This is a genomic window from Enterococcus sp. AN402 (genome assembly GCF_040719405.1).
GTDB classification, from domain to species: domain Bacteria; phylum Bacillota; class Bacilli; order Lactobacillales; family Enterococcaceae; genus Enterococcus; species Enterococcus faecalis.
This window is the reverse complement of sequence record NZ_JBFDTM010000004.1, coordinates 2,833,015-2,890,685: the sequence shown is the minus strand read 5'-3', so window position 1 is coordinate 2,890,685 and position 57,671 is coordinate 2,833,015. Positions and strand designations below refer to the sequence as shown.

The 57,671-nt window shown below is 38.2% G+C and carries 58 protein-coding genes and 1 other annotated feature (1 of these 59 running past the window's edge); of the genes, 14 read left to right on the top strand and 44 right to left on the bottom strand.

Going from position 1 to position 57,671, the window contains the following annotated elements; translation table 11 throughout:
- A protein-coding gene (locus tag AB1I62_RS15435) for a trypsin-like peptidase domain-containing protein (RefSeq protein WP_002368406.1) crosses the window boundary here: on the top strand, positions 1-65 show its 3' portion. Its footprint begins 1,234 nt before the window's first position; 65 of the gene's 1,299 nt are visible here — the last part of the coding sequence; its start codon lies beyond the left edge, outside the window; its stop codon occupies positions 63-65.
- A 46-nt stretch (positions 66-111) separates the two neighbouring features.
- On the opposite strand, the gene ytpR is transcribed toward AB1I62_RS15435, so the two are convergent.
- The 4 genes from ytpR to pepA form a co-directional block, all read right to left on the bottom strand.
- Positions 112-732, bottom strand: a complete 621-nt coding sequence (gene ytpR, locus AB1I62_RS15430) for a YtpR family tRNA-binding protein (protein ID WP_002361057.1) — start codon at positions 730-732, stop codon at positions 112-114.
- A gap of 211 nt (positions 733-943) precedes the next feature.
- On the bottom strand, positions 944-1,399 hold the full coding sequence (locus tag AB1I62_RS15425; RefSeq protein WP_002385249.1) for a universal stress protein: 456 nt from the start codon (positions 1,397-1,399) through the stop codon (positions 944-946).
- 147 nt (positions 1,400-1,546) lie between these two features.
- On the bottom strand, positions 1,547-1,861 hold the full coding sequence (locus tag AB1I62_RS15420) for a thioredoxin family protein (protein ID WP_002355015.1): 315 nt from the start codon (positions 1,859-1,861) through the stop codon (positions 1,547-1,549).
- Between the two features lie 11 nt (positions 1,862-1,872).
- A complete protein-coding gene (gene pepA / locus AB1I62_RS15415) occupies positions 1,873-2,949 on the bottom strand; it encodes a glutamyl aminopeptidase (protein WP_002355013.1) in 1,077 nt (358 codons plus the stop codon).
- Positions 2,950-3,255: 306 nt separating this feature from the next.
- On the opposite strand from pepA, the gene AB1I62_RS15410 reads away from it, so the two are divergent.
- Positions 3,256-3,597, top strand: coding sequence for a PepSY domain-containing protein (locus tag AB1I62_RS15410; protein WP_002355012.1), 342 nt, complete (start codon positions 3,256-3,258; stop codon positions 3,595-3,597).
- Positions 3,598-3,915: 318 nt separating this feature from the next.
- Positions 3,916-5,571, top strand: a complete 1,656-nt coding sequence (locus AB1I62_RS15405) for a peptide ABC transporter substrate-binding protein (protein ID WP_002355011.1) — start codon at positions 3,916-3,918, stop codon at positions 5,569-5,571.
- 66 nt (positions 5,572-5,637) lie between these two features.
- On the opposite strand, the gene AB1I62_RS15400 is transcribed toward AB1I62_RS15405, so the two are convergent.
- From AB1I62_RS15400 to AB1I62_RS15380, 5 genes are all read right to left on the bottom strand, one after another.
- Positions 5,638-6,588 (bottom strand): PTS system mannose/fructose/sorbose family transporter subunit IID, encoded by a 951-nt coding sequence (locus AB1I62_RS15400; RefSeq protein ID WP_367019407.1) that lies wholly within the window; start codon positions 6,586-6,588, stop codon positions 5,638-5,640.
- A 45-nt stretch (positions 6,589-6,633) separates the two neighbouring features.
- Complete coding sequence (gene agaV, locus AB1I62_RS15395; protein ID WP_002355007.1) at positions 6,634-7,110, bottom strand: PTS N-acetylgalactosamine transporter subunit IIB; 477 nt, start codon at positions 7,108-7,110, stop codon at positions 6,634-6,636.
- Between the two features lie 26 nt (positions 7,111-7,136).
- The gene (locus AB1I62_RS15390; RefSeq protein WP_002361048.1) at positions 7,137-7,574 is read right to left on the bottom strand and encodes a PTS sugar transporter subunit IIA; all 438 of its coding nucleotides are present in this window, start codon (positions 7,572-7,574) and stop codon (positions 7,137-7,139) included.
- 146 nt (positions 7,575-7,720) lie between these two features.
- Positions 7,721-8,815 (bottom strand): acyltransferase, encoded by a 1,095-nt coding sequence (locus AB1I62_RS15385; RefSeq protein ID WP_104859651.1) that lies wholly within the window; start codon positions 8,813-8,815, stop codon positions 7,721-7,723.
- 86 nt (positions 8,816-8,901) lie between these two features.
- Complete coding sequence (locus tag AB1I62_RS15380; protein ID WP_002385244.1) at positions 8,902-9,717, bottom strand: carbohydrate deacetylase; 816 nt, start codon at positions 9,715-9,717, stop codon at positions 8,902-8,904.
- A 144-nt stretch (positions 9,718-9,861) separates the two neighbouring features.
- On the opposite strand from AB1I62_RS15380, the gene AB1I62_RS15375 reads away from it, so the two are divergent.
- A complete protein-coding gene (locus tag AB1I62_RS15375; RefSeq protein WP_002365331.1) occupies positions 9,862-10,614 on the top strand; it encodes a MurR/RpiR family transcriptional regulator in 753 nt (250 codons plus the stop codon).
- Positions 10,615-10,682: 68 nt separating this feature from the next.
- On the opposite strand, the gene AB1I62_RS15370 is transcribed toward AB1I62_RS15375, so the two are convergent.
- Entirely contained in the window at positions 10,683-11,234 is a 552-nt protein-coding gene (locus tag AB1I62_RS15370; protein ID WP_002378947.1) for a DNA-3-methyladenine glycosylase I, read from the bottom strand.
- Positions 11,235-11,310: 76 nt separating this feature from the next.
- Positions 11,311-12,087, bottom strand: a complete 777-nt coding sequence (locus AB1I62_RS15365; RefSeq protein ID WP_002355000.1) for a peptidase C39 family protein — start codon at positions 12,085-12,087, stop codon at positions 11,311-11,313.
- Between the two features lie 216 nt (positions 12,088-12,303).
- On the opposite strand from AB1I62_RS15365, the gene AB1I62_RS15360 reads away from it, so the two are divergent.
- Positions 12,304-12,666, top strand: a complete 363-nt coding sequence (locus AB1I62_RS15360; protein ID WP_048737602.1) for a hypothetical protein — start codon at positions 12,304-12,306, stop codon at positions 12,664-12,666.
- Positions 12,667-12,785: 119 nt separating this feature from the next.
- Here AB1I62_RS15360 and thiT read toward each other — a convergent pair whose 3' ends face one another.
- The 3 genes from thiT to AB1I62_RS15345 all read right to left on the bottom strand — a co-directional run bounded on the left by thiT (position 12,786) and on the right by AB1I62_RS15345 (position 15,040).
- On the bottom strand, positions 12,786-13,361 hold the full coding sequence (gene thiT / locus AB1I62_RS15355; protein ID WP_002354998.1) for an energy-coupled thiamine transporter ThiT: 576 nt from the start codon (positions 13,359-13,361) through the stop codon (positions 12,786-12,788).
- Positions 13,362-13,523: 162 nt separating this feature from the next.
- Positions 13,524-14,177 (bottom strand): PepSY domain-containing protein, encoded by a 654-nt coding sequence (locus tag AB1I62_RS15350; protein WP_016614830.1) that lies wholly within the window; start codon positions 14,175-14,177, stop codon positions 13,524-13,526.
- A gap of 77 nt (positions 14,178-14,254) precedes the next feature.
- The gene (locus AB1I62_RS15345) at positions 14,255-15,040 is read right to left on the bottom strand and encodes a hypothetical protein (RefSeq protein WP_002354996.1); all 786 of its coding nucleotides are present in this window, start codon (positions 15,038-15,040) and stop codon (positions 14,255-14,257) included.
- A 233-nt stretch (positions 15,041-15,273) separates the two neighbouring features.
- On the opposite strand from AB1I62_RS15345, the gene AB1I62_RS15340 reads away from it, so the two are divergent.
- Positions 15,274-16,008: a class A sortase gene (locus AB1I62_RS15340; protein ID WP_002354994.1), complete on the top strand. Its 735-nt coding sequence runs from the start codon at positions 15,274-15,276 to the stop codon at positions 16,006-16,008.
- A 47-nt stretch (positions 16,009-16,055) separates the two neighbouring features.
- On the opposite strand, the gene AB1I62_RS15335 is transcribed toward AB1I62_RS15340, so the two are convergent.
- The 8 genes from AB1I62_RS15335 to rpsO form a co-directional block, all read right to left on the bottom strand.
- Positions 16,056-16,286, bottom strand: coding sequence for a hypothetical protein (locus AB1I62_RS15335; protein ID WP_002385239.1), 231 nt, complete (start codon positions 16,284-16,286; stop codon positions 16,056-16,058).
- 88 nt (positions 16,287-16,374) lie between these two features.
- Entirely contained in the window at positions 16,375-16,845 is a 471-nt protein-coding gene (locus tag AB1I62_RS15330; RefSeq protein WP_002387365.1) for a low molecular weight protein-tyrosine-phosphatase, read from the bottom strand.
- A gap of 40 nt (positions 16,846-16,885) precedes the next feature.
- A complete protein-coding gene (locus tag AB1I62_RS15325; RefSeq protein ID WP_002354991.1) occupies positions 16,886-17,455 on the bottom strand; it encodes a TetR/AcrR family transcriptional regulator in 570 nt (189 codons plus the stop codon).
- Between the two features lie 177 nt (positions 17,456-17,632).
- Positions 17,633-19,054, bottom strand: coding sequence for a CHAP domain-containing protein (locus AB1I62_RS15320; RefSeq protein WP_025192717.1), 1,422 nt, complete (start codon positions 19,052-19,054; stop codon positions 17,633-17,635).
- A gap of 331 nt (positions 19,055-19,385) precedes the next feature.
- Complete coding sequence (gene mreD, locus AB1I62_RS15315) at positions 19,386-19,895, bottom strand: rod shape-determining protein MreD (protein WP_002354987.1); 510 nt, start codon at positions 19,893-19,895, stop codon at positions 19,386-19,388.
- Positions 19,892-20,752: a rod shape-determining protein MreC gene (gene mreC / locus AB1I62_RS15310; protein WP_002383273.1), complete on the bottom strand. Its 861-nt coding sequence runs from the start codon at positions 20,750-20,752 to the stop codon at positions 19,892-19,894. The genes mreD and mreC overlap by 4 nt, the downstream gene beginning before the upstream one ends.
- A gap of 181 nt (positions 20,753-20,933) precedes the next feature.
- The gene (pnp, locus tag AB1I62_RS15305) at positions 20,934-23,048 is read right to left on the bottom strand and encodes a polyribonucleotide nucleotidyltransferase (protein ID WP_002367402.1); all 2,115 of its coding nucleotides are present in this window, start codon (positions 23,046-23,048) and stop codon (positions 20,934-20,936) included.
- A 186-nt stretch (positions 23,049-23,234) separates the two neighbouring features.
- Positions 23,235-23,504, bottom strand: coding sequence for a 30S ribosomal protein S15 (rpsO, locus tag AB1I62_RS15300; protein ID WP_002354983.1), 270 nt, complete (start codon positions 23,502-23,504; stop codon positions 23,235-23,237).
- A 279-nt stretch (positions 23,505-23,783) separates the two neighbouring features.
- On the opposite strand from rpsO, the gene def reads away from it, so the two are divergent.
- Complete coding sequence (def, locus tag AB1I62_RS15295; RefSeq protein ID WP_048737604.1) at positions 23,784-24,347, top strand: peptide deformylase; 564 nt, start codon at positions 23,784-23,786, stop codon at positions 24,345-24,347.
- A gap of 45 nt (positions 24,348-24,392) precedes the next feature.
- Here the strand turns inward: def and AB1I62_RS15290 are convergent, their stop codons facing one another.
- From AB1I62_RS15290 to AB1I62_RS15280, 3 genes are all read right to left on the bottom strand, one after another.
- Positions 24,393-25,169 carry an HAD family hydrolase gene (locus tag AB1I62_RS15290; protein WP_002361040.1) on the bottom strand — a complete coding sequence of 259 codons (777 nt, stop codon included), beginning with the start codon at positions 25,167-25,169 and terminating at the stop codon, positions 24,393-24,395.
- A 9-nt stretch (positions 25,170-25,178) separates the two neighbouring features.
- Positions 25,179-25,832, bottom strand: a complete 654-nt coding sequence (locus AB1I62_RS15285; protein ID WP_002354978.1) for a DNA alkylation repair protein — start codon at positions 25,830-25,832, stop codon at positions 25,179-25,181.
- A gap of 71 nt (positions 25,833-25,903) precedes the next feature.
- Entirely contained in the window at positions 25,904-26,707 is an 804-nt protein-coding gene (locus AB1I62_RS15280) for a formate/nitrite transporter family protein (protein WP_002365340.1), read from the bottom strand.
- Positions 26,708-27,030: 323 nt separating this feature from the next.
- Here AB1I62_RS15280 and rpsD point away from each other — a divergent pair, with 323 nt between their 5' ends.
- From rpsD to lepB, 3 genes are all read left to right on the top strand, one after another.
- On the top strand, positions 27,031-27,642 hold the full coding sequence (rpsD, locus tag AB1I62_RS15275; protein ID WP_002365342.1) for a 30S ribosomal protein S4: 612 nt from the start codon (positions 27,031-27,033) through the stop codon (positions 27,640-27,642).
- 159 nt (positions 27,643-27,801) lie between these two features.
- Positions 27,802-28,350 carry a biotin transporter BioY gene (locus AB1I62_RS15270; protein ID WP_002354975.1) on the top strand — a complete coding sequence of 183 codons (549 nt, stop codon included), beginning with the start codon at positions 27,802-27,804 and terminating at the stop codon, positions 28,348-28,350.
- A 61-nt stretch (positions 28,351-28,411) separates the two neighbouring features.
- Positions 28,412-28,948: a signal peptidase I gene (lepB, locus tag AB1I62_RS15265; protein ID WP_010712890.1), complete on the top strand. Its 537-nt coding sequence runs from the start codon at positions 28,412-28,414 to the stop codon at positions 28,946-28,948.
- A 68-nt stretch (positions 28,949-29,016) separates the two neighbouring features.
- Here the strand turns inward: lepB and AB1I62_RS15260 are convergent, their stop codons facing one another.
- From AB1I62_RS15260 to AB1I62_RS15215, 10 genes are all read right to left on the bottom strand, one after another.
- Entirely contained in the window at positions 29,017-32,931 is a 3,915-nt protein-coding gene (locus tag AB1I62_RS15260; protein ID WP_367019402.1) for a WxL domain-containing protein, read from the bottom strand.
- Positions 32,918-33,280 (bottom strand): LPXTG cell wall anchor domain-containing protein, encoded by a 363-nt coding sequence (locus AB1I62_RS15255; protein ID WP_010825543.1) that lies wholly within the window; start codon positions 33,278-33,280, stop codon positions 32,918-32,920. Before AB1I62_RS15255 ends, AB1I62_RS15260 begins: the two co-directional genes overlap by 14 nt.
- Positions 33,281-33,636: 356 nt before the next feature.
- On the bottom strand, positions 33,637-34,248 hold the full coding sequence (locus AB1I62_RS15250; protein ID WP_010821902.1) for a YktB family protein: 612 nt from the start codon (positions 34,246-34,248) through the stop codon (positions 33,637-33,639).
- 34 nt (positions 34,249-34,282) lie between these two features.
- Positions 34,283-34,840, bottom strand: coding sequence for a GNAT family N-acetyltransferase (locus tag AB1I62_RS15245; RefSeq protein ID WP_002398158.1), 558 nt, complete (start codon positions 34,838-34,840; stop codon positions 34,283-34,285).
- A gap of 85 nt (positions 34,841-34,925) precedes the next feature.
- A complete protein-coding gene (gene pepT / locus AB1I62_RS15240; protein WP_048955710.1) occupies positions 34,926-36,146 on the bottom strand; it encodes a peptidase T in 1,221 nt (406 codons plus the stop codon).
- Positions 36,147-36,167: 21 nt separating this feature from the next.
- Positions 36,168-37,811, bottom strand: a complete 1,644-nt coding sequence (locus tag AB1I62_RS15235; protein WP_367019400.1) for a peptide ABC transporter substrate-binding protein — start codon at positions 37,809-37,811, stop codon at positions 36,168-36,170.
- A gap of 49 nt (positions 37,812-37,860) precedes the next feature.
- Positions 37,861-38,106: a binding site (T-box leader), on the bottom strand.
- A 147-nt stretch (positions 38,107-38,253) separates the two neighbouring features.
- Positions 38,254-39,207 carry a siderophore ABC transporter substrate-binding protein gene (locus AB1I62_RS15230; RefSeq protein ID WP_002359060.1) on the bottom strand — a complete coding sequence of 318 codons (954 nt, stop codon included), beginning with the start codon at positions 39,205-39,207 and terminating at the stop codon, positions 38,254-38,256.
- 38 nt (positions 39,208-39,245) lie between these two features.
- Positions 39,246-40,001 carry an ABC transporter ATP-binding protein gene (locus AB1I62_RS15225; protein ID WP_002354962.1) on the bottom strand — a complete coding sequence of 252 codons (756 nt, stop codon included), beginning with the start codon at positions 39,999-40,001 and terminating at the stop codon, positions 39,246-39,248.
- Positions 39,998-40,963 carry an iron chelate uptake ABC transporter family permease subunit gene (locus tag AB1I62_RS15220; protein WP_002371665.1) on the bottom strand — a complete coding sequence of 322 codons (966 nt, stop codon included), beginning with the start codon at positions 40,961-40,963 and terminating at the stop codon, positions 39,998-40,000. Before AB1I62_RS15220 ends, AB1I62_RS15225 begins: the two co-directional genes overlap by 4 nt.
- Positions 40,960-41,907, bottom strand: coding sequence for an iron chelate uptake ABC transporter family permease subunit (locus AB1I62_RS15215; protein ID WP_048737629.1), 948 nt, complete (start codon positions 41,905-41,907; stop codon positions 40,960-40,962). The genes AB1I62_RS15220 and AB1I62_RS15215 overlap by 4 nt, the downstream gene beginning before the upstream one ends.
- A 184-nt stretch (positions 41,908-42,091) precedes the next feature.
- Here AB1I62_RS15215 and AB1I62_RS15210 point away from each other — a divergent pair, with 184 nt between their 5' ends.
- The gene (locus tag AB1I62_RS15210; protein WP_002359057.1) at positions 42,092-42,544 is read left to right on the top strand and encodes a YueI family protein; all 453 of its coding nucleotides are present in this window, start codon (positions 42,092-42,094) and stop codon (positions 42,542-42,544) included.
- A 185-nt stretch (positions 42,545-42,729) separates the two neighbouring features.
- Here AB1I62_RS15210 and AB1I62_RS15205 read toward each other — a convergent pair whose 3' ends face one another.
- Together AB1I62_RS15205 and gshAB are read right to left on the bottom strand one after the other, a co-directional pair.
- Positions 42,730-42,831, bottom strand: coding sequence for a putative holin-like toxin (locus tag AB1I62_RS15205; protein ID WP_021164442.1), 102 nt, complete (start codon positions 42,829-42,831; stop codon positions 42,730-42,732).
- 190 nt (positions 42,832-43,021) lie between these two features.
- On the bottom strand, positions 43,022-45,292 hold the full coding sequence (gene gshAB, locus AB1I62_RS15200) for a bifunctional glutamate--cysteine ligase/glutathione synthetase (RefSeq protein WP_002361023.1): 2,271 nt from the start codon (positions 45,290-45,292) through the stop codon (positions 43,022-43,024).
- A 170-nt stretch (positions 45,293-45,462) separates the two neighbouring features.
- Here gshAB and AB1I62_RS15195 point away from each other — a divergent pair, with 170 nt between their 5' ends.
- Positions 45,463-45,969 carry a cysteine hydrolase family protein gene (locus AB1I62_RS15195; RefSeq protein ID WP_010777986.1) on the top strand — a complete coding sequence of 169 codons (507 nt, stop codon included), beginning with the start codon at positions 45,463-45,465 and terminating at the stop codon, positions 45,967-45,969.
- Between the two features lie 189 nt (positions 45,970-46,158).
- Positions 46,159-47,055, top strand: a complete 897-nt coding sequence (locus tag AB1I62_RS15190) for a YitT family protein (protein ID WP_002365354.1) — start codon at positions 46,159-46,161, stop codon at positions 47,053-47,055.
- A 59-nt stretch (positions 47,056-47,114) separates the two neighbouring features.
- Here AB1I62_RS15190 and AB1I62_RS15185 read toward each other — a convergent pair whose 3' ends face one another.
- On the bottom strand, positions 47,115-47,981 hold the full coding sequence (locus AB1I62_RS15185) for a helix-turn-helix domain-containing protein (RefSeq protein WP_002415662.1): 867 nt from the start codon (positions 47,979-47,981) through the stop codon (positions 47,115-47,117).
- 188 nt (positions 47,982-48,169) lie between these two features.
- On the opposite strand from AB1I62_RS15185, the gene AB1I62_RS15180 reads away from it, so the two are divergent.
- Complete coding sequence (locus AB1I62_RS15180; protein ID WP_367019397.1) at positions 48,170-49,726, top strand: ABC transporter ATP-binding protein; 1,557 nt, start codon at positions 48,170-48,172, stop codon at positions 49,724-49,726.
- Between the two features lie 108 nt (positions 49,727-49,834).
- On the opposite strand, the gene AB1I62_RS15175 is transcribed toward AB1I62_RS15180, so the two are convergent.
- The 6 genes from AB1I62_RS15175 to rnc all read right to left on the bottom strand — a co-directional run bounded on the left by AB1I62_RS15175 (position 49,835) and on the right by rnc (position 57,609).
- Positions 49,835-50,233, bottom strand: coding sequence for a VOC family protein (locus tag AB1I62_RS15175; RefSeq protein WP_002354951.1), 399 nt, complete (start codon positions 50,231-50,233; stop codon positions 49,835-49,837).
- 119 nt (positions 50,234-50,352) lie between these two features.
- Positions 50,353-50,838 carry a cupin domain-containing protein gene (locus tag AB1I62_RS15170; RefSeq protein WP_010777992.1) on the bottom strand — a complete coding sequence of 162 codons (486 nt, stop codon included), beginning with the start codon at positions 50,836-50,838 and terminating at the stop codon, positions 50,353-50,355.
- A 296-nt stretch (positions 50,839-51,134) separates the two neighbouring features.
- Entirely contained in the window at positions 51,135-52,463 is a 1,329-nt protein-coding gene (gene ftsY, locus AB1I62_RS15165; RefSeq protein ID WP_010777993.1) for a signal recognition particle-docking protein FtsY, read from the bottom strand.
- 2 nt (positions 52,464-52,465) lie between these two features.
- Positions 52,466-53,293, bottom strand: a complete 828-nt coding sequence (locus AB1I62_RS15160; RefSeq protein ID WP_002359053.1) for a Cof-type HAD-IIB family hydrolase — start codon at positions 53,291-53,293, stop codon at positions 52,466-52,468.
- Positions 53,294-53,317: 24 nt separating this feature from the next.
- Positions 53,318-56,896, bottom strand: coding sequence for a chromosome segregation protein SMC (gene smc, locus AB1I62_RS15155; protein ID WP_010825549.1), 3,579 nt, complete (start codon positions 56,894-56,896; stop codon positions 53,318-53,320).
- A gap of 20 nt (positions 56,897-56,916) precedes the next feature.
- Positions 56,917-57,609: a ribonuclease III gene (rnc, locus tag AB1I62_RS15150; protein ID WP_010777995.1), complete on the bottom strand. Its 693-nt coding sequence runs from the start codon at positions 57,607-57,609 to the stop codon at positions 56,917-56,919.
- Between the last annotated feature and the right edge of the window lie 62 nt (positions 57,610-57,671).

The window sequence follows — 57,671 nt, the reverse complement described above, 5'->3', positions numbered from 1 at the left end:
CAACCATCGATTTAACCATTGATAAATCAGCTTTAACACAACAAAATAATCGCAGCAATCAATAAAAGAAAAAAACGACCTGTTGTCTGAACAACAGGTCGTTTCTTTCTTTTATTCTCCTACCGCAAATGCAGAACCAACTTCTGCATCAAAAGGCAATTCTAAGATTCCTTTTTTAGCAGGTGCATTTGGTAAACGTAATTCTTTTGCTGAACAAATCATTCCAAAACTTTCTTCACCACGTAAAACCCCTGGCCAAATCATTAAACCATCAGGCATCATTGCGCCTGGTTTGGCCACAACTACTTTTTGTCCTGCTTTGATGTTCGGTGCGCCACAAACAATTTGTAAGATTTCGCCGTTGTCTACTTCTGTTTGTGTGATAGATAAATGATCTGAATCTGGGTGTTTTTTACATGATTTGACAAAGCCGACCACAATTTTAGGGGTGTCGTCTTTTTCAAGGGTTTCTGAAAATCCCGCATCTTTAATCGCTGTATTGACTTTTTCAATTTGTTCGTCTGTTAAAGTCACTTGGCCGGTGCCATTAATGTCACCTAGAAGCGCTGAAGCATTGAAAATATTCCAAGCTACCACTGTTTCTGGCGCCTCAACTAAACTTACACGTGCCACATCGCCGACACGTTTTACTTGGTTTTCCGCACCTTGATCGTCCGCAACGATGACAAGTAAGACATCGCCAACGTGTTCTTTGTTATATGCAAAAATCATTTCTGTTCCTCCTCTGTCGTTTTCCTGTCTTATCTTATCAAAAATTAACCCCATTGTGCATACTTTTTTGTCGAAAAACTAAAAGACTTGGAAAATATGTCGCTATGACTTATTCTCCAAGTCCTCAATTTTGAGTGACAAGCCGCTGATCCTTTGAAAAAACAAAAGAAACGTTAGGTCAACTCTCTATTCAATCAATAACTTTTTTTGCTTATTTTTCTTCAGAGTGAACAATTAAGACATCGCAAGGAGCTTGACGAATAATGTAGCTACTGACGCTTCCCATGACCACACGTTCGACTGCGTTTAATCCTGATTGTCCCACCATAATTAAATCAACATTGTATTTTTCAGGTAATTCATGACTCATGACTTCTTTGGGTGAACCAAACATGGTAACTGTTTCAACATTATGAAAATCAACGCTTTCAGCATACTTTTTACAATCGGCCATTAATTCTTCCGCAGCGGCTGTTTCTTGATCAATTAATTGATCATTTAACGTCGAATACCCCATCATTGTATACACTTGATTTTCTAAAATATTTGCAACAATGACTCGGCTTCCGTTTCGACGAGCAACCTCAATTGCACGTTCATAAGCTAAATTGGCTTGATCACTACCGTCTACGCCGACAAGAATATTTTTATACATTTGTTCTTCCATTTTCGTCACCTTCCCGATGGAGGCTGATCTAAAAGGCTTCTTTGACTAAGAAACTAGAGTCAAAAATGAATTTAGGACCCTTGCGCAGAACGCCCTTTTGTCCAGCTGATTCTCTCTTAATTTAATGGTTCCTCTGGTTCATGAAAATTAGCCTAAGCTAGTTAAAAATGCACTGATTTCTTCTTTTGTTTTTCGGTCTTTGTTTACTAAGCGTCCTAACTCTTGACCGTTTTCAATTACGACAAAACTCGGAATACCAAAAATATTCCACTCGGCAGCCACGTCAATAAACTGATCACGGTCGACTTCGATAAATTGAAACGCTGGAAATGCTTCTTCAATTTCAGGCATGACTGGTTTAATGAAACGACAGTCTCCGCACCAATCAGCAGTAAAGAAGAAAACATTTTTACCTTTTTCAACATAAGTTGCTAGTTCTTCTAATGAATTGGGATAAATCATTTAAACATCCTCTACTTTCCGTAAACAATTGTATTAACTGTTGATTTATCCAAGCCACGTAATGCTTGTAACAACATTTCCCGCGCTGCTTCATAATCCGCAATACTAAACATTGTTTGATGCGTATGGATGTAACGACCACAAACGCCGATGACTGTACTTGGTACACCATTATTAGTTGTGTGCGCTGCCCCAGCATCCGTTCCGCCTTTAGAAACAAAATATTGATACGGAATATTGTGTGTCGCAGCTGTATCTAATAAATATTCACGTAAGCGAGGCAATGTGATCAAACCTGGGTCGAAAATCCGTAATAACGTTCCTTCACCTAAATGACCATACGTCCCTTTTTTCGTATGAATATCATCTGCCGCTGAACAATCCACCGCAAAGAAAATATCTGGATTAAATTTATGAACAGATGGTTTAGAACCACGTAAACCAACTTCTTCTTGTACGTTTGCCCCAGCAATTAATGTGTGGCCTAATTCTTCATTTTGTAACGTTTCCAATGCATCTAATACCAACGTACAACCATAGCGGTTATCCCATGATTTACTGATAATATTTTTGCCATTAGCTGTTTTAATCGTTTCTGTTTGTGGAACAATGGAATCCCCTGGACGAACGCCAAAGCTTTCAGCTTCTTCTTTTGAAGAGAATCCTGCATCAAATAACACATCAGAGACTTCTAATTGTTTTTGACCACTCGTACCACGCAACAAGTGTGGCGGAATAGATGAAGAAATACATGGATAGTTCCCTTTACTTGTTTTTAACGTAAAACGTTGTGCTGAAACAACATAGGGATTCCAGCCACCTAAAGGAACTACTTGGAATAAACCATTATCGTTAATTTGAGTTAACATGAAGCCAACTTCGTCCATGTGGGCTGCTACCATTACGCGTGGCGCTGCTTCCACTTTTGAACGTTTAATCCCAAAAATACCACCTAAACCATCATATTGGACATCGTCCACTAATGGGGTGATATGTTCTTTCATGTACGCGCGAATGTCGTCTTCAAATCCGCTGGTTCCTTGTAATTCAGTTAATTCCTTGATTCGTTGAAATGTTTTTTCTTCCATAGATGTATGTCCTATTGCTTTTGATTTGTTGGAAATTACGCCAACCAAGCGTCACTTTTTCTCTAAAAAGTCACTTTATCCTGTCGATAAAAATAGGTACTCCTTTCATATGATTTCACTCTTATTATAACGCAAATACTAGAAAATGCACATCGCTTTCTCTTTTTAAACGTGACAATGAGAATGCCCTAAAAGAATGATTGAAAAACTTTTTTTATTTCTCAGCGGCCCCTTCTCTATGGTAAAATAAGAGTGATACTGACAAAAGTAATAGTAAGCAGAAACCGACCAAGGGAGGTCATACAAATGAACGAAGAAAATGAGTTGACATACTTTAAAGGCGGCTTAGCGCTAGGCGTTGGTCTTGGTTTAGTAGGCGGCATTGCCTCAACCTTGTTCTACCATAAGAAAAAAACAATCTCCGCTGATCTCGTCTTAGAAAATGTAAAAGCTGCTTTTTTAAAAGAAGGACCGATTGAAGGTTCGTGGATTGAGTTTGAGAAAAAGCCCTTGCGGAAATTCGCCATCCACTCCAAAACATATACTGGAGGAATTTGCCGCATTGAAGACGACGGCATTGTTCAATACGAATTCACTGCAGATGCCTACACAGGAACTGTCATTGACATTCAACGATTAAAAGATTAAAAAGATTGTTACAAAAGCACTTATTTGCTTTTGTAACAATCTTTTTTTCTTCTCATTTGTTTTTTGTAAAAGGGATGTTTATTTTATGTCAAAAAAATCAAATCAATGATGAATAAATACTCAAAAATCGAATGTTTTCTGCATGGAAATCACCTTAAATCTCTACTTATCAACGTTTGTCCACTTTTTTCATAAAAAAGATTAGACATTTTTTAAAAATTGATAAAAGAATAATCATTTCTAACGATTTTTTAATTTCTCCTTTTCATTTTTACATTATACTGAGAGTATTGCTAAAAATGAAAAGGAGCGTGTCAAATGAAGAAATCTGTTTTATTTACTTCATTACTTGTATTATCAAGCTTAGCTTTAGCGGCCTGCGGCGGTGGCAGTGACGATAAAGGAGCTAGCAACGGCGGCAGCGACAACCAAGTATACACAATGGTTGAATCCCAAGAAATGCCTAGTGCCGATCCGTCCCTTGCGACAGATGAAGTGAGTTTTACCACTTTAAATAATGTCTACGAAGGAATCTATCGTTTAGATAAAGACAACAAACCCGCGCCTGCTGGTGCAGCCGAAAAAGCGACTGTTTCAGAAGACGGTTTAGTTTACAAAGTTAAATTACGTGAAGAATCAAAATGGTCTGATGGCAAACCAGTTACTGCTGCAGATTACGTTTACGGTTGGCAGCGAACAGTGGATCCTGCCACTGCTTCAGAATATGCCTACATGTTTGAACCAGTAAAAAATGCTGAAAAAATTTCTAAAGGGGAACTACCTAAAGAAGAATTGGGCATTAAAGCAATCAATGATCATGAATTAGAAATCACTCTAGAAACAGCAACACCATATTTTGACGATTTATTGGCTTTCCCTTCTTTCTTGCCGCAACGTCAAGATATCGTTGAACGTTTTGGTAAAGATTATACAAAGAGTAGCGATAAAGCAGTCTACAATGGTCCGTTTACGCTAACTGAGTTTGATGGTCCCGGAACAGATACTAAATGGTCTCTAACTAAAAATGAAGAATATTGGGACAAAGAGACTGTCAAGTTAGATAAAGTCGCTATCAACGTGGTGAAAGAAGCCCCAACTGCCTTAAATCTTTATGAAACTGGTGAAGTGGATGATACGTATTTATCTGGCGAACTGGCCCAACAAATGCAAAACTCGCCTGACTTGGTCCAATTAAAAGCCGCTTCTTCTTTCTATTTAGAAATGAATCAAGCAGATGAAAAATCACCATTGACCAACGCAAACTTACGTCGTGCTATGTCTTATGCCATCGATCGCGATTCATTAGCTAAAAACATTTTAGCCAATGGCTCTCTTCCTTCACAAGGCTTCGTTCCTGTGGATGTCGCGAAATCACCAAAAACGGGTGAAGACTTTGTTAAAGAAGCTGGTAGCGACAAATTAGTCAAATACGACAAGAAAAAAGCTGTGGAATACTGGAACAAAGCGAAACAAGAACTTGGTGTTTCCAACTTAACGGTTGATTTAATGGTAGACGACTCTGAAGGCGCTAAAAAAATGGGCGAATATCTTCAAGGATCACTATCTGATACTTTGGAAGGCTTAAAAGTAACTGTGACGCCTGTCCCAATGGCCGTTCGTTTAGATCGTACCTTAAAAGGGGATTTCCAAATCGCTGTTCGTGGTTGGAGTGCCGACTATTCAGACCCAATTAACTTCTTAGATTTATTAGAAAGCTCAACTTCTAATAACCGTGGACGTTACAGCAATCCTGAATACGATAAATTCATTGCTGCGTCCAAAACCACAGATGTTAACGATCCTGAAAAACGCTGGGAAGATCTAATCAACGCTGAAAAAACAGTAATTGCTGATATGGGTGTTGTGCCAATTTACCAAAAAGCAGAATCACACTTACGTGCACCAAACGTGAAAGAAATTATTTATCATCCAACAGGTGCTAAATACGACTTCAAGTGGGCGTATAAAGAATAATCACTCGATTAAATTTAGAAAAAGATTTGGAACAATAGCGATTTTGGCTATTGTTCCAAATCTTTTTTATATAATCCCGATTAAAGAACCTAACAACCCAAAAATCACAGTAAAAATAATTAAAGCAATCGGCGTGCGTCCTTTTTTCAACATAATAAAACAAAACAGCGTAAACACTAAAGGTAATAAATTGGGCATGATTGTATCAAACAATTGTGTTTGAAGGTCTAACTTAGTGTCTTTCAAGCGAAAAACAAAAGTTGTCGTTAATTGTACACTCTTCGGAATCAACGCGCCCACCACGGAAATTCCTACAATTGTTGCTGAACGAGATAATTTTTTGGTACTTTCGCTTAAGACCGAAATTGCTTTGACGCCCATTTTATAACCTAGATTAATTAACCCAATTTTGGCAGCCATATACGGAATATTAAATAACAACAAGAAAACAATTGGTCCTAAGATATTGCCTTCTAATGATAGTTGTGAACCAATCGCTGCTGCAATCGGCAAAACGGTTAAATAAAATAACGCATCCCCAATTCCGCCTAACGGGCCCATCAACAATGTCTCAACGGATGGTTTTACTAATAACTCTGGATTATGAGAGCCACGAAATTCTTCAGAAATCATTGGTCCTTCCGCATGAATCCCTATGATTTGTGCCCCGTTGGTTCCTTGGTCTTCCTCAATAAATGAACCAATCACTTCAAATGAATGTTCCAAGTCTTTTGGAAATGTTGTTGACGTTGTTGGTAAAAAAGCTGTAATCCCCTCTTCTGGAAGGTAAGCTTGCCACTCTTTGATAAATTCATGATTGGCATGATTGGCATCCCCACCATGCCAACCATGATCATGAATATCAATAAATCCTGGAAGAATGCGATTTGCTCCGTATTCTTTATCGACAGCTTTTTCATTGTACGGTAGAATTGCAACAATTCGTTGTTCTGACACTTCAACTTGAGCTGGTTGAAATTGTTCGTTAATCCATACGTTTTTACTTTGAATAATCATTCTTCCCACTTCTTCTCTTCAAAATTATTGTCCAACATTACTTTTTTATGAAAATAATGCATCTAAACTTTCTTCTGGCGTTGACGGTACACGTTGAATCGAAAGTTTAACACCTAATTCTTGTAGCTTTTTAAAGGCGTCTACATCTGTTTTATTAACGGCAACAGCGGTAGCTACTTGTTTTTTTCCTTCTTCCATATGCATATTACCAATGTTTAATTTTTCAATTGGCACACCACCCTCTACCAAGCGCAATGCATCAACAGGATTATCAACTAACAGAAAAATCTTTTGTCTTTCTGAGGCTTTATGAATGACCTCAATCGTTTTCTTAATGGAGAAAAAACGGGTTTGTACTTCTGCAGGGGCCGCCATGTTTAACAATTGTTGGCGCATTGTATCCTCAGAAATTGCATCATTTGCGACTAAAATTAAGTTGGCGCCTAAAGAACCGTTCCATTGTGTTGCGACTTGACCATGAATCAAGCGATTATCAATTCTTGTTAATAAAATATTCGGCATAGTGCTTCCTCCTCTTTTCTAATTGGTTAAATTCCGTCTGCTTCTTCTTGAGTATTTGCTTGTGGTTGTTCTAGTTTTTTATGAACAATCCCGTCTCTGGCTGAATCTGTGACCATTGAAACAAAATCTTCTACGTTCGTGCTGATTGTGCGTAATGCAAGCCCTTCAAGAACCATCGGTAAATTTGTTCCTGCTAGCACTTCGACATTTGGATAATTACTTGCGACAGTCATTGAAATTCTAAACGGTGTGCCACCTAAAAGATCAGTTAAAATGACCACTGCTGGACACGTCTCCAGCATAGAGTCAACGGCTTTACGAATGTTTGACTCTAATACATCAAGCCCTGTATCATTGAAAAAAGGGACTGCCTGAACATTTGCTTGCTCTCCTGCAATCATACTAACTGATTGATGCATTCCAGTTGAAAATACCCCATGTCCCGTTAAAATAAGACCTATCATTTATTCTTTCTCCCCTAACTATTTACTGAGCTTACTATTTAATTGGATAAGCAGAACTTATTCCTCAAAGAGTGTAACAATTCTTGTGACAATTGAGTATGCTTTCCCATGATTTTGGACAATGATTTCTATTTAAGAACATGTCCCTATATAGATACAAGGCGTCCCAACTTAAAGATGCTTTTGAAAAAATACTCGATTACAACCGTGAGTCCAAACGAGCCAACAAATGTACCCATATACAACACAAGAATAACCAAGCTGACTGGTTGATTGGTTAAAAACGGGTGGACCAGTTTCAAGACCACTTGAAAAATAAAAACATTCGCTAGATAACTGCGATACGCATAAGTGGCTATCCATTTAACCATTGGTAAAAGACGAATCTTTTTGGCTATTCCTTGCGTTCCCAAATAAAAAACCAACCCGATAATCAATAAACTATAGGCACTTTGAAGAGGATCCAAATAAGGTAGATCGTTCGGAGTCATCTGTGTTCCATCAAATAAATTCCCTTGGACTGCCTGCCAAAAAATAAAAAGAAACAACAGAAATAGTGCCACTCTCGTCTTTTTCAAGAAAGTAAAAATTTCCCCCTGATACTTCGCTGCGATGACCCCGAAAATACCATAAATGAGATAACTAAGCCCTGAACGATCTATTAAGTACCAAAGAGAAGTTTCTGCATATGGAAAAATCATTTTCTGGTACCAGAAGCACCAAAGGATATGCGCACCGATTATAAAAAAGACAATTGGTAAAATCACTTTTTTGTTTTTTGTAATTCTTGTTGCCAACCAAATAAAATACGGCATAAATAATTGGAATTGCAACATCATTACGGCATACCATAGATGTGCCGCGCCATCACCACTGAGAACTTTTCCTAGAAATCCTAGGGGCGTTTCATAGGGCATTCGTTGTTGTAAACTAGGAAAAGCATATAGATAGAGACTGGACCAGACCACATAAGGAAGCACCAATTCATAAAATTTTTCCTTTAAAAATTCAAGATACGATTCAGCTTGACTCTTTAACACCATGTTGTAAATAATTGCAAAAATAAACATGGGTGCCGAATATTTAGACATTCGGTAAAAACTACCGATTGAATTCATTGCTTCCGTTTGCGGAGAATGTGTCAACACATATGATAAAACCGTTTGTAAAATAACTGATGCTACAGCGAAAACTTTTAAAAAATCACTGATATTCAGATTTATTGGTTGTTCTTTACTCATGTACGTCCTCTTTCTTTCAATAATTTAGCGTGTAAGTAAGCGCTCGGATTAAGAACTTACTCACACGCTATTCACGCTTCTTTGATTTACATTGCTAGCGATTCATAATTGGCTAACAAGATGCCGCGTTCTTCAATCGCTTCTTTGACTTCTTGGGACGTTAATATTTCCACTTCACGAATTCGAGGCATACAATACCCTGATTGATTTTGTAAAATAGTATCGATAAACGCAGGATGACAATTGATTTCAAAGACCTCTCCTTCACTACAAACAACCATATCAAGCAATTGCAAGATGGTTTCAGTTGAAATCGCTTTGTCATAAAATTGGTACAACATTTCATCTGGCGTGCGAACATCCTGATATAACTCTAAATAGTCTTTTGTTTCAATACTTCTTGAGGCGTTACGTAAAGGTAATTGATATTTGCGAGCAAGTGCCAAAGCCACACCTAATAACTTTTCATTTTTTCCATGAACGTTATGATGAGAATCAATATGATCAGGGCGTCTGCCACTTTTCATAAATGAAATAATTTGAGCATCCCATTCGTTATAAACCTCTTCTAAATTGACTTTTTCTTCAAAAATCGATTGATGCCAAAAATAACCAGCTTCATCTACTAAGGAAGGAACCATTTCTCGAGGTAAAATAGGTTTTGCTTGGTTCAATGTCAATGTTAAATGGACACCGATAGCTAAAGTCGGTGCACTGATTCGAGCACTCTCCATGGCCTCTAAAAAATAAGGAGAAGTTGGTAATGCAGTTGTTGAAGTAACCACGCCACGTTTGTGTGCTTCAATGATTCCTTGCGTTACCGCTGGCGTGTAACCAAAATCATCAGCGTTGATAATTAATTTTTTATTGCTCATTTTTCCCCACTCTCTCTTCTGTTTCATGAATTTTTAGTTGTTTCTCTAATTGATTGTAGCTAAGTGGCGCCTTTTTTTATAGCTAGTTTTCTGATTGAGTGCTATAATCTACAAATAAGACCATGTCCCTAAAAAAGGACATTACGTTCACAAACGACAGGAGGGATCAGCATGCTGTTTTTAACCTACGATCCACAATTAAATCCAACAGAATTAGAGATTTACAAGTATATTAGCCACAATATTGAAAAAGTTCCTTATATGACAATTCGAGAATTAGCAGATGAAATTCATTTCAGTAAAACGGCAATCTGGCGTTTTTGCCAAAAATTCGAGTGTGAAGGCTATACAGATTTTAAATTTAAATTGAAGAATTATCTAAGCGAACGAAAAAAAACAGCCCAACCAAAATCTTTAGATGAAACAATGCTGATTCATTTTTTGCAACGCTCATCAGAAGAATTATTAGAAGGACGGATTGTTCAAGCTGCGGAATTACTGGCAAAAAAAGAATTTGTTCTTTTTATTGGCGAAGGAACGTCCAAAGTCCTAGCTGAATTTGGTGAAATTTATTTTTCCAGTATCTACAATTTATCTGCTTCTGTATCCCACCTTTTTTCCCATCCCGTTAGCAAATTATCCGAAGAAACGGCTAAAAAAGTGGGCGTTATCGCCTTATCAGTTTCGGGTGAAACACAAAAAGTTCGGCAAAATATTGATTATTTTATCGAAATGGGGATTGATGTAATTGCTATTACAAATAGTGAAAAAAGCACGATTGCTCAACTTTCAACAGTCACAATCCCCTACTATATAACAACTGAGAAAAGTTCCATTGCAGACGTAACGTCCCAACTACCTGCACTATTCTTAATAGAAAAGTTGGCGAAAACTGTTTCAACGATGTTAAATGAGTGTCCATAATCACTGCAAAAAAAGGAAGGAACTAGCCATTCGTTTTGCTAGTTCCTTCCTTTTTAATTCTTCTATACTTATTTATACTGACACGTTTCTAAATGATCATTCACCAATCCCGCCGCCTGTAAAAAGGAATAGACTGTCGTGGCACCTAAAAATTTAAATCCTCGTTTTTTTAACGCTCGACTAATCTGTTGCGATAATTCCGTGGAGGCTGGAACCTCTTCTGGGTGCTGCCAGTGATTAACGATTGGTTGCTGATCGACAAAGTTCCAGAGGTAGCGATCAAAGGACCCAAATTCTGCCTGAACTTCTTGAAAAACTTGCGCATTCGTGATGGTCGCTTGAATTTTTAAACGATGACGAATCACACCAGGATTTGCTAGTAAAGCTAAAATTTTTTCCTCATCATATCGCGCAATTTTCCGATAATCAAACGCATCATAAGCTGCCCTGAGCGTTTCTCGTTTATTCAAAATAATCGCCCAGCTTAAGCCCGCTTGCATACTTTCCAAGGTCAATAACTCAAATAACTGTTGCTCTTCATGAACTGGACGTCCCCATTCATCATCATGATAGGCTTGCATCTCTTCAGTTGTATTCGTTGCCCAAGTACATCGCTCCATTGTCCTGCCTCCTTTTATTTGCTAAAAAAGATGCGAACAAAGGGTACTGCCTGTTGTTCCACACCTTTTCTTATTCCTAATAAAATGCCCAGAAGTTTAACGCTTCATTCATTACTTCTTCGGCTGTAAATGTCCGTTTTGAATGGCCCTTTTCTTCTGAATCGTTTGGATCATTAATCCAGAAATCGCCTTTTTCATCCACACCACTCATCACCATAATGTGACCAGTTGTAGTGAAATAGCCCGGTTTTACAGAAATAATGACTGGATGACCTTCCTTCAAGAAAGCTGCCACTGTTTCAATATCCCCAATTTCTTGACAGTTATAGCCTTTCATTTCAGCATATGCACTAAAAATAGACCACGCCGTCCCTTGTCCTTCCATAAAGAAGTCATTTTTTGCCCAAGCTAACACATCTAGAGGAGTAACTTCTTGGTGATCCATGTATGAACCAACCATTGCAAGCGACACAATCGCACAGCCATTAATTTCGATTGTATTCGGCTTATCCACATTGCCAAATCCGTATGCGGTGTCTTTCCATTTAGCATCTGTCTGCAATTCTAACGGCAAATCCAGATGTCCATTATATTGCTTCTTTTCAATTTCTTGATTGACCTGTTGTCCATAGCTTAAAGGTTTGACTTTTTTCTCAATTTTAACTGGTGCTGGTTCTTTTGTTTTACTTGATTCAGCACTAGCTTTAACATATGAATCATCAAACCAACTTGAAAACCCACCTGATTTCATCGGCGAAAACTGCGCTAACAATCCGCCAAAGCCAAACGATACCAACAACACCGTGAGAACTTTTTTTTGGTAACCTGATGGTTTTTTTGACATACTATTCATCCTTTTCTATCTATTGACTACATCCGATAATCTTATGTATTTCTTATATGCTCACACATTATACTACTTTCTTTTTCGAAAAACAGAAACGTTGGTAAATTCTCATAATTATTGAAGGCGAACATATTTTCTTGAATTTTATCACAAAATTAGGTAAAATACAGGTAATTAGTCATTTGAGTTTTATTCTATTTTATTCGTAAAGGAGGCAGAAGAATGGATCAACATAAAGCTACCATCAAGAGCATTTCTAAACTGATTACGCTCTCTTCCCAACATTTCTTTTCGGCATTTTTAGAAGATTCTCAAGATCAAAAGAATAAAGAAAAGGAACGCAGTGCGCTTTTACAAGAGCTCCAAGTCGCTGCCGCCCAAAAATCCTTAGTGGTCTTACAATTGAAAGAAGTCCCTACAGCGCATAAATTCGAAACGGTGATCGGCTGGATTGTCTCAAAAAATATTTCGGACAATATCGTCGTTCGTTTACAAACGGATGAACAACAGTTGCGCATGATTCCTGTTGCTTCTGTCATGAAAGTCAGCACGTTAGCTAATCGTCACCAACGTCAAATTTACTAGAATATTGAAGTCTTTATAAAATAAATGGAAACCACCAACCCTGGCGATTGCAGGTTGGTGGTTTCTTTTATTTATGACTTTAGTCAAAATCCCATGAAACTTCTGACTTAGGACTCAACTTATTTCTTAGGAACAAATAATTGCGGTGCTACTTTTGCCAATAAGCCTAGAACTAGACTTACATACAAACAATTGACGACGGTACTTGTACCGTTTAGAACAAAGGAATAGAGATATGGGCTCATTCCTTCTGGTGCATACATGCCCCAAACCAATACACCCGCCCAAAAATGCCAAAACCAGCGGGCGAAGACTGCGACAACACTTCCTAAAATAATCGTACGAATGGCTGATTTTAAACGATTCGCTTGAAAATACAGTTGAATTTTTCTAGCGAATACGCCACCCATTCCTCCAAACGCAAAAGCAAAGGGATATTCAAAAATAATCTGTGGAACGGACAAGAAATTTTTCATGGCTGTGCCGAGAATAATATTTAACATGCCCCAAACAAAGCCTGCTGCAACTCCGGGAAGCAACCCACGACGAAACGAATAAAGAACTAATGGGACCATTCCCAACGATAGGTCCAAGCCACTATTGGCAAATTCAATCGGTAAAAAAGAGAGGGCCATTGCCATTGCTGCGACGACTGTTCCTTCTACCCAAATACGTAAATCCATTTTTCTAGCCAAACAAATTTCCTCCTATGTTCTGACGCTCTCAACCACTAATACATCGTTATTTTACCATAGGGACTTTAGAAAAACACGTTTGTCGAACAAGCAAAAAAATAGCTGATCAGCATTTAAGATAATCAACTCCTACTCAAACGCATGCCAGCTACTTTTTATCCATTAATCGTCCCGCTCAGTTGTCAAAATTTTACCAGAATGAGCATCGATTTTTACCTCTATTTTTTGTTGGCCCTCTTTCACTTTCACTTCCCAATAGGTGATTCCTAATTCTTTCTCTAACTTCCAATCTGTTGCCTGGCCGACTTTCGCTGCTTTTTCAGCCAAGGTTGTGGCTTGTTCTCTGGAAATGATATTTGTTAAATCAAGTGCCTCTTCTTGCATTTTAACGCCATTTTGTTCATCGGCATCCAAGGTTTCGACTTTTTCTTTTGTGAATTCGCCTGTTTCTGCGTTCACTTCAACTTGATATTCTTTTTGCTGATCCACGCCTTCTATTTCATAAAAATAACGTCCAAAATCTGTATCTAACTGCAGACTTGTTATTTTAGCTTCTGGATATTTTTTCTCAAATGCTGTCGTTACTTTTTCTAAAGAGACAGCTACCGCACTTGTCTTCTCTGATGTCGTCGTTGCTTCTTGTTGTACAGATGTACTTGTTTCGCTAGTTGATATTACTGTTTCTTTTTGTTCATTTGTTGATGAAACAGCTGTGGGTGTTTTGGATGTACAGCCAGCTACCAAAAAGAGTGCCAAGCCAGTCATAGAGCCATAGAGTATTTTTTTCATTAAACAACCTTCTTTCCTTTTTATCATTTTATTATACTTGATTTCTCATCCAAATCATAGCTACAAAAAAAAGCCCTACTTTAGTTGATAAAGTTAGAGCTCTCTCAGCCTTCATGGGCCAACATAAAAATTTCACCGAAATCATTCTCTTGTTCAATGTGCCAAATGCGTTTTTCACTATTATAGACAAGCGTTGCCAAAATTTCTTCTTTTTGGTAAGAGGTATTTTTCATCTTGCTAAGTGAATCTTCCACCAAGTAAATAGGAATCCGATATTCTTCTTTATCCACTTCCGTTTGTTGGAAGCAAAAAATAACACCTTCTTGCAAGATACCTTTCATATTTTTAAGTAATTCAGGACTTAATTTTTCGACAGGCGTATTTCGTTTAAAGAAGGCCTTTTTCTGGTTGACTTTCTCTAAAACAACACGTGTAATTTTATCAGCAAAGATTCGATAAAATTCATCAATATAACGATAATAGACACGCGTCATCTGATCTGCAAATTCAAAAAAGACAAAATCATTTTGTAGCTTATAAAAGAAAGGCGAATGCAAACTATTCTTCATGTGTCCAAAATAAAGAAGTTCCGAAATTTCTAATGGCGTTAGCTCTTTTAGCATCGTCACATCGGAAAAGTCAATCCATTTAATTTCTTCAGTCATCCAACGACGTTGTAGCGATTGAAAATAGCGATTGACGCTTTCTTCTCCGCGAATAATTTTCAAGCCTGAATGCATATCGTATTCGCCAGCTTCGGCAGAAGGATCTAATAATAGTAAGTTCTGTGGATGATGCACAATTGAACGAACAAAATCGGAATGGGTAATTCCTTTAGATAAAACCGCGTTGCTGGTTACATCTATATGTACATAAATTAAATCAAGCAAATTCCCATCTCCCCTCTACTAGCCTCCTTACCATTTTACAATATTTTCAAAAGAAAAGCTTGTTTCTTTTACTTTAAAATTCCATTACAAAATGAGGATTTTTTTGAAAAATCAATCGATTCAGTTGTTTTTTATTAAATCAAGGTCCGGCCAGCTTACCTATTCCCCAAAGAAAATAAATAGGTTTTTCAAATAAATTGTGGTAAACTTGATACATTAAAAGGAGGGAGAATATGCGCCCAAAAGAGAAAAAAAGAGGAAAAAATTGGTTAATCAACAGTTTATTAGTTTTACTATTTATCATTGGCTTAGCCTTAATTTTTAACAATCAGATACGTAGTTGGGTGGTTCAACAAAATAGCCGCTCGTACGCCGTTAGCAAGTTGAAACCAGCTGATGTGAAGAAAAATATGGCTCGTGAAACAACGTTTGACTTTGATTCAGTTGAGTCCTTGAGCACAGAAGCGGTGATGAAAGCCCAATTTGAAAACAAAAACTTACCTGTGATTGGTGCCATTGCGATACCAAGTGTCGAAATTAATTTGCCCATTTTTAAAGGATTGTCAAATGTCGCTTTATTAACTGGTGCGGGGACCATGAAAGAAGATCAAGTCATGGGGAAAAACAATTATGCCTTGGCTAGTCATCGAACGGAAGATGGTGTTTCCTTATTTTCACCTTTAGAAAGAACCAAAAAAGACGAACTCATTTATATCACTGATTTATCTACTGTTTATACATACAAAATAACTTCTGTAGAAAAAATCGAACCAACCCGTGTTGAGTTAATTGATGACGTTCCTGGTCAAAATATGATTACCTTAATTACCTGTGGCGATTTACAAGCAACGACGCGAATTGCTGTTCAAGGAACATTAGCAGCAACGACGCCTATTAAAGACGCCAACGACGATATGTTGAAGGCTTTCCAATTGGAGCAAAAAACTTTAGCCGATTGGGTGGCTTAATAAAAAAATCCTTGAAAAGTTTTGACACTTTTCAAGGATTTTTTGCTTTATTTCATCACTTGGCGTTCTTGCTGTTTCAAACGAGCAAAACCATAACGAATACCTGCAAATAATAAAACTAACGGAGATAAGAAAACAGAGATCATTAACCATTCACTTGTATACATACTACTAAAAGATAAATGATACGTGACAGCATACACTAGCGGCAGACTCATTATCAACAATAAATAATACAAACTCAATTCAAAAACATAGGATAAATAACTACTGTTCATCTTACTTCCCTCCTGTCTCTTTTTCCCTGAACAATTTGTTAACACTATTGTACCAAGGGGAAACAGAAAGTACTATCGGACTATAGTCCTAATCTTTCAGCTGTGCTTTTATTTTTTTCAACCATTCTGAGGTACCTGCTTCCACTAAGCGGTAAGTTTCCTCAAAATCTCCAGTATAATAAGGATCAGGTACGTCCATGGTTTCTTTACCAGCCACAACTTCCATAAATAAATGAATCCGCGGTTGCTCTTCTTGAGGAGCTAATGCTTTTAAATCGGCCACATTATTCGTATCCATCCCAATGATATAGTCATATTTTTTAAAATCACTTGGCTGGATTTGTGTCGCCCGCATTCCTTGATAGGAAATTCCTTGTTGCTCCAAAATTTTTCTGGTTCCCTTATGTGGCTGACTGCCAACTTCCCAGTGGCTAGTAGCTGCTGAAAACACTTGAATAGTCGATTCTAAACCGGCTTGTTGGACTTTCTGACGAAAAATCGCTTCTGCCATTGGCGAGCGACAAATATTGCCTAAACAAACAAATAACACAGTTACCACAACGTTTCACTCCTTCATAAAACTTTTTATCCTTCACACATTACTCATTGGCTTCTTGTTCATACAAATGATAAGCCATAAATTCTGTATCTTTCGCTAAACGGAATAATTGCGTCGCCATTTCCAAAGGAGTCTGAGGATATTCCTCAAGAATCCATTTCGTTAAGACACCGCTACATCCATAAGAAAAGAAATTCGCATAAAATTGTTTGTCTTTATCTGTTAAATGGTTCTCAACATCGACTTGTTCAAATAATGAAATAAATAAGCGATTGGTCGAAGCGGAAAAAACATTAAGAAGAACTTCTGAATCTGAGGTCACCGTTGTATAGTAGAAATGGCTCTTCTCTTTAATCGCTTTTAATAACTTCAGGGCTTGTTCCTCCCAGTTTTCCAAACAAATATCTGTTTCTAAGTAAATCAATGCATCGTGACGATAAATCCAACGTAATAAATCATATTTATCTGTAAAGTGATAATAAAATGTTTGGCGATTCAAGCCCACTTTTTTGGTAATATCTTGGACACTTATTTTACGAAAATCCTTTTGTTCACATAATTCTATTAAAGCTGAAGCGATTGCTTGTTTTGTATCGTGCGTTCCGCTCATGCTGATTCCTCCGCTCCTAATATGTATATACCTCTATAATTGCAAAAAAATGGCCAGATTACAATATTTTCAGATACATTTTATGCATATATTTAAAATTAAATGAATAAAAAAAGCGGCAACTAACGATTTTTGTTAGTTACCACTCCTTGTTATCAATTATTAATAGATGACTATTTAGCCTGGAAAACGCCATACAACAGCGCGGAATCCTGCTGGTGGTGCTGGTGACCAGTTAGAGTTAGAAGAAACATAACCAGAACCTCCTGGGTTGTTCGCTTCAACGATTTGGACACTTCCACCACTTACACCTGTAACTAAGACAGTATGCACGCCACCAATCCAGCTATCTGGACTATAGGCACTTTCATATTGAACAACATCGCCTGGTTGCACGTTACTCCAGCTAACTTGTGTTGCACCAGAAGCAACATAGCCACTGTTTGGACCACCATAACCGAAGTTAATACCGCCTGCCGCTAACCAGCGACGAACGGAAACTAAACATTCGCCTGGCTGATTCCAACCTGTTGCATAAGAATTACCAACATCTGCTAAAGCTGCATTAATTGCGGCTTGTTTTCCTGAAGTCACGCCACCATTCCCTGGTTTTGCTTCATTACCTTTTTCAGGAGTCGTTGGGTTAGTTACAGGAACTTCTTTTTCTTTTTCAGGTGCTGCTGCCACAGGTGTTGTTACAACACTTTCTGTTTCAGTACTTGAAGTTGTTGTTTCTTGCGTTGTGGTACTTTCAGTAGTTGTTGATGATTCTACTGCTGGTGTTGCGGCTTTTTCTTCAGCAGCAGATGCTGCTGCCTCATTGGCTGCTTTTGTTGCTTTCGCTTGCTCTGCTGCCGCTTTTTGTGCTGCGGCTTGTGCTTGCGCTGCCGCTTGTTCTTCTGCTTTTTTAGCAGCTGCACGTTGGCGTGCTTGTTCTTCTGCTAAACGTTTTTCCGCTTCTTTTTTCTGTTTAATGAAGCCGTCTTTTTTCCCTTGTTCTTCAGAACGTTGTGCTTCTAAATCATTTTTAGCCACTTCTTGTTGAATCTTCAATGTTTTTAATGATTCTGTTTTGTCATTTAGTTCTTTTGTTGCTGCTTCTAATTCAGCAATTTGTTTTTCAACATTCTTTGTTTTCTTTTCAACAGTCGCTTTGTCTTCTTTTTGTTGTTCTAGTAATTCATTGTTGGCGCTCATCATTGTTGAGACCGCTTGAACGCGACCAATTGCATCTGCTACTGAATCTGCATCTAAGACAGCATCAATAATTGAATCACTTTGACCATTCACTTGGACATCGCGTGCTTGTTTTGTCATTTGTACTTCACGTTTTTGAATACGGACATTCAAATCAGAAATTTCACTATATAATTTAGATACTTCTGATGATAGCTTGTTCTTTTTAGCTGTTAATGTATCGATTTGTTTGGCCGTTTCAACCATATCATTTTCAATCGCGGCAACTTTTGCTTCTGCATCTGACATTTGGCTAGTTAACGCATTAATTTTTTGATCTTGTTGTTGAATCTTTGTATCGTATTCATCTGCAAATGCTGCGGATGGCAACGCTACGCTTGTTAAGGTAATGGAACATACCATTAGAGCCGATAATACACTTTTCTTCAATCTGTTGTCCTCCGAAAATCCTTTTTTGTTAAGCTTTTTTATTATTTATTAAAATTTGAATAAATTTCTCTTTTTCAACGATAGAGCAATTGTAGCATAGCTGTATGTCACTGAGATAATATGGATGTTACAGTAATATTTCAATTTTCTTCTTGTAAATGACAAAAAAAAGCTTCACTTTTTTCACAACTTTCTTCAAGGCTCCAGGGTAAGCTTCTCATCGTTTTGTTATTTAAAGAAAATAAAAAAAGCGAAAAACGCTAACAACTGAGCATTTTTCGCAAACGAACAAAATTTTCAATTTTTATTTTACGGAAAACAGTTTTTTCAGCGGATAAGATAAAATAACATACCACACCATGTTCAATAGCAATGTAGGGCCCAACACACGCGTAATAAATAAAATCGGGCTGACATCCGCTAAATGAAAGGCCACTTGAATCAGTACCGCAATCAGTTCATACAACGTGGTAAAAATAACGATCCCAAAAAAACCAGTTAGTAAATTTGTTTGAATTACTTCTTTAAATGTATACATCAACATAACCGAAAGCGTCAGTGCGACTGTATAAATCCCGATAATGCCAATGTAGTAGCTATCGCAAATAAAGCCTAAAATTAACGAAGTAATTAATAAATAACGTTTAGAAAAATTAGGAACGGCAAACATAAACGCAAGTAATAACAGATGTGAACTGGCGAAGTAAACATTACTTGTCCACGTTTCAAAAGACTTTGTTAAATGAGCATCAATTAACATTAAGAAAAACAAGAGAATAGGTGTGACGTATTTTAAATACTCTTTCCGAATCATTCGCTTTCCCCTGCCGATCTTTTCACGACCGTCACAACGGAGATACCATAGACATCCGCATAAGGTTTCACATACACTTCACGATCTAAACCAAAACTATCTGGTTTCACTTTAATAACTGTCCCTACCGCTAAATCGGCTGGGGAATTACCACCTAAGCCAGAAGTCTGAACGACATCGCCTTCTTTTAGAGTGGCATCGCCAGTTAATTGTGACACAATTAATGCATTCGTCTTATTGTCGTAATTTTTAAGTAAACCAAACGATTCGCCATTTGCGGAAGTTACTCGCACAGGGAAATGGTTCGAGTTAACATTTTTAGACGTTAGTAGTTCCACTTTTGCAGTCGTTGCATTGACTTCAATGACACGCCCCACTAACCCTTTTTGCGCCATGACCGCCATGCCCGCTTCAATGCCGTCATTGGTTCCTTTATCGATAATTAATAAGTCTTGCCAAGTATCAGGCGAACGCGTAATGACATTCGCAGTTACTTTTTCATAGTTGGCCAACGTTTCGTTCAGATTCAATTCTTGTTTTAAACTATCAATTTCGCGTTTATAGTTATTGTTTTGGACAGCTAATTCATTATAGCTATCAATTTTTTCTTTTAGACGTTCGTTTTCTTTAAACGTGTTAATTAAATTGCCCATTGAAGACAAGCCGTTTTCCACCACACGAGCTGGAAAAGAAATCACACGGTCCACCATACTAACGCTATTATTGACGCCACCTTGAACGACATTGGTTTTGCCTTTTTCAGAACGTTGCGCAGCAGTTAAACTAATAATGGTTACTAAAATAATGACTAAAATTAAGGTAATGATTATATTTTTATTTGGATTAAATTTTTTCACAAAGACACCCCAGATATTCTTCAGACTGATAGTATTAATTTTACCACTAATTGACTATAAACAAAAGAGTTGGCGATCGTCTTTAGCTTTTTTTATCATTTCTTTTTTAGGGCTTGTTTTCAACGAAAAAACCAACGAAAAGAAAGGAAGCTTCCTTGGTTTTCGTTGGTTTAAAAAGAAATTATTTTTCTTTGTTTTCTTCGTTTAATAATGCTTTTCTTGACACGTTGACACGGCCTTGTTTGTCAATTTCAGTTACTTTGACAAGGACTTCGTCGCCTAATTTCACGACATCTTCAACGTTGTTCACACGTTCGTTTGCTAATTGAGAAATATGGATCAAGCCATCTTTGCCTTTAATTAGGTTAACAAATGCACCAAATTTTTCAATGCGGACAACTTTTGCTAAGTAAACTTGACCGACTTCGACTTCTTTGGTTAATTCTTCAATAATCTTGATGGCTTTTTTAATCATTTCAGCATCTGATGAAGCAATACTTACGTTACCGTCTTGATCGATATCAATCTTAACACCAGTTTCATCAATGATGCTGTTGATTGTTTCGCCACCTTTACCAATGACATCTTTAATTTTCGCTGGTTTAATTTGAATCATTTCAATTTTCGGTGCATATTGACTTAATTCTTCACGAGGGGCAGCAATCGTTGTTGTTAATTCTTCTAGAATTTCCATCCGTGCTTTCTTCGCTTGGTCTAATGCTTCCGTTAAAATTTGTTCTGTAATTCCTTGGATTTTGATGTCCATTTGTAAAGCAGTGATTCCGTCTTTCGTTCCCGCTACTTTAAAGTCCATATCGCCAAGGTGGTCTTCTAAACCTTGAATATCTGTTAAGATTGTGTAGTTTTCGCCATCACTAACAAGACCCATTGCAATACCTGCAACTGGCGCTTTAATTGGCACACCCGCATCCATTAATGCTAATGTTCCCGCGCAAATACTTGCTTGTGAAGAAGAACCATTTGATTCTAACACTTCCGCTACTAAGCGGATTGTGTAAGGGAAGTCTTCTTCTGATGGAATAATTTGTGCTAAGGCACGTTCACCTAACGCACCGTGACCGATTTCACGACGACCTGGTGAGCCCGCGCGTCCTGTTGAACCAACAGAGAATTGTGGGAAGTTATAATGATGGATGAAACGTTTGCTATCTTGGACACCCAACCCATCGATAATTTGATGTTCCCCTAAAGGCGCTAATGTACAAACGGATAAAGCTTGTGTTTGACCCCGAGTAAATAAGCCAGAACCATGCACACGTGGTAAAATACTTACTTCTGATGATAAATGACGAATTTCGTCTAATTTACGGCCATCCGGGCGAATCTTATCGATCGTGATTAACTCACGTACGACATCTTTTTCAAGATCTTCCGCAATTTGTTTCACTTCTTTTAGTAATTGCGCTTCTTCTTCATGTTCCGCAAATTTTTCAGCGTAAACTTCTTTGACTGTATCTTTTACTTTGTCAATTTCAACTTCACGTGCTAATTTTTCTTCCGTCATTACGGCTGTTTTCATTGTATTGTAGTACGCATCAAAAATTTCTTTTTTAAGATCAGCGTCCACTTGTAATAAGTCCACGTCCATTTTTGGTTTACCTACAGCGGCAACGATTTCTTCTTGGAACGCCACTAGTTCTTTGATGGCATCAAAACCGAAAAGTAAGGCACCTAACATATCTTCTTCTGATACTTCTTTGGCACCACTTTCAACCATATTGATGGCTTCTTTTGTTCCAGCAACAGTTAATTCAATATCTGTTTGTTCTGCTTGTTCTACCGTTGGGTTTAAGACATATTCGCCATTAATACGACCAACGTCAACACCAGCAATTGGTCCATCAAACGGAATATCTGAAATTGCTAACGCTAAGGAAGACCCAAACATTGCAGCCATTTCTGGTGTACAATCTTGATCCACACTCATAACGATGTTTGTGATTTGGACTTCGTTACGGAAGCCTTCTGAGAACATTGGACGAATGGGACGATCGATTAAACGAGCGGTTAATGTCGCACGTTCACTTGGACGACCTTCACGTTTAATGAAGCCGCCAGGAATTTTTCCTACCGCATACATTTTTTCTTCATAGTTTACAGTTAATGGGAAAAAGTCTACATCTTTTGCTTCTTTAGAGGCAACAGCAGCACTTAAAACGACCGTATCGCCGTAACGTACTAAGACAGCTCCATTGGCTTGTTTGGCTAATTGGCCGATTTCTACTTCTAGTGGGCGGCCGCCCCAAGTTGTTTTAAAGACTTGTTTTTCTGTCATAATTCTTCTCCTTTACTCTTGCTCTTTGGAAAAGTCAGACGGCTACTAAACAAATGAAAAAGTAACAAGTCGTTGCTGCTCTTTCATTTGGTTAGTAGTTCATAAAAACTTTCCAAAGAGGACCTTCAATAGTGACAATAAGATAAAAAGCGAGATTCTGATTGAACCTCGCTTTATACGTAATGATTAACGACGTAATCCTAAACGTTGGATCAATTCGCGGTAACGTTGGATGTCAGTTTTACGTAAGTAAGCTAACAAGTTACGACGGTGACCGATTTTTTTCATTAAACCACGGTAAGAATGGTGATCTTTTTTGTGTGTACGCGCATGTTCGTTCAATTGGTTAATGTCTTCAGTTAAGACAGCAATTTGTACTTCTGGAGAACCAGTATCTCCTTCATGACGTGCGTATTCTTTAATGATTTCGTTTTTTCTTTCTTGTGAAATTGCCATTTGTTCCACCTCTTTCTCTATTATTCGTCTGATCACTGAGTGAAGCGTTGGTGACTCGCTAAACCAAGTGATAGATGGTGTGTTTCCACACAAGCTTACTTTACAGGAAACACCGCTAAAATGCAAGCTTAATCTCTATTATTCGATAGTTTTTTTAAACAATCTAGCCCCTTTTTTGGTGATTTTGTGATACACTAAATGGTGGTAAACAACTGATTATTTCAGCGCATGAATAAATAAAAGAAGAATTTTTTTATGTTTCAAAGGAGGAACCATTGAATGATTACAATGAAAGATATTATTCGTGAAGGGAATCCCACACTTCGTGCTGTGGCAGAAGAAGTGCCTGTCCCTATCACTGAGGAAGACCGACAATTAGGCGAAGACATGTTGACTTTCTTAAAAAATAGTCAAGATCCAGTCAAAGCTGAAGAATTACAATTACGTGGTGGCGTTGGTTTAGCTGCACCACAATTAGACATTTCTAAACGAATTATTGCTGTCCATGTTCCTAGCAACGACCCAGAAAACGAAACGCCTTCATTAAGTATGGTGATGTACAACCCTAAAATTTTGAGCCATTCTGTGCAAGATGTCTGTTTAGGTGAAGGGGAAGGCTGTTTATCTGTCGATCGGGATGTGCCTGGATATGTCGTTCGCCATAACAAAATTACCGTCAGTTATTTTGACATGGCTGGCGAAAAACACAAAGTTCGTTTAAAAAACTACGAAGCGATTGTGGTTCAACATGAAATTGATCATATTAATGGCATTATGTTCTACGATCATATTAACAAAGAAAATCCATTTGCTTTAAAAGAGGGCGTTTTAGTCATCGAATAAAAAAAAAACTGGGCCGTTTGTTTTCAGACAAACGGCCCAGTTTTTTTAAATGGCCTTCATTTCTTTTAAGGCTTTCCAAATCCCATCATTATCATTTGTATCTGTGACCATCGTAGCCACTTTTTGAATGGAAGGACTCGCATTGCCCATTGCAACGCCAATTCCTGCATGACTTAACATTTCTCGGTCATTTTCGCCATCCCCAAAGGCAATGATATTTTTTGCATCAATGCCCACACGTTTAGCTAAATACGTTAACGTAGCTGATTTTGAGCCATCTTTAGGCACAACATCTACGCTATGTTGATGCCAGCGAATAAAGCGAAATTCTGGGTATTCTTCTTCAAACGTACACTGATCTTCTGCGTCATAAAAAGCCAGCGCTTGGTAAATATCATTTTGACGATAAAAGTGTTCATCATAAGCAGGTGAATGAAAATGAAAAGAGTTCATCGCAATTTCCATTTTTTCAGCACGGTGCTGGTTGCTCTTCTTAATATCATCTAAGCCCACACAAGCAAACCCTAAGCCGCGTTGATCACTGTCTTGTGCCAAACGTTCCAACGCTTCAGCGTGCAATAAATTTTGATAATATTGCTCATGATCCACAAAAGCCGCGGCGCCATTGCATAATACGTAATTAGTAAAATCTAAATCCCAAATCACCTCTTGCGCCATATAACGACTTCTGCCAGTTGCCAGCGTAACTAAGTGTCCTTGCTCCCGCAATTTTGCTAGCGCTTCTCTCGTGCTATCCAATGCTTTCTTCTCCGAATTTAACAACGTCCCATCAATATCAAATGCAAAAAGTTTTCTTTCCATCATTTCTCCTTATTCGCTCGCTTTCGCTAAATATTTACTGCCTTCTCGTTGTGCTAAAGGACTCAACACTAATTCTTTCATCAATTCCTCGACCCATTGCGGATTCGTTTTACTATATTGGCGTAATGACCAGCCAATCGCTTTTTGAATGAAGAACTCCTCTGTAGTTCTATCATAAATAATCGCCTTTTTCAACAGGTCCTGATTGGTCTTTTCTTTCAACATCAACTGTAAATTCAGCGCAACACGCCGATTCCAGAAATTTTCAGCGCCATAAAAAAGGGCAAAAATCGTTGGCAATTCAGTCAGATGCAACGCCACCCACGACCCAAAAAATTTTCGCCAAGCATCCACACTATCCCACCACGCTTTTTGTGGAACATAGGCTTTAAACGCTACGACCTCTTCTAATGAAAATCTCCGAACATTTTGAAGGGCTAAATCAATAGCGACATACTGATATTCTCGTTCTGTTTTTTGATAATAAGCCTCAATCTCTTGGCATAATTTTTCCTTTGGCCACGTATGACTTTCTTTTAAAAGTTGTTTACTTAACGCTTGACGTTCTGGGGCGGGGATGCCTGCAAAAACAAATTGGTGTTTCATATAAGCAGACATTTTTGCTGCTGTTTCTGGGTTCTTCTGAAATTGAAGTGTGTCCATTCCTTCGCTCCTTATAATAAAAAAACTATACTAAAACAGTGTACCATGTTTTAGTATAGTTGGTTGGTCAATTAATCAAAATACGTTAAGTTTTTGTTGTCTTTATCTAACCAGGCATAGCCGAGACCCATAATTAAGCCACCACCGATAAAGTTACCGATAAAGGCCCAGAACAGATTATGAACAACATTACCAGCTGTGAAAGCTTCAATTGCGCCGTTCGAAGCAAAGTAAGCTAAACTGAAGGCTGGGAAGTTGGCAATCACGTGTTCAAAACCAAGGAACGCAAAGATAAAGATAATGAAAATAATGGCCGCGACTTTGCCGGCATCATCTTTCATTCGCATACTCACTAATACGGCTGTATTAACTACAATATTGGCGAACATAGCTTCAACTAAAATTTGCAGGGTGGTTTTTTCTAATTTTCCAGCAATCGATGTAAAGAAGAAACTATCTTTTGGCAAATCTTGGAATGGCACCGTAAGTGATACCAAGAAACCAAACAAGACGCCACCAATTAAATTGAATAAGATACAGGTAAATAAAATTTTTGCAGCTAAGGAAAAGTTAACTTTTTTACGATAGACCCCAACAGTCATGTACAACATATTCGAGGTACCAAGTTCGGCATTCATATATAAAATCATCACAAGTGACCAACTGAACATGAAGGCGTAAAGCATTTTCCCTAAACCATGAGAAATTCCTTCTCCTTTAATTGCGATTGCAAAAGCAACGGCTGTTCCCAACGTTAAAAATAGACAAGCAAGCATTGCACGAACAGCGTAGCGGGAAAAGCTGTTTGAGAATAAATTCACTTTCTTGTCGATGGATTTATCAATTTGTTCAAACAATGGTGAACCAGACTTCATTGTAAACTCCCTTTCATTCCGTTTTCAACTTATATTTTCAAAACATCTCTCCTTATTCTAATGAGGAAAAGTGTTTTTGTCTACCTTTTTTTCATATTTCACTTTAAAACCTTGACGTTTCCTATCCTATTAAGTATACTAGATTTTGTGTAAAATAATTGCAGCAGAAGAATAATAACTCGTCAACAGTTCATTGCCAAACTTGGTTCAACTGCGTAACCGCGGCTGCAAAGGCGAAGGTTGAAGAATGAACTGAACGAATATGAATTTTTCATCTAATTATTTTACTCCAAAAAAACATTTATTTATTGGAGGAATTTTTAATGTCTCGTTATACTGGACCATCATGGAAAGTATCTCGTCGTCTAGGTATCTCTTTATCAGGTACTGGTAAAGAACTAGCTCGTCGCCCTTACAAACCAGGACAACACGGACCTAACAGCCGTGGTAAAGTTTCTGAATACGGAATGCAATTAACTGAAAAACAAAAATTACGTCATATGTATGGCATGAACGAACGTCAATTCCGTACGTTGTTCATTAAAGCAAGCAAAATCAAAGAAGGTAAACACGGTGTTAACTTCATGGTTTTACTAGAACAACGCTTAGATAACGTTGTTTACCGTTTAGGTCTTGCAACTACTCGTCGTCAAGCACGTCAATTAGTTAACCATGGCCACATCACTGTAGACGGCAAACGTGTTGATATTCCATCATACCACGTTGAAGTTGGTCAAGTGATCGGTGTTCGTGAAAAATCTCAAAACATCTCAACAATTAAAGAAGCGGTTGAAGCAACTGTTGGACGTCCAGCATTCGTAAGCTTTGACACTGAAAAATTAGAAGGTAGCTTCACTCGTTTACCAGAACGTGATGAACTTTACCCAGAAATCGACGAAGCACTTGTCGTTGAATACTACAACCAAAAACTTTAAGATTTCAAAAGGTCGAACTACGGTTCTTACCTTCTTTCAAAACCTTGCCTTTCTTGGCAAGGTTTTTTTCTTTGCCCTCTTTACAAAATTGTTTACTTCCGCTAAACTATTGTTAACCAAATAAAAATAATTGGTTAACAATAGAAAGTGAGGCTTCTTATGAATAAAGCATCGTTACGCTCTTTAATTTTAGCAGCAGAATTCGCTGTGATTATTGCTGTACTTTCACAATTTACAATTCCATTGGGGATTGTCCCATTAACCGGACAAACATTTGCCATCGGCTTAACCGCTACCGTTTTGGGCAAACGAACAGGGACCTACGCTATTTTAATTTACTTCTTATTAGGATTAATTGGTTTACCCGTTTACGCTGGGATGTCTAGCGGGTTCGGTGTACTCTTTGGACCAACTGGCGGCTATTTAATCGGCTTTATCTTCAACGGCTTATTAACTGGTTATATTTTAGAAAAAACAACCTTTAACTATACTTGGGCCATTATCGCAAATATTGCCGGCGCCTTAGTTACCTTAGTTTTCGGTATGATTTGGTTGAAATATTCCGCAAATCTGCCGTGGCCAAACGCTTTCGCTGGCGGGTTTGCTCCGTTTATTATTCCTGGTATCATCAAGGCTGTCGCAGCTGCTTATGTTGGTATTTTAATTCGCCAACGCTTTATGAAACGTTTTTTAGCACACCTTTCTTAAGGGGAAAACTTTTTTCTTTTCCTTGTCTGTAGTACACTAAAAGGACAAAGGAGTGAAGTCCATGTCCTCATTATTAAAACGATTGGTTCAGTTGGTTTTGTTAGTCGTCGCTGTCTTGCTGATTCGACACTATGTTTTCTCCCCTGCTGCGGTGAACGGCTCTTCAATGGAACCAACACTTCATAACAACGACCGTTTATGGGTGACCTCGATTAAAAAGCCACAGCGCTTTGATATTATCGCTTTCCCTAGTCCTCGCAACGGCCAACGAGTAGCCAAACGTTTAATTGGTTTACCTGGCGAAACAGTCGAGTATCGCGATGATACCCTTTATATTAATGGTGTATCACTCAGTGAAGATTACTTAGCAAGTGCTAAACGAAATGTCTCTAAAAATGAAAATTATACCCAAGATTTTACGCTAGAGACCTTAGAAGCCACCCAATCCCTGACCGTTCCAGAAGGCATGTATTTTGTCTTGGGGGATAATCGCCCGCGCTCAGATGACAGTCGTTACTTTGGCTTTGTTAAACAAGAGAGTGTGGAAGGTGTTTTGACTTTTCGTTATTATCCGTTAGATAAAATTGGCTTTCCATAAAAATAATAAACCGCCCTCAAAAAGTTAGACTTTTTGAGGGCGGTTTAGCTTTTATTCACGTATTCTTGTTAAGGTCCAGTCACAAGATTCCACGTAACCGCGGCCTTGTATTGTTGCCCTTTAACACCTTGATTGGCTGGCACTTCAAGTTTGACATTATTGAAGGTGAAGTCCAACTGGTAAACATTACTACCTGTGAATTGCTTGTTGGCAATAATACTCGTCGCCGTGTTGTTGGCTGTTAAGCTAATGGCACTCGTGGTACCGACCGAATTTTTCAACTCGGTTGGTTGATTGTAATTGGTGAAGCTAGAGACAGGTGCCGCCCCTAATAATAAGCGGGTCGCTGTAGGCAAGCTGTCTGTCGCTGATTTCGGTTGCGACAGTTGCGCCGTTAGGCTCCAATTCGGTTGCGTTTTCTTAATCCGCAGATACGGATTGCGTGTGCCGTTGCCGTAGTAATCCGCGGCTTGTTTCAAGCTGTGTTGTTGCTTACTTCCTGCAACGCCCACTTGGCCGAAGTCAAAGGTTGGTACACTAATGAAGCCTTCGGTCGTTGGTGTGACTACTTCTTGATCATTTGGACGAATTCTCACGAAGTTATCCACTGTACGATCTTTAATACCACCAAATACTACAACTTCTGCTTTCAAAACAGTGTTTGGTTTCCCTGTTGCGCGAGTTGTGAAAGCAATTGAAACTTTTTTGCCGATAGGAACGGCATTTGGTAAAGAAACCCCTTCTGTCCAAAGTGTACTATTTACTGGGATTGATTTTGTCGTTTCTCCTTCTGGTGTCACTTCCATAAAGGTCGGGATCGTCAGACCAGCTGACCAATTGGGCCCTTTTTTCAAGGTGAGATTTTGTAAGGGTGCTTTGCTAGTATTCGTGATCGTTGTTGTCCAGATTACATTGGTATTCGTATCGATCACTTCTTTTGGTCGAGTTAATGTGACACTAGCCATCGGTATTTCTTCCTTATACATGGCGGTCATATCGTCATTGCCATCAAAAGTCGCATTGAACGTTGGTGTTGTGGTTTTGTTCAACGTACTTGGCTTGGTTTTCCCTTTATACCACCCTTGGAACGTATAGGTCTTGTCACCTGCAGTATACGTCGTTGGTAAAGCTTGTGCCGCTGTGTACTTGAAGGTGTTACTGTTCATTGGTACTTGGTTGCCTTGGGTGAAGCCTGTTGGTGGCGTGATTTTGGCACCGCTTGTGTCGACGAAGTTTTCGGTGACTTGTTTTCGTGTGACTTTATAGTTCATGGTTTGTTTGAAGTCTTGTGTCCCATCAAAACCATGTAAAACGATCTTATTCTCTGGATTTCCTGTCGCACGAGCTACAAGTAATAATCTTGGAACAGTGTTTACTGAGCTACCGACACCAAATGTTGCTTTTATTGAAAATTTATTATCTATCCCTTTTTTAAAGGATTTATCTATCTCATTTAATTGGCCCGGACCACTATTGTTAAACACTGGATCAGTCCCGACAAAGCCCACTGGATACACAGAAACAGGTAATGTGGTATTCATTGTTTCAATTTTGTCCACATATTTTAGTTCCGTTGTAATATTCCAGTCGTTGATTGCATAACTACGAATATCATAAATATCGCTAGGAACTTCATCAAAGTTTGCTGGAATATTAACTCTTGATTGGGTCGTAATAGTATAGACATTGGCTTCATTCGTATTTTTAATACTTACCAGTGGATTCATGGCGCCCGTTGTCACATATGTCTGGTCTACCGCTTTTCTTAGTGTCTGTGTGTAGTTTCCAGAAAACGTTAACGGTTCATTGAAAGCTTGTCCTTTTTCATCGACAAAATCTGCATGGAAACCTGGATAAACCCACGTATCTTTGGGAATCATTTCCTCATACACCACATTTAAATCATCATTATCATCATACGTCACCGCATAACTTGGTGTCTTCGTTGTTTTTAAAGTCGCTGGTTTGGTTTTACCTTTGTACCAGCCTTTGAACTTGTAGGTTTTTGTGCCGACTTTGTAGGTATCTGGTAAGGTGCCAGCTTGTTTGAACGTATAATCATCACTTGTGATCACCGTTTGTTTTCCTTGGGTGAAACCTGTGGGCGGTGTGATTTTGGCACCGCTTGTGGCTACGAAGTTTTCGGTAACACGACGGTTTTCTAAATAATAATAAACAGTTTTATCTGGGGTAGCTAAATTGTAAGTCGCTCCTACGTTACCAGAGTAAACACCCATTGCATAAAGTGTCTCAGTCGTATCCCAGTTCCAATAATATTGTTTGGTGTTATATGATGTATTACTGGTTTTACCTAATTCATATGCATTTGTACCAGGACTTGAACTAACAACCGTACTTGGATTTACAATATCTTTTCTGACCTCATTCGCAAGTGGATATTTCGTTTTATCCCCTGTATAAGTTGCCGTTGGTGAGATTGAAATGGTGCGATAGTATTTCGGAATTTCATGTGTAACACTTCGTGTACCATATGTGGTACCTTCCACAGACTCTGGTAAGGTATAGACTTTTTGTGGAATCGTTAATTTTTTAAGATTCGTTGTCGTTACATTGGTTCCTGTAATCGTTGAAAAAGGTGTTGTTGTACCACTTTTCGTTGTTTCAGACATCGTTGCTTTCAATGTGAAATTAGCAGGATTGATTAAATTACCTTTTTCGTCTACATAGCCAAAAGTAATTTCTTTGCTAGGTAATGTATAGGTTTTGGTGACTACTTCCTCATAAACCACATTCAAATCATCATTGTCATCATAGGTTACCCCATAACTTGGTGCTTTGGTGGTGGTCAAGGTACTTGGTTTGGTTTTGCCTTTGTACCAGCCTTTGAACTTGTAGGTCTTACCGCCTGTTGTATAGGTGTCAGGTAAGGTGCCTGCTTGTTTGAATGTGAAAGCATTACTGGTCATTGGTGTTTTCTTATTTTGGGTAAACCCTGTTGGCGGTGTAATGGCTACGCCACTAGTATTGACGAACTTTTCGGTGACTTGTTTACGTGTGACTACGTAATTCAGTGTTTCTCGGTACGTTGCCGTACCATCAAATCCCATTAATAGAATGTCTTTCTCTACAGAATCTGTTCTCATTATTGTTAATACACCACCAATAGTCGTAGCAAAAGCTACTGAATTTAGAGAAAAGATACTTGCACTATTTTTAGAGAATGTTTTATCCCTCTGAGACAAACCATATTTAGCGTAATTACCAAATTGAGCTGCTTCAGATGTTTGTTGCACACTGTATCTGGTCATGTTTATACTACTGGACGAGGCAACAATACTGTCGACATACTTTAGTGTGTTATCAATCTTTAATTGTTCAATTGCATAGATATTCATATGGTAACCTACTGGTAAATTTGTGAGAAAATCGTACGGCATAGGAACCGCTGCATTGACAGCTACTCGATATTGACCACCACCTGCATTAGAAGAAACAATTGGATATCTATCAGCGTATGGGCTCCATTGACTAGTTGCTGTGCGATTTGCTAATTTATAATACGTCCCTGATAACGTTAAATTTTCATTAGCGAAAGCTTTCCCTGTTTCATCCGTAAAAGCAAAGGTCATTCTCGGGTAAATCACTTGATTATTCGGTACCCAACGTGGTGAAATACTCTTTTGTAGGTCACTTTCACTACTATTTGCTGGTGCCTGTTCTGTGGTATTTGTTTTTACCTCTGGCGTTTCCGTTGATACTTCTGTTTCTGCTTGTTTCTCCGCTTCTTTCGTTTCTTCTTCCTGACTCGTGTCAGTCGTTACTTGACTATTTTGCGTACTGGTTTTCGTTGTTTCTTCCTTAACGCTACTGGCTGGTGTCTCTTCCTTGGTACTACTTTCGGCGGTCGGACTACTTTCAATCGTCACAGTTTCCGCAACTGCCGTCACGCCCGAAAAGGCATTCACTAGCAAAGAACTACATAAGCCAATAGCTGCAAGACGTTGCCATTTATTTCGCTTCATGTCGTCCCCTCTTTCTATGTACGATTCCCGCCAAACCGATTAAGGCGAAGCCGAGAATGTTCAAATTTGCCTGACTCTTGCTCCCTGTCCGAGGGAGCTGCGAGCCAGTTGTGGTGGTCTGTGTCGAACCACCACTTCGTTGATCTCCTTGCGGAGGACCAGCTGGTTCCTTGGGATCGGCAGCTGGCGCATCTGTTTTCGGTGGGGGATCTTTAGGAGCGGGTGTTGTCGGATTTTGGTAAAATTCAATCCCCACCGAACTAGAACCACCATCAGACGCTTCAACATTTATAAAAAAACTAGGGGAAAATAGTAGACACGCAATCATTAAATAACGCTTTTTTTTCATTTAAAAACCTCCTTTTGCATTTAAATATCTCTCACAACCTATTTTCATAGCTCTATAATAGCAAAAAAAAGACTCTTCAAAACAACAGTTTTTTCCAGTTGATAACCCTTATTTCAACAAGTTCCTTACATATCGTGTCTTTTAAGCTACGTTATTTAAAGGAAACAAGGGAAAACAGTAAAGACTATCCCCTTTTTCAAAAAAATCATCTTTAATTTCTTAAATTTCCATCACCTAAACTAAAGAAAAGCTCACAATGTTAGTGTTTAAAACTAACATTGTGAGCTTTTCTCATTTTTGACGATTAGATAATTCGATAAAATAACACTAAAACACAAAATAACTGTCTGTTTCTCTTATTGGGCAACAGCTAATTGATACAATGGCAGGAGTTGTTGATAGGTTGACAACATATAAGCGCGTGCTTTTTCAGGGTTTTGCCACAAGGCACTATCTTTGGGAATGATGCGCCCAATTTCAAACTCACCTTTTTTTACATCTCTAAAACGAGTTAAGGCTTTTTCTAAATCCGTTTCTGGCAGCGGAGTAATTTGAGGAACCGTGTGATCCAAGGAAACATACGTATCTTCTGGTAATGCTTGGAATAATTGCTGATTCTCTAAAAAGGCTTGCGCAATCTGCTTTTCATTTTTAGGATTATCAATGAATGACAACCACATAAACACATAGTCGCCCCAAATGCCTAATTGAAAATGCGGCTGCATTTTATACCCGCGCTTATTCGGACTAAGTGCTGACCAAGTATTTTCTGGTGGATACACGGTGCGACGGCGATGTTGCGCAATATGGACAAACAACTCCGTTCCTAGTTCAGGCGCTAGTTGTTCGGCAAAATACGTATCTAATTCTTGAAAAATAGGTTGAATTTGCGCACGGATAACCGCCATTCGTTCATCTAATCCAGCAACTTCAAAGGCTGCGAATTCTTTTTCTGTAAACATCAACATTTCTCTAATTCCTCTCTTAACTTGTCTTCCGCTTCTATTTTTGTCGATTTTGCCATGTTTCCAGTGTCATCCCACGATAAACATCTGTGACAATTTTCCCTTTACTAATTCGAGCATTGGGCAGTGTTCCTTCGTAGGTAAAACCAATTTTCTCCATGACACGACCAGAAGCTGGATTGTCTTGATCATGTAAAGCAAAGATTCTCATGAGTTTCATTTTTGCAAAACCCAGTTCAACTAACGCCGTCGCGGCTTCAGGCATGTAGCCTTTGCCCCAAAAGGCACGGTTCAAGACATAGCCTAATTCTCCAATATTATTGGTTTCATTGACCCGCAAATCAATCGTGCCAATCATTTTGCCCGTTTCTTTCACTTCAATCCCATATTTTCCTAAAGGTTCTCCCATAAAATATTTAGCAATGTTTTGTCGTGTTTCAGCGATTGTTTGGTTTTTCAAAAACACATAGCGGACCGTTTCCTCATCTGAAGCATATTCGTACATATCTTCTGCATCGGCTAATGTGACAGGTCTTAAAATCAAGCGTTCGGTTTCAATTCGTTGGTTTTCTGCAAAAATCAATGGATAATTCATGAGCAAAACTCCCTACTTTTCTACATACTTTACCGAAAAACAGCGAAACACGCAAGGAAAATCGGCATTTCCCTTGCGTGTTTCTTTAATTAGCGTTTAAGCGAATGATGGCAATGATCGTCTGAACAGCTTTGGCCATTGATTCAACGGTAATGAATTCATATTGCCCGTGAAAATTCTCGCCACCTGTAAATAGATTAGGCGTGGGAATGCCCATGAAAGAAATCTTAGAACCATCTGTCCCGCCACGAAATTGTGTGATGATTGGTTCAATGTCACAACTTTCCATTGCTTGGACGGCCAATTCTACAGGCGTCCAATCTTTTTCGATGATTTCCTTCATATTATAGTATTGGTCTTGGAAAGTAATTGTTAGTCTGGGTTTATCCGCCAGCGCATTTAAACGTTGGACTTGTTTTTCCAAAAATTGCTTTCTCGCTTGAAAGTTTTCTCGATCATGATCCCGAATGATATAGACAAGTTCTGCTTTTTCAATACTTCCTGTAAATTTATTGAGTAAATAAAATCCTTCATTTCCACGTGTTTGTTCTGGCACTTCCTTTTGCGGTAGTGATTGATCAAGTTGTTCGCCTAATTTAATGGCATTTACTAACGAACCATAGGCCGTTCCCGGATGGACACTGGTTCCCTCAATTGTTATCACAGCTTGAGCAGCGTTAAACGTTTCATACTCGAAATGCCCCACACGGCCACTGTCGATCGTATACGCAAAAGCGACTGGGAAGTTCGGTGCATCAAATTGATCGGCCCCGCGTCCAATTTCTTCATCTGGACCGAAGGCGAGCCAAACATCCCCCCGCGCTACTTCTGGATGTGTCAAAAAATACTCAACAGCAGCTAAAATCTCGACAATTCCCGCTTTGTCATCTGCTCCTAAAAGTGTGGTTCCGTCTGTAGTAATCAACGTTTCCCCTTGATACTCTTTTAAATTGGGAAATTCAGCAACCGATAAAACGATGCCTTGTTCTTGATTCAAGAGGACATCTTGGCCATCATAATTAGTGATGACTTGGGGACGGATATTTTCTGCTGAAAAATCCGCCGTATCCAGATGTGCAATCAAGCCGATGCTCTTCGCTGCAGGTTGGTTACCCGGCAACCGTGCCGTTAAAAAACCGTTTTGTTCGTTATAATGCACATCGGCCAAACCTAATTCATGAAGTTCTGTTTCAATCATTTTGGCTAAAACCACTTGACCGACCGTCGTCGGTGTGGTTTGACTGTTGGCATCTGAACGGGTGTTAACTTTCACGTAAGTTAAAAATCGTTCGACTAATTTTTCCATTTTTTACTCCTTCTTCCTGAATCATTCTGTTAAATAGGCATTGCGCAAGTGGAAATAATCCCCATACAAGTGATAACTAATGCCTTTCAATTTAGGATTGATTAGATAATTTGAGGCACTTTGATACAGCGGTACTTGGGCAGCATCTTGGTTCAACAAGATGTCTTCCGCTTCTTTGTATTCTGCAAACTGTTTCTCTGGATTATTGGCATTAATCGTTCGTGCCTCTTCTACCAATTGGTCGTATTTGGCATTATGATAATTGCCGTAATTGTAACTTGATTCTCCTGCATATAAGTTAAAGTAAGAGTCTAATTCACTACTGCCGGCAATCCATCCTGAAAGAGACAACTCATAATTTTTTTCACGTCGCGATTGGTTCACATTATTACTTGGTTGCGATGAAATGGTAATTTCTAAACCTGGCAGATTTTCTTGCAACTGACTTTGAACATATTCAGCAATTCGTTTTCCTTGATCTGTATCTGCCGCCAGCAATGAAAGTTTCACTTTTTTACCGACATCCGCTTGGGCTTTCGTCCATTCTGCTTGGGCTTTTTTGACATCATTTTTCAAATATTCGCCACTGTAAGCTCGGAAATCTTCATCTGTTTCTGGATTCGCATAAAGTTTACTTGGAATTAATCCGTTGAGGGGTTTTGACCCATCGTTTAAGACACTTTGTGTTAAGGCTTCTTTATCAATTGCTTGGCCAATCGCTTTTCGTAAATGAACATTCGCTAATGGCGTTCCTTCTTTTTTGTTGAAATCTAAGAAGTAGTTGGCCACATCTGGATGACTGACATAGCCTGGATCATCTTGATATTGTTGAACATATTGTCCGTTAATGCGAACTAAGTCTAGTTCATTCGCTTGATATAAGTTAATCCCAGTATTATCTTCTTTGACTGTACTAACCGCAACTTCTTCCAGTTTCACTTGATCCGCATCATAGTATTCTGGATTTTTTTTCAATGTCCAAGTATCTGAAGTCGCATCCCAATTGGCTAGCGTAAATGGCCCGCTATAAAGTAAATGTTCACTATCCAAGGCGTAATCTTTACCTTGCGCTTCGACAAATTTTTGATTTTGTGGCGCTAACCAAGCAATCGAAACGACTGCTAAGAAGGAAGGTTGGGCCTGTTTTAATTCAACAATGAATTCTTTGTCATTAGGGGCTGAAATCCCTAATTCATCGACTGACTTTTCACCGTTGCGTATTTCAAAACTATTTTTAACGCTGTCTAGTAAATAGGCATTCGGTCCAATCGTCGCTGGTGTCACCAATTTTTTCCAAGAATAAACAAAATCTTGGGCCGTAATTGGCTCGCCGTTGCTCCACTTAATCCCCTCCCGCAAGGTAAAGTGGTACTTGCGCCCATCGTCACTAATCTTGACATCTTTAGCTAGAGCTGGCACCGTGGAACTATCATCATCAAACCGATAAAGGCCTTCAAATAAATGTTGTGCCATTGTAAAGGTATTTTTATCTGTTGTTTGTGTTGTATCCAATGTTGAGATTGGTGCAGGTGAACTAATACTGATTTTTTGTTCAGCTGCTAAATTTCCCGAATCTACTTTCTCTGCCGCTTCTTTGGTTCCGCCACATGCGGCTAAAAGAAACCCTGTTGCAATCAAACCTACTACTTTTTTCCCCAATTTCATGTTGTTGCCCCCTCATATTTTTTAAACAAATAAAAAAAGCATTCGTCCTAAAAAGGACGAATGCTTATGCAATCGCGGTACCACCTTTGTTGATCTCTTCGCTAAAAAAGATCCGCTCGTTTCCAGTACAATCATACTGTAGCGCTATAACAGGCGCACCTGAATTGGTTTAAGCAAACGGCTTCAACCAACCTGTTCAAAGGCCATTTTCCCCTTTAACGTCACTACCTCTTCTCACCAAACGAGGCTCTCTGCAAGCTATTTTAAAAAGTACTTTCCTTCTCATCACATTTTGTTCTTTTATTTGTTTCATCAATCATACTGATTTACGGATAGTTTAGCAAACATTTTCGAGGCCGTCAACCACATTTTTAATTTAAAACTTTTTTGTTTTTCATCAAAAAAAGAAAAGAGGTTTCAATCCCTCTTTTCTAAAACAATTTTACTCTAATCCTTTTTTAACATCTTCTATCATCAAATGCATTGATTCTAATCCACCACCGCTTAGATACCAAACATCCGGTTGAAGCATAATAACTTTATCATTTTTACCAGCATCGGTTTTTTGAATCAATTCGTTTGCAGCGACGTTATCTTTTGAATCGTCGCCACCAATTGCTTTGGTGCGATCTACCACAAAGAGAATCCCAGGATTTTTTTCTAAAACATATTCGTAAGAAACACTTTGCCCATGAGTGGAAGCTTCAATCTTATCGTCTGCTGCTTTGAAGCCAAATGTATCATGAATTAAACCGAAACGAGAGCCTTTTCCGTAAGCGGAAAGTTGACCTTCGTTAACTAACACAACAAGCGCATTATTCGCGCTAGCTTCTGCTTGTTTTTTCACGTCAGCAATTTCTTTTTCTAAGCCAGTTATTTTTTCTTTGGCTACCTCTTCTTTATCAAAAATAGTGCCTAACGTTTCGATATTTTGTTTCGTTGATGCCCAAGGATTTTTGGCATCTACAGCTAAGTAAATGGTTGGCGCAATGGCTTTTAATTGTTCTTGATAATCTTGTTGACGACCAGAAATAATAATCAAGTCTGGTTTTAGTTGATTGATTTTTTCTAAATCTGGTTCTTTAATGCCGCCTGCTGATTCAACTTTTTGGTATTTTTTCAAATACGCAGGGATATTTTTGGTTGGCGCACCTACCACGCGGTCACCGACACCTAGTGCGTCCATTGTATCCAAGGAACCATTGTCAAAAACAACGACTTTCTGAGGATTTTTGGGAACGGTTAATTGACCATTGGTGTCTTTGACTGTGACTTCCGTTTTAGCTGTTGTTTCTGTTGTTGCAGAATCTGCTGTTTTTTTATTTGTTTGACAAGCACTTAACATTAACAGTCCCATCATTGAAACTGCCATCATTGCTAAAAATTTCTTTTTCATTCTTTTCCTCCAAAAACGTTATTTTTAAATTGCCCGATTTAGTGATAAAGACAAAAGCGTTTTCCTTCAATTTCACAAATCCGGATATTCATTTCATAAAGATCATTTAAAATACTTGTTTGAATAACTTCTTCTGTTGCGCCATGCGCATAGAGCTTTCCGCCTTTCATGGCGACAATTTCATCTGCATAGCTTGCGGCAAAATTAATATCATGTAGAACAATCAGAATCGTTTTTCCTAGTTCATCTACTAAGCGTTTAAGAATCTGCATCATTTGAACCGCATAATTCATGTCGAGGTTATTTAAGGGCTCATCCAATAAAATATAATCGGTATCTTGGGCTAAAATCATGGCAATATACGCCCTTTGTAATTGGCCCCCAGAAAGGGTATCAATGTATTCTTCTGCCATTTCAGTTAAGCCCAATTGTTCCAGTGCTTCTGTTACTTTTTCATGGTCAGCGCTTTTTAAGCGACCTTTGGAATAAGGAAAGCGGCCAAAATTGACTAGTTCTCGCACAGTTAATTTAAGTTGTACACCGTTGGCTTGTTTTAAAAGGGCAATTTTTTGTGAAAAAGCTGATTGCTTCCAGGTTTTTACTTCTTGCTTGTCCAGATAAATTTCCCCGGTATCTTTGGGAATTAAGCGACTCATCATGGCTAGCAGCGTGCTTTTCCCAGCGCCATTTGGTCCAATAAAGGCCGTTAATTTGCCTTCAGAAATAGGTAAATCAATGTCTGAAACGACAAATTTATCGCCATATTTTTTTGATACATCACTCATCTGGATCATGTGCGTTGCTTCCTTTCTGCAATAATTTTCCATATAAAATAAACGCCCCCAACAAATTGAATCACCACACTTAGCGGGGTATTCAAATGAAAGACCTGTTCAACCATCAATTGACCAAACACCAGTAAAAAGACTGCTATTAAACTTCCTGCCACAAACAGTTCTCGGTGGCGATAGGTTTTCATAAATTGATAACTCATATTGGCTACGATAAAACCTAAAAATGTAATCGGTCCCACTAATGCTGTTGATAAGCCGACCAGACTACTGATCAAACACAACAACACTAATTGAAACTGATTCACAGCAATCCCCAAATTCTGTGCTTGATGGTTCCCTAAATGTAAAACGTCTAAACGGTAACTTTCCCGCCAAAGTATCCCACAAATCATGAGTACCGCCACACCAACGAAAACGAGATACTGACTATTGACGTTACCAAAACTGGCAAACAACTTTCCTTGGAGTAAGTCGTATTCGTTAGGATCCATAATCACTTGTAAAAACGTACTAATACTACTGAAAAAAGTACCTAAAATCATGCCAATCATCAATAATAAAAATAAGTCGGATTGATTTTTGCGTAATAGAAAATACGATAAACTAGTACTTAAAAACACCATTAAAAAGACGTTCATCAAAAACGACCCAAGACTTACTTGACCTAACGCTTGTGCGCCTCCTAAAAGAAAAAATAACACCGTCTGCACAAAGACGTACAAGGAATCCATCCCTAAAATGTTTGGCGTTAGGAAATGATTTTGCGTGACTGTTTGAAAACTAATAGTTGAAAAAGCCGCAGCGATTCCAACAAAAATAAAAGCCAATAACTTTTTGCCTCGTAACGCCAAAGCAAAGGACCAATTGCCATACGTGTTATAAGTTAAATAACAAAGGCTCACAATTACTACGGCAGCTAAAAGCAAAAGTAATGAAAGCCATTTTTTTAAAGGCCGTTTCATTGTTTGCGCCCCCTTAGTAATAATAAAATGAACAAAATGCTCCCTAATATTCCGACAACCACGCTGACAGGAATTTCATAGGGGGCAATCAATACTCGTGCTAAAATATCACAGATTAACAAGAACAAACTCCCGCAAATCCCAGTTAACCACAAGGTATTTTTCATATGATCGCCATAACGTAAAGACACGAGATTGGGAATCACAACCCCTAAAAACGGAATATTCCCCACCATCAATAAAACGATGGCACTTGCTAAAGCAACCAGCGTCAAACCTAAAAACTGAATTCTCTGGTAATGGACGCCAAGACTATTTGCAAATGCTTCACCCATACCAACGACAGTGAAATGATAAGCAAATAAATAAATAACAAACCACAAAGGAATCATTAAGAATAACCATTCATAATTCCCTTTCATAACTGTGGAAAAATTTCCTTGTAACCAAGCAGACATATTTTGAACCAATTGGTATTGATAGGCAAAAAATGTGGCAATTGAACCTAGAATGTTACCAAACATCACGCCCACCAAAGGGACCATCACTTGATTCTTACTTGGTAATAATCGAATGAGCGCTAAGAATAACAAGGTCCCGCTTAGCGCAAAAATAAAAGCAATTGCCGTTCGATAGAGAAACGGAGCTGTTGGGAAAAATAACATTGCGACTAAAATACCCAACCTTGCACTATCGGTTGTTCCAGCGACACTAGGAGCGACAAATTTATTTTGTGTGAGTTGCTGCATAATCAATCCAGAAATACTCATCGTACTACCAGCAATGATTAAACTCAACGTGCGGGGAACACGGGTGGTAAATAAAACAAATTGTTGCTGCGCATCTAATTGAAACAACTGAGAAAGTGCAATGTCCTTCACCCCTATCACTAATGACAATAAGCTGAAAAGTAATAGTAGAACAAACAAACCAATCTTTTTCATGAGAAAACTCCATTTTTATTTAATTGAGAATGATTCTCATTCTTAGTTACAGTGTATGAGAAAACCATCACAAATGCAACCACTTTTTTTCCTTTATTAAAAACTTCTTCTCAAGCCGACTGACCAACGACTTATCTAAGATATGCTATAATGGAGGGAAACGTTAGGAAAGGAGTGTTACTGAATGGCGAATGATGACTTACAACAACGTCTGGATAAAGGAATGTACGGTACGCCCCTCGTTAATCCTGAAGAACAACACAAATACATGGGCACATTTCGTGAACGCTGCCGTCTCTCCATGACCGTCGCTGAAATGAAAGATGCACAGAACCAAAAACATTTATTAGAAGAATTAGCGAAGCATCCTGAAGTTACAGTACTTTTAAATGGCGAAATCTCTTCTGACCTGCAAAGTACCTATATTAAATTATTAAATCAGCATGGCGCAACCTTTAAGATTGTTAACAATTTTGTGGAGAACAACCCTGACTCTCTCGGCTTACTGTTAGCTGAAAAACATGCAGTCGATGAACCTGTGATTGACGTTACAGAAAAATATCCTCAAGCAACAGAAACGCCAAAAGAAGAGCCAACAGCTAAAAAAGGCTTTTGGCAAAAGCTATTTCACTCATAAAAAGCTCAAGGAAAGTTATGAGCGCTTCCATTTATAATAGAATTGTGCTATTATAAAGATGAAAAAGAGAGGTATGCGGGTAACATACCTCTCCTTTATACCAGCGCCAGTTATAAGAACTGGTGGCTTACTGAGTTAAGTTTTTATTGTTCTTTAACCGTTCAGCCGTCTAAGCTTATGAACGGTTATTTTTTATCGTTTTTCGTTGCTTCAAGGATACCGAAAATCAGTAACGCAACAAGGGTTGCAAAACTAATCATCAATTCCAATGTCGCTTCGATTGACAAAAAAAATGCTCCTTTCGTTAAAGTGCATCGGATACACATAGGCATCACCTGCCTCTCTAACTCAGAGCCACCGTCATACAACTTTCATTGGTAATAGTTTTAGTATAACCTATTGGGTTCACCAAGAAAACGTTTTTATAAAGAATACCGCCAAAAAATCTATTATGAATTTTTTGGCGGTATTCTTTTTTTATTGAACCACTTCTGGGTATAAAAGTTTTAAAACGTCCATTGTTAAACGGCGTCCTTTTCCAGCGTAAGGATACACATGCATGTGCATGGCTGGATTAAAGTTTGCTTCGATAATCCCGTACGTTAAGCTATCACGTGCGCCTTTTACGTCTTTGTCAGGAATGATTAAATCAATACCACAAATTTTGGCTCCTAAAGCAGCTACGGCCTCAATGGCGATTTGTTTATAACTATCATCAATGACATCGGTCATATCAATCGAATCCCCGCCCGTGCTAACATTAGAATTTTCTCGCAAGTACACGATTTGCTCTTTTTCTGGCACAGAATAGATAGTTAAACCTTGTTCTTTCAACATTAGTTTTTCTAAATCATTTAACTGGATTAACTCTAGTGGTGCACGGTGATTGGTCCCCCGCAATGGATCACTATTTTTAGCGGCCACCAATTCTTCTACAGTGTGTTTGCCATCTCCCGTAACATTGGCTGGCACGCGCAACATGATGGCTTTTACATCATTATCTAACACAAAGAACCGATATTCTGTTCCAGGTAAAAATTCTTCAATTAAAACCGCTGTGTCCTCTTTAAAAGCAATCCGTAACGCTTCCGTAAAGTCTTCCAACGAAGCGCCTTCTTTAAAAATGGTAATTCCTAAACCGTAATTCGTTGATTTTGGTTTCACGACAAACGCTTTATTGGCGTAGCGTAAATGTGCTTCCTGTGCCTCAATAAAAGATGAAAATTCTTCACCGCCAGGCACATGGAACCCTGCTGCAGACAAAATTTTCTTTGTCACGGTTTTGTTTTCCATAATCAATGGTACCACGTAGTTATCTTTGCTAGTCATGTTGGCATTTTTGACGTATTCAATGTGCTCGCCATGTTGCAGTTTCAAAAATTGCTCTTGTTCATCTAAAATTTCGATTTCCAAACCTTTTTGAATCGCATCAAACAAGAAAATTTGTGTGGATAATTCCATCTCACGGAAACCAGCTAATTGATAAGGGCGTTCAAAGGCCATACTTTGATATTGGTTTCCAAAAATATTTCCCAGTTCACTGTTGGAGTTTTCTTGAATAATCGTCCACATTTTGCCAGAAACGGTGTCTTGTGGATTCCGCAGTTGTTGATAATACTTACCGACAACTTCTTTGCCTTTACGAATGCCTAGAGCATCTAACATATCAATCATTTCTGAAAAAATCCGATCGCCTTCTGCAATTAACTTAATCGTTTCATGAGGATGACCAAGAGCCACTTGTTCATTAAAAATATCGCCAGTTTTTACCCATTCATCCGCTTCTTCTTTTTCATCTGTCCACAATAAATACAACATGAAATAATGTAAGAAATCCACGGTATCTTCCACAATGCCTAAACGTGAAAAAGGATTTAAGTCTAAATTACGCAACTCGATATAGCGAATACCTGTTTTAGGCAGATCAGACATTTGTTTCCCGCCACGTAAGCGCACAGGCGCATAAAATTCTTTTTCTTCAGAAAGTAAACCATTTTCCACCATGCGATGAATATCTTCTAAATAGCGTTCCAATGAGGCATACGATACTTTCACATTGTCATGATTTCTGTAGCCATACGTACTATTCCGAATACTGCGAATGGGTTCTTGCGGTTGGTCGTCATAGACTCTAAAGTAGCCGTCTTCACTAACTGGTGAAGCCCCAAAAAGATACGTAATTAACCAGCGATAACGTAAAAAGTTACGGGCAACTTTCATGTACACTTTCGTTTTAAATTGTTTGCAATCTGTCACTTCGGATTGTTCATCATATAATTGCTGAATCAGGGCTTGGTCATACTCAAAATTAAAATGAATTCCGCTGACCATTTGTTTTCGTTTGCCATACTCTTTTGCCAAATAACGACGATATAACACCGCATCATATTGATCTAATTTAGCGATTTTAATCTCTTCATCTTTTGTTGGTAATTGTGGTGGCATACTTAATGGCCACAACATTTCATCTTCTGGAATCGAACGACGAGCCACATCGTGAATGGCATCTAAAAAACGAAGCATTTCTGTGCCGCTATTTGCTACAGGCGTGATTAGTTCTAATTGTGTTTCACTAAAATCTGTTTGAATATATGGATGATAAGAACGGTTACCAAAAACCGTGGGATGATCAGTTGTCGCTAAAAGCCCTTCTCGTGTACTACGTTGGTTTTCTTTTTCTAAACCAAAACGAGCCATCAATACGTAAGGACGAACATTTTTCTTTTGCATTAATTCTCTATAATTCATCTTGTCGCCTTTCTTTCTACAAACTATCTGTTTCTCTTACTATTATATAGGAAAACGAGTAAATATGCTGTTTTTTTGAACGTTCGCTTGGGAATTTTCGAGACACTTTTTGAGAGCGCCTTTTTCCGTTATACTGAAAACAACTAGTTTATAAAAAGTGGGGATTGCTCATGAAAAATCGTGCATTACTTTTAATTGACTTTCAAAAAGGCATCGAAAGTCCGTCGCAGCAATTGTACCGTCTGCCAGCAGTGTTGGAAAAGGTCAATCAGCGTATTGCTGTCTACCGCCAACACCATGCGCCCATTATTTTTGTTCAACATGAAGAAACTGAACTACCTTTTGGCTCAGACTCTTGGCAACTTTTTGAAAAGCTGGATACACAACCCACAGATTTTTTCATCCGCAAAACACATGCGAATGCCTTTTACCAAACAAATTTAAATGATTTACTGACGGAACACGACATTCAAACGTTAGAAATCGCTGGTGTCCAAACCGAGTTTTGTGTGGACACTACAATTCGGATGGCTCATGGTTTAGGCTATACATGTTTGATGACACCGAAAACCACTTCCACCTTGGATAATGGACATTTAACCGCGGCACAAATTATCCAACATCATGAAGCTATTTGGGCTGGCCGCTTTTTGACTTTTTTACCTTCAATAAATTGAGGGCTTTTCCAAAAAATTGTTTGTTCACTATGTTTTCTTGTCGTATTTCATGTTAGTATAAGGAAAAAGTGTTCAGTTGATTAGTTGAAGATTTAGAGTGTGGGACATGAGTCGATTAGGCTTGTCTCTCATGTTCTGTCTTTTTTTATGTCATCATTCACTAAACTAATAAATAATTGGAGGTATTTTATGAACAAATTTTTTACAGCCCAACGTTTAAAAGACACCGCCTATGTAACAGTCGGCGCATTCATTTTGGCCATTTCAATCAATGCGGTCTTATTGCCAAATAAACTTGTCGCAGGCGGAGCCAATGGCATTAGTATTGTTATTAATTATGTTTTCGGGATTAGTCCCGCCATTGTTCTTTACGCCATCAATATTCCTCTTTTAGTGCTTTGTTTCTTACTTCTTGGGAAAGAGGTCGGTGTCAAAACCATTTATGGCAGTCTTATTTATCCATTTTTTGTAGGAATTACTTCGGGGATGCCTGTTTTAACACATAATATTTTTCTAGCAGCATTATTTGGCGGTATTATTACAGGTGCTGGCCTAGGCTTGGTTTTCCGTGGCAATGCCTCAACTGGTGGGACAGCAATCATTTCACAAATTGTCAATAAATACTTCAAAGTTTCCTTAGGTATTGCTATTTTATTCGTCGATGGTTTAGTCATTTTATCAGCAATGTATGCTTTTAATGCAGATATTGTGTTATTCTCTTTAATTTGTTTATTTACAATTGGTCGTGTCGTTGACATGATTCAAGTTGGTCTGGTTCGCTCGAAGAATGTGATGATTATTTCACCAAAATATGTCGCTATTCAAGAACGCTTATTACGTGAACTAGATAAAGGTGTGACCTTGGTGCCAATCGAAGGCGGTTATCGAAGCGCGAAAGGCATGCTCTTAATGACTGTCATTCGTGAAAAAGATTTTCCCCGCTTAAAAGAAGCCATTCTTGAGATTGATGAAGAAGCTTTTTTGATTTCAATGAGTGCGAGTGAAGTCTACGGAAAAGGATTTAGCTTGAAAAAAGTAGCTGATTCTTATGGTGTTGAAGCAACTAATGCCAATAATTTACAATAGTTTTTTGTAGGAAAAGAGCCGCAAAATCTGTAGAGATTTTGCGGCTCTTAATTTATACTCTATTGTTCAGTCATCTTAAAAAATTCGATTTCTTTATTCAGTTCTTCGATTAATTCGTTTTCATCGGTTAATGTTAAGATTTTCATTCCTCGCTCTATTAGTACGCTATTTTTTTCACAAATTCCCATTCTAACAAAATAAACGCCTAAAAAATCATATCGTTTTAAATCTAGTGCTAGTTGTTTCATTCGAAGCAAAACATTTTCACACTCAGCCATCTTACAATTTTTCAAATAAATGGTTGATAAATTAGTCAATATAGATATTTCAAGATCTTTAATTTTAGCATATGTACTGTATTTCTTTAAAGAATACAATAACTTATCGGATATGGCTTCGATTGTTTCAAGTGGGAAATAAAACAAAATACCATTAAGTAAGCGAATCTCATTATAATACCATACATCCATTTTCTCTAATCTAGTCCAAATTTGACTAATTAGCAGTTTCGATTTGCACACATTGCTACTCATTGATTCTAATTGGAAGGCTAACTGAGCTTTTAATAGCATCTGAATATCTTTGATATAATAATCATCCGTTATTTTTAAAAATTTTTCGCATCGTTTTAGCAAGTCCTTGATATTCACTTTGTCTGTATTATTTATTAAAGAATTGAATTCTTCAATGATACACTCTCTTTCCTGGGGCTGATAAACATTACATATATACTCGAACTCAGAAAAACTCATATTTATTTGTTGTAATAAATACTCCATAGTTTGATAACTGGGCATTATTTTACAATTTTCTAATTTGGATAAGGTTGTTCTGGATAATGCTTCATGACAAATTTTTTTCTGCGAAATACCTTTAGACTCTCTTACCTCCTTATAAACTTTCCCAAAATTCCATTTCACCACCATCACTCCTTTTTATAATACTTGTGACTAAAGTGTACAAACTGATTTTTTCTTAATTTTATTTGTTAACATAATTCTAATCAAAAATTCAGAAAAATACAAATATAGACTGGAGGTGATTAAGTTTACCAATTTTTTTGATAGACAATTTCACACTTTTAGATTATTCATAGAAAGGACATCCCACCTCGATGCTTAAATTTTTATTCAGTAAAAATCGAAAGTTATTCCTTGCTACATTTCTGATGACATTACTTTTCGCTACCTACAAACCGATTTTTTCGCTACTGATTTTATTCGACTCCAATTATATTAAACAAGAACAAACTTTACCTTTTTACATCTTAGTTTGTATCAACTTAGGAATTCTATTTAGTCTTGTTTTAATTAATTTAGGATCACAAATTGTTCAACAACATTTTTTTGCCAGTTCTTTAAAAAAAATGAATAATCAAATGTACCAAGCTTTGATTCGGTTACCGCTGGCTACTTTAATAAAAAAATATCCTACAGAAAAAGTTGTTAAAATAATGACGATTGACAATCCTTTTGTGATAAAAAAATATCTAGGTGCGCTAATTAGTTTGATTTATTTTATTTGTTCATTTTCTCTAGGTTCGCTATTAATTCTGACAATTAATTGGCATATTTGGCTCTATTTATTAGCCTTAACGTTGATTTCTTTTTTTACAACGAAACATTTTGTCAAAAAAATCGCTATATATCAAAAAAAATTTAATGATTCACAAGCTAATATTGTACAAACATTGCAAGATATTTTTGAAGACTTAGCAGTATTAAAAATTTTTTCTATTGGCAAACGTCTCTTTCCTCGTTTTTCTCAAAAAAACAAAGAAGCTGAAAAACATTTTGTCAAGAATAATTTTTTCCAATCAACGATAACAGTTATTAATGATACTTGTGGGTGGTTTATTCAAATTGGTTTGTTATTAATAGGTATTTTTTTAATTCGCCAGCAAGAATTGACTTTTCCCGAACTATTAGCGATAACACAATCTGTCGAAACAATTACTACTCCTATTTTTTGGCTCTCAACTGTATTAACAGAACTTTATTCTACAAAAGAGATTCGCAAAGTCAATGATGTCTTGCTTTCCACCGAACCTGAACTTCTTCATTCTTCTATAGTTCCCAAAACAATTTTATTTAATAATGTTTTGATTACTTATGAAGAAAAAAATATTGGTCCGATTAATTTAGAATTATATTCAGGAAAAAAGTATATAATCATTGGTAAAAACGGAAGTGGAAAATCATCTTTCCTAAAATTGTTGACACAAGAGATAAATCAGTATCAAGGAAAAATATTATTGAATCAACAACAAGAATTACGCACAGTCGACTTCTCGACAATGATTGGCTATGTTTCCCAAAAAGCCAAGCTTTATGATGGGACAGTCGCAGAAAATATTACTTCTTTCAATAAACCTAATAAAGAGAAGTTACATGAAATTGGTAAAAAAGTTTTTGGTGCCAATTTTGAAATAATTTCCAATCAATCTACTGCCACAATCAGTGGTGGTGAGGCTATGTTAGTTTCCTTGGCTCGGGCGCTATATGAAAATCGTCCATTTTTATTGGTAGATGAACCAACTTCTTCAACAGATAAAGAAAATACTGAAAAAGTTTTATCCCTATTAGCTGAAAGTTCTAAAACAGTCCTTGCTGTTCTTCATCATGTAAACAATGATATTTCTAGTAAATTTGATGAAGTAATTCAAATGTAAAAGAATATACACCATTTTCAAAGTTAGACTTTTTAATCTAAGTTTGAAGAATGGCGTATATTTTTGTTTGATTATAATATTTTTTCTGTAGAGATTTTGCGGCTCTTTTTACATCTTCATCCAGACAGGTTCTAAGCTATTGCCATCCAAATCTTGCACCTCTAAGCCATACATTTGCTCTTCTGGTATTCCCATATCAACTCGGTAGCAGTTGCCTCCGTTAGCTTTGGCGGTTTCGCCAAACTGTTTTACGGCTTCGGCACTCTCTAAACTAAAGGAAATTAATGCTCCACTGGTTGTTTGCGCATCAATAATTTGCTTTTCTTGGATAAATTTTCCATAAAAGTCATGGTTCAACAACATAATCCAAAATTGATCATCCCACATCATCGAACTAGCTTCCTCTGTTGAAAATTCTTCGTTCTTTTTGAATCCAAGTTTTTCATAAAATGCTGTAGAACGTTGGACATCCGCTACTGGGAAGTTAACAAAAACCATTGTGCCCATGTGATTCATCCCTTTCTTTTAATCATCTACGACAGCTAACTGTGCGTTGCGACAAAATCAACAAGCTTGTTTGATTTATACTAGCATATTCATAAAAGAAATGTTACTAAAACGTTTTCTTAAGGTAATTCTCGATAAGCCAAGTGCTGAATGATTTCACTATGTTGTGGATAATCGTTTAACAATTCCGCTTGAGTAAATAACTCGAAGTCTTCAAACTCAAAGCCTGGTGTAACCACACAACTGACTAACGCAAATCCTGCCGCTACTGTAGAGCCAAAGATTGTGCCGGCAGGAACTGAGAACGAAAGCTGTTGTCCTTGAACTAAGTCTTTCCCTAACTGAACAGCTTGATACGTTCCATCAGGAAAAATACAGTGAACGGTTAACGGCTGACCATCGTGAAAAAACCATAATTCATCCGCTTTTAAACGATGAAAATGTGACGGACTTTCTGTATTTAATAGAAACAAAATCGCTGTATGCAACGCCCGTTCGCCTCGTTTGGTCGGAATCAATTGTTCACTTTTATTGGTTTGTTTAAAATAACCGCCCTCAGGATGCGCTTCTAATCCTAACTTCTCAATCCACATTTGTTCTGTCATCTTCTCCCTCACTCCTTCATTTTTTCAGAAACAATTTAGGAAGAACTTAGAACATCCGTCCCAATCCTAAAATAAACGGCGGGACAGGAGGTCGGGACAGAACCGTTTAGCTCCGAGAAATAAGAAGAAATTTCCGAAAATTGCTCTTTAATTTTTGGAGAATTTCGACTTATTTCCGAAGGAGTTGGTTCTGTTCCCGCCGTTTATCAGGTTTTGAGCCTGGGACAAAAATCCAAAGTGATTTTTGTCCCAGGCTCCTGTCCCACGTTCTTCCCAAACCTGTTTATTTTCTACAACTAAACATCTTTTAATAAGCCTTTAAATAAGCCCATTGCGAAATCGTTGGCATTAAATGGTTCTAAATCGTTAATGCCTTCACCTAGACCAACTAATTTCACTGGCAAGTGTAATTCATTCCGAATAGCAATGACAATACCACCTTTGGCTGTTCCGTCTAGTTTGGTTAAAACTAAACCAGTGACATCGGTTGTTTCTTTGAACTGTTTGGCTTGTGTCATCGCATTTTGCCCAGTAGTTGCGTCCACGACTAAGAGAACTTCGTGAGGCGCATCTGGAATTTCTCGTTGGATGACTCGTTTGATTTTTTCTAATTCTTTCATTAAGTTGACTTTATTTTGTAAACGACCTGCTGTATCCACTAGCAAAACATCGGCCTGTTCTGCCTTGGCACGTTCCACTGCATCGAAAACGACCGCTGCTGGGTCGCCGCCAGCATTCCCACGTACAACTTCAACGCCAGCCCGTTCGCCCCAAACAACTAATTGATCGATGGCGCCCGCTCGGAACGTATCGGCAGCTGCCATTAAAACTTTCTTTCCTTCCAACTTGTATTGATGGGCTAATTTACCAATGCTGGTTGTTTTACCGACTCCATTAACACCGACAAATAAAATCACGGTTAAGCCATTTGGCTGTAAGTTAATCGCATTATTTTCATTAATTCCTGCTTCTTCATACAAATCAACCATTTTTTCAATGATGGTATTTTGAACTTGAGCTGGTTTTTTCACATTTCGCAGTTTCACTTCTTGTCGCAAGGCTTCTGTAATTTTTAAGGATGTATCAAAGCCTACATCTGCACCAATTAACGTTTCTTCTAATTCTTCAAAGAAATCTTCATCGACGCTTCGGAAATTAGCAAACAATTCGTTCAACCGTTGACCAAATGTTTTACGCGTTTTTTCCAAGCCTTTTTCATATTTTTCTTGGACCTGCTCTTCTTTTGACTCTTCAATTTCTTCTGAAACCTGCGTGTCTGTTGTTTCTGCCAAAGGAGTCACGACGTTATTTTCTTCCTCAGGCGCTTCCACAACAACTTCTTGTGTTTCCTCTGTCAGGATTTCTTCTGGCTCTTCATCTAACGCTTCTTCTACATCAGCTAATTTTTCCATTTCAGCGTTATCTGTTAAATCGGCTGTTTCTGTGACTTCTTCCGCTGTCGTTTCTGGCGTTATTTGCGCCTCTTCTGCTGCGGTTTCTTTTGATTCAGCAGGCGCTGATTCATCACTAGGTGTTTCGTCTACTGTTTCTTCAATTATCTCTTGTTTTTCTTCTTCCTTTTTTTCAGCGGAAAAAGCTTTTTTAATTTTATCAAAAAATCCCATTCTTATTGGCCTCCTTCCAACGGCGTTAAAATATATTTTTCGACCGCTTTGGCAACGCCATCTTGGTCATTCGTGTCTGTGACGACATCTGCGGCTTCTTTAACTAATGGAATCGCATTTGCCATGGCGACACCTAAGCCAGCGTATTCGATCATCGGTAAATCGTTTTCTTCGTCCCCTAGGGTCATGATTTCTTCTGCACGGATTCCTAAATCTTTGGCTAACAAGGAAATACCATAGGCTTTCGTAATCCCTTTTGGCATAAATTCTAATAAGTTATTTCGCGTTTTAATAATTTCAAAGCGCTCATAAAAAGAGGCTGGAATTTCCTTGATGCGTTCATTTAAATACGCTTCATCAATCGCAACAACAACTTTATTATAAATTCGATTCGGGGTTAACTCTTCTAATTTGTAGGACTCAAAGGTTAATAATTTGTTTAGAGAACTATAAATTGAAGGATAATTTGGGGCAGAAGGCAGTTGCATCACGACCTCATCGGATAAGACATCAAACGGCATATTGAGTGTGGTTGCTAATTGGTACAGCTCATGAATCGCTTCCAAGGGCATCAATGTTTTCTCAATAATGGCCCCTGTATCATTTTTTTGAACCAACCCGCCGTTAAAAGTAATGCTATAATCGCCTTCATCTTGTAAACCTAATTCTTCTAAGTAAGGACCAATGGCTGCCAAAGGTCGACCTGTGCAGATAACAACTTTCACGCCTGCTTGTTTCGCAGCCATCAGTGCTTGTTTATTCCGTAAAGAAATCTCTTTTTGGCTATTTAATAATGTTCCATCTAAATCAATAGCAACTAATTTTATCAAACGTTCGCTCCTCCTTGCTTCTGGCTAATTGCTTTTTTCAATTGCGCCACCTTCTTTGACCTCTTCCAAGCGAACTGAAACGATTTTTGAAACCCCAGATTCTTGCATAGTCACGCCATATAAAACATCTGCGGCTTCCATTGTCCCTTTACGATGCGTCACCACAATAAACTGTGTGCCATCTTCAAATTCGCTTAAATAATGGCCAAAACGAGCAACGTTGGCTTCATCTAAAGCTGCTTCTACTTCATCTAAAATACAGAACGGAACTGGTCGAACACGAATAATTGAAAAGAGTAATGCAATCGCCGTTAATGCTCGTTCGCCTCCAGACAACAAGCTTAAATGTTGTAATTTTTTCCCTGGTGGTTGCGCCTCAATCTCAATCCCTGTATTCAAGAGATCCTCTGGGTTGGTTAGCACCAGTTCTGCCCGTCCGCCACCAAACATATTAGGAAATACCACTTTGAACTGGCCACGAATTGCTTCAAAGACTTCTTTAAACCGTTCTTTCACTTCTTGGTCCATTTCATCCATGGTTTCAAATAATTGTTCTTTCGCATTTAATAAATCATCTCGTTGACTGACTAAAAATTGATGGCGCTCATCGACTTGTTCAAATTGCTCGATGGCACTTAAGTTAACAGGTCCTAACCGCTCAATTTCTTGTTTTAGGCGTTTCACTGTTTGCTGCGCTTGCGCCAAATCATCGATTGGGAAATACGCTTCATAGGCAGCTTCAAAGGTTAAGCTGTATTCTTCCTGTAAGTAACTTAATGAGCTATCTAATTGCATTTCTGCACGATTTTTTAGGACTTCGATTTGTGTTTTATCTGCTAAATACTGTTGTTGGCGTTTGTTTTCTTCCGCTAATTTTGTATCTAACTCGTCTACTTCTTCTTGCAACGCTTGTCGTTGACTACGTGCCGTTTGTAAAGACGTTTGCAACGCTGTTTGTTTCTCCGCTAATTGCGCGACTTGTGCCGCTAAGCCTTCTTCGGTTAACTGGTGATCGCTAGAATGGCTACTTAATTGTTGTAGCTGTTGACGGATGGCCGTTTCTCGAATCAACAATTCGTCCAATTGTTCTTGTTTGTCTTGTTTTTGACGAGCAAAATGGGCACATTGTTCCGCCGCTACTGCTTGTTCTGCTTGAACTGTCGTCAAGCGTTCTTGCGCTTGGGCTTTAAAGGTTTCCATTTGGCTAGCTTCTTGTTCCACTTGTTTCATTTCAGCATCTAAACGTTCTTTCGTTGCCGTTAAGTTTGCTTGTTGCTCTGTCAATGTGGCTTTTTTCGTTTGATATTCGGTTAAGAATTGATGCAATTCACGTGATTCATATTCAAACAAGCGTTTTTCTTTTGTTAAACGAGTAATCGTTTCTGTTTGATTGGCTAATTTATTGTCAATTTCTTGTTGTTTTAAACGATTTTGTTCACCAGCAGAGCGCAACATTTCTGCACGTTCCGTGGCTGTTTTCACTTCTTGCGAGAGCGCTTGGACTTCTTGTTCTACACTTCTTAGTTGTGTTTCTAATTGAGTCATTTGTTCAGTAATTGTTTGAAGTTCTTGCGCTTGTGAAAATAGGCTTCCTTGGTTGCCACGTTTATTGGCTCCCCCAGTCATCGAACCGCCAGGATTCATCACATCGCCTTCCAATGAGACAACGCGATATTGGTAATTGACTAATTTTGCTAACTGGTTGGCACTCGTTAAATCTGCCGCTAAAATCGTGACGCCTAAGAGATTTTGAATAACGGTTTGTACTTGTTCTGGATAACGAACTAATTCACTGGCAATCCCTACGAATCCTGGTGCACCAGTCAAACGATTCTGAACCATCGCCGATACAGAGCGCGGCTTAATGGTAGTCAATGGTAAAAAGGTTGCTCGGCCACTGTGTTGTTGTTTTAAGAAGGTGATGCCTGCTCGACCATCTTTCTCATTTTCCACAACAATATGTTGCGCCGCACCACCTAAGGCCGTTTCAATCGCCAACGTATATTCTTTAGGCACTTCAATTAACTCAGCCACTGCGCCAACAATCCCAGTTAGTTGGTTTTTGTGACGCAATACAGCTTTCACGCCTTGATAGAAGCCAGCGTAATTTTCTTGAATTTCTTGCAAACTTTTTTGGCGTGCCTTCGCTTGTTGCACTTGATTCATCGCTTGGTACATATCATTTTGACGCTGTGCTAATCGTTCACGTTTGGCTTCAAGCGTTGCTTTCAACGCAGTGTATTCTTCCAGCTGTTCTTGTAAGCCTTGTTTTGCAACTTTTTGCTCTTTTTCTAGCGTCTCTTTCATTGCGAGAGCTTCAACCATCTGTTCTTCTAGCGCTTCGTGTTTTGCTAGCGATTGTTGATTTTTAGCTGTTTCTTGTTGATATTGTCGTTCTAAATATTTTAAGTCATTGGCTGTATTGGCTTGTTCTTGCATGACTTCCACATACTGGCTGCGCAATTCCTCCATCAATTCTTTAGAAGACTTACTATATTTTTCCACATCTTTCGTTGCCAAAGCCAATGCTTCTTTTAACGTCTGACGTTGTGCCGTTTTTTCTGCGATTGCTGTTTCCAGCGTCTGCAATTCTTCTCGATAACGAACAATTTTTTCGGCCGTTTCTGCCAATGTCTCTTCGTATTCGCTTGCCGTTTGGGAGGTGTGTTTGGAACGTTCAATTAAAACATTTTTTTGTCCTTCTGCTTGTTTCAACGCTTCTGTCACTTGTAATAATTGTTGTTGTTCCGTTTCAATTTGTTCATCTAAACGATTGCGCTTGCTGCGTAAACGTACCAATTTGCCTTCTAAGTCATGGACTTGCTTACTTGCGCCGGCTAACTTTTCTTCAATGGCTGTTAATTCTTGCGTTTTCGTTTCCCAAATAGCTTTTGCTTCTTGAATTTCGGTCACAGTTAAATTGACATCAATTTCGGTAAGTTCTTCTTTCAAAGCTAAATACTTTTTAGCCGCATCTGCTTGGGCGGCTAGAGGAACTAATTGGTCTTCCAACTCGTAAATGATATCTTGGACACGGCTTAAGTTGTCCTCAGTTTCGAAAAGCTTTTGTTCAGCCTTTTTCTTCCGTTGTTTGTATTTTAAAACGCCCGCTGCTTCTTCAAAGATCCCACGACGGTCTTCAGGTTTACTATTAAAAATCGCTTCAACTTTCCCTTGTGAAATAATTGAAAAAGATTCTTTGCCTAACCCTGAATCCATAAATAAATCTTGAATGTCTTTTAAACGGCACGCTTGTTTATTAATAAAAAAGTCACTTTCGCCCGTTCGTTTTAAACGACGGGTGACACTAATCTCACTATAATCCAATGCTAAATAATGGTCGCTGTTGTCTAACGTCACGGTAACTTCCGCAATATTTAGCGGCTTACGACCTTCCGAACCGGCAAAGATAATGTCGTTCATTTTGCCACCGCGAAGGTTTTTCGCAGATTGTTCACCTAATACCCAGCGAACAGCTTCCGTGATATTACTTTTCCCACTTCCATTCGGACCAACCACTGCTGTCACATCATCTTCAAATTCAATAATGGTTTTATCTGCAAATGATTTAAATCCTGTAATTTCAATTCGTTTTAAATACACGAATATTGCTCCTTCCAGCCTTACTGAGGAATACTTTTCAGTGCCCGCTCAGCGGCATCCTGTTCAGCTAACTTCTTCGATTTTCCTTGGCCTAACCCAATGAGTTCACCATTCATGTAAACTTCAGTGAAAAAGGTGCGGTCATGAGCAGGGCCTTCTTCTTTAATTAAGCGATATTCAATTGAAACATCGCCTTTGCGTTGTAAAACTTCTTGTAATTGTGTTTTGTGATCCATCTCATGTGAAAAAGCACCGGCATCAATTTTCGGAAAAATAACGTCTTCAATAAATTTCTTGGCTGCGCCAAATTTTTGGTCTAAGTAGAGGGCACCTAAAAAGGCTTCAAATAAGTCACATAATAATGATGCACGTGTTCGTCCGCCCGATGCTTCTTCTCCTTTACCTAATAAAATGTAGTTGTCGAAGTGACATTCTTTCGCAAATTTGGCTAAACTATCTTCCCGAACGATGGCTGCGCGCATCTTCGTTAATTTTCCTTCTGGAAGTTCTGGGAATTTTAAATACAAATATTGTGAAACAATTAATTCTAAAACTGCATCTCCTAAAAATTCAAGACGTTCATTATCGGATAATTTTAAATAGCGATGCTCATTCACATAGGATGAATGAGTAAAAGCTTGCTCTAATAGATTGACATCATGGAAAACAATGCCGTAACGTTCTTTTAACTCTGTTGTTAACTGATTGTCCATTCTCCACATTCCTTTACATTTATTTACACCTTGTTTCATTATACTTTTTTTTTCACTTTTTT

Excerpts from the sequence above, each read along its gene's own strand:
- AB1I62_RS15365 (WP_002355000.1), bottom strand. The coding sequence starts at position 12,087 with ATGAATAGTATGTCAAAAAAACCATCAGGTTACCAAAAAAAAGTTCTC.
- rpsD (WP_002365342.1), top strand. The coding sequence starts at position 27,031 with ATGTCTCGTTATACTGGACCATCATGGAAAGTATCTCGTCGTCTAGGT.
- AB1I62_RS15215 (WP_048737629.1), bottom strand. The coding sequence starts at position 41,907 with ATGAAAAAGATTGGTTTGTTTGTTCTACTATTACTTTTCAGCTTATTG.
- gshAB (WP_002361023.1), bottom strand. The coding sequence starts at position 45,292 with ATGAATTATAGAGAATTAATGCAAAAGAAAAATGTTCGTCCTTACGTA.
- AB1I62_RS15235 (WP_367019400.1), bottom strand. The coding sequence starts at position 37,811 with ATGAAATTGGGGAAAAAAGTAGTAGGTTTGATTGCAACAGGGTTTCTT.
- AB1I62_RS15225 (WP_002354962.1), bottom strand. The coding sequence starts at position 40,001 with ATGATCCAGATGAGTGATGTATCAAAAAAATATGGCGATAAATTTGTC.
- mreD (WP_002354987.1), bottom strand. The coding sequence starts at position 19,895 with ATGATTCGGAAAGAGTATTTAAAATACGTCACACCTATTCTCTTGTTT.
- AB1I62_RS15175 (WP_002354951.1), bottom strand. The coding sequence starts at position 50,233 with ATGGGCACAATGGTTTTTGTTAACTTCCCAGTAGCGGATGTCCAACGT.
- lepB (WP_010712890.1), top strand. The coding sequence starts at position 28,412 with ATGTCCTCATTATTAAAACGATTGGTTCAGTTGGTTTTGTTAGTCGTC.
- AB1I62_RS15405 (WP_002355011.1), top strand. The coding sequence starts at position 3,916 with ATGAAGAAATCTGTTTTATTTACTTCATTACTTGTATTATCAAGCTTA.
- AB1I62_RS15350 (WP_016614830.1), bottom strand. The coding sequence starts at position 14,177 with ATGATAAAAAGGAAAGAAGGTTGTTTAATGAAAAAAATACTCTATGGC.
- ytpR (WP_002361057.1), bottom strand. The coding sequence starts at position 732 with ATGATTTTTGCATATAACAAAGAACACGTTGGCGATGTCTTACTTGTC.
- AB1I62_RS15245 (WP_002398158.1), bottom strand. The coding sequence starts at position 34,840 with ATGAATTATCCATTGATTTTTGCAGAAAACCAACGAATTGAAACCGAA.
- AB1I62_RS15390 (WP_002361048.1), bottom strand. The coding sequence starts at position 7,574 with ATGATAGGTCTTATTTTAACGGGACATGGGGTATTTTCAACTGGAATG.
- rnc (WP_010777995.1), bottom strand. The coding sequence starts at position 57,609 with ATGGACAATCAGTTAACAACAGAGTTAAAAGAACGTTACGGCATTGTT.
- AB1I62_RS15325 (WP_002354991.1), bottom strand. The coding sequence starts at position 17,455 with ATGAGCGGAACGCACGATACAAAACAAGCAATCGCTTCAGCTTTAATA.
- AB1I62_RS15320 (WP_025192717.1), bottom strand. The coding sequence starts at position 19,054 with ATGGTATGTTCCATTACCTTAACAAGCGTAGCGTTGCCATCCGCAGCA.
- rpsO (WP_002354983.1), bottom strand. The coding sequence starts at position 23,504 with ATGGCAATTTCACAAGAAAGAAAAAACGAAATCATTAAAGAATACGCA.
- AB1I62_RS15285 (WP_002354978.1), bottom strand. The coding sequence starts at position 25,832 with ATGGACACACTTCAATTTCAGAAGAACCCAGAAACAGCAGCAAAAATG.
- AB1I62_RS15220 (WP_002371665.1), bottom strand. The coding sequence starts at position 40,963 with ATGAAACGGCCTTTAAAAAAATGGCTTTCATTACTTTTGCTTTTAGCT.
- AB1I62_RS15230 (WP_002359060.1), bottom strand. The coding sequence starts at position 39,207 with ATGAAAAAGAAATTTTTAGCAATGATGGCAGTTTCAATGATGGGACTG.
- AB1I62_RS15255 (WP_010825543.1), bottom strand. The coding sequence starts at position 33,280 with ATGAAAAAAAAGCGTTATTTAATGATTGCGTGTCTACTATTTTCCCCT.
- AB1I62_RS15180 (WP_367019397.1), top strand. The coding sequence starts at position 48,170 with ATGCTTAAATTTTTATTCAGTAAAAATCGAAAGTTATTCCTTGCTACA.
- AB1I62_RS15290 (WP_002361040.1), bottom strand. The coding sequence starts at position 25,169 with ATGGAAAGAAAACTTTTTGCATTTGATATTGATGGGACGTTGTTAAAT.
- AB1I62_RS15335 (WP_002385239.1), bottom strand. The coding sequence starts at position 16,286 with ATGAACAGTAGTTATTTATCCTATGTTTTTGAATTGAGTTTGTATTAT.
- agaV (WP_002355007.1), bottom strand. The coding sequence starts at position 7,110 with ATGCCGAATATTTTATTAACAAGAATTGATAATCGCTTGATTCATGGT.
- AB1I62_RS15420 (WP_002355015.1), bottom strand. The coding sequence starts at position 1,861 with ATGATTTATCCCAATTCATTAGAAGAACTAGCAACTTATGTTGAAAAA.
- AB1I62_RS15410 (WP_002355012.1), top strand. The coding sequence starts at position 3,256 with ATGAACGAAGAAAATGAGTTGACATACTTTAAAGGCGGCTTAGCGCTA.
- pepT (WP_048955710.1), bottom strand. The coding sequence starts at position 36,146 with ATGGAAAAATTAGTCGAACGATTTTTAACTTACGTGAAAGTTAACACC.
- AB1I62_RS15375 (WP_002365331.1), top strand. The coding sequence starts at position 9,862 with ATGCTGTTTTTAACCTACGATCCACAATTAAATCCAACAGAATTAGAG.
- AB1I62_RS15400 (WP_367019407.1), bottom strand. The coding sequence starts at position 6,588 with ATGATTATTCAAAGTAAAAACGTATGGATTAACGAACAATTTCAACCA.
- AB1I62_RS15195 (WP_010777986.1), top strand. The coding sequence starts at position 45,463 with ATGAAAAATCGTGCATTACTTTTAATTGACTTTCAAAAAGGCATCGAA.
- AB1I62_RS15340 (WP_002354994.1), top strand. The coding sequence starts at position 15,274 with ATGCGCCCAAAAGAGAAAAAAAGAGGAAAAAATTGGTTAATCAACAGT.
- AB1I62_RS15260 (WP_367019402.1), bottom strand. The coding sequence starts at position 32,931 with ATGAAGCGAAATAAATGGCAACGTCTTGCAGCTATTGGCTTATGTAGT.
- AB1I62_RS15270 (WP_002354975.1), top strand. The coding sequence starts at position 27,802 with ATGAATAAAGCATCGTTACGCTCTTTAATTTTAGCAGCAGAATTCGCT.
- AB1I62_RS15385 (WP_104859651.1), bottom strand. The coding sequence starts at position 8,815 with ATGAGTAAAGAACAACCAATAAATCTGAATATCAGTGATTTTTTAAAA.
- AB1I62_RS15190 (WP_002365354.1), top strand. The coding sequence starts at position 46,159 with ATGAACAAATTTTTTACAGCCCAACGTTTAAAAGACACCGCCTATGTA.
- AB1I62_RS15170 (WP_010777992.1), bottom strand. The coding sequence starts at position 50,838 with ATGACAGAACAAATGTGGATTGAGAAGTTAGGATTAGAAGCGCATCCT.
- AB1I62_RS15425 (WP_002385249.1), bottom strand. The coding sequence starts at position 1,399 with ATGGAAGAACAAATGTATAAAAATATTCTTGTCGGCGTAGACGGTAGT.
- ftsY (WP_010777993.1), bottom strand. The coding sequence starts at position 52,463 with ATGGGATTTTTTGATAAAATTAAAAAAGCTTTTTCCGCTGAAAAAAAG.
- AB1I62_RS15185 (WP_002415662.1), bottom strand. The coding sequence starts at position 47,981 with ATGGTGGTGAAATGGAATTTTGGGAAAGTTTATAAGGAGGTAAGAGAG.
- pepA (WP_002355013.1), bottom strand. The coding sequence starts at position 2,949 with ATGGAAGAAAAAACATTTCAACGAATCAAGGAATTAACTGAATTACAA.
- AB1I62_RS15370 (WP_002378947.1), bottom strand. The coding sequence starts at position 11,234 with ATGGAGCGATGTACTTGGGCAACGAATACAACTGAAGAGATGCAAGCC.
- pnp (WP_002367402.1), bottom strand. The coding sequence starts at position 23,048 with ATGACAGAAAAACAAGTCTTTAAAACAACTTGGGGCGGCCGCCCACTA.
- AB1I62_RS15210 (WP_002359057.1), top strand. The coding sequence starts at position 42,092 with ATGGCGAATGATGACTTACAACAACGTCTGGATAAAGGAATGTACGGT.
- AB1I62_RS15280 (WP_002365340.1), bottom strand. The coding sequence starts at position 26,707 with ATGAAGTCTGGTTCACCATTGTTTGAACAAATTGATAAATCCATCGAC.
- def (WP_048737604.1), top strand. The coding sequence starts at position 23,784 with ATGATTACAATGAAAGATATTATTCGTGAAGGGAATCCCACACTTCGT.
- AB1I62_RS15250 (WP_010821902.1), bottom strand. The coding sequence starts at position 34,248 with ATGTTGATGTTTACAGAAAAAGAATTCGCAGCCTTTGAAGTTGCTGGA.
- AB1I62_RS15360 (WP_048737602.1), top strand. The coding sequence starts at position 12,304 with ATGGATCAACATAAAGCTACCATCAAGAGCATTTCTAAACTGATTACG.
- AB1I62_RS15380 (WP_002385244.1), bottom strand. The coding sequence starts at position 9,717 with ATGAAACAGAAGAGAGAGTGGGGAAAAATGAGCAATAAAAAATTAATT.